We start from the raw sequence: 56808 nt of genomic DNA on the forward strand, positions 1-56808 counted from the left end.
AGGGCCGCCCGGGCGCGCGCGGGGACGCCGAGGGGCCGGTGCGGGGCGGTCGTGCTGCCCGCACCGGCCGGCCCGGCGTGCCGCGCGCTGATGCTGCGTCCTGCGGCGTCAGCTCGCGATGACGACGGCGACGCCCTTGACGTCGGCCGCCTTGACCGCGCCGGGCACGCTCAGGGTCACGGTGCCGCCGGACGCACCGACCGTGCCGGTGACCTGGCGCAGGGAGGCGCCGGTGGAGGCGTCGGTGGGGTCGGTGTTGAGCAGGTCGACCGTGACGTTCTGGCCGGCGCAGCCCGCGGCGACGCCGGAGAGCTTCACCTCGGTGACCGTGTAGCCCTTGGCCGCGGCAGCGAAGGCGTTGCTGAACGCGACCTGCACGCCGTCGGAGTCGCACGACGCCACGACGGTGGTGCCCGCGCCGAGCGCGCCGGCGGTGAGGTTCAGCTGGGCGGCGGACGCGAGGCCCAGGCCGGCGATGCCGAGGCCCGCGACGGTGAGCGCGACGACCTTGCGGCGGACCGTGCGGCGGGGGCGGGGCGCGGGCGTGGCGGGCGTGGCGGGCGGTGGCGACGGACATGGGTCTCCTCGGACGACGCGGCTCTGGCAGGCGCGGCGCGTCCCGCAGAGCCGTGGGCGGGGGCGTGCCGACGCGGCGTCGGAGCAGGGGATCCCGGCGACGCGGCTCGCGCACCCTAGGGCCGCGCGGTGCACCCGCCGGGAGCTCTTCTGGGTGTCAGCACCCCTCCCGGCGAGCGTCAACCCCGGCACCCCACCCGTTATCCGGGCAAACCGGACAATCCGGGTGGGTGAAAAACGCGTCTCCGCAGGTCACAGCACTGATGACCGCAGTGATTCCACCGGAAGACTGGCGACCACCTGGGTGCCGTCGCCGGGCACGGAGGTGAGGCGGAGGTCCCCGCCGACCAGGCGCAGCCGGTCCGACAGCCGCGCGGTGCCGGACGGCACGCCGGCGTCCGCGCCGAAGCCCCGGCCGTCGTCGGACACCCGGACCTCCACGGCGCCGGCCACCACGGACAGCCGCACGTCCACCACCTCGGCGTGGCCGTGCCGCAGCGCGTTGCTGATCGCCTCCTCCACCACCCGCACGACGATCAGGCGCTCGGAGCGGGTCAGCTGCGGCGCCGCGGGGTCGTCCAGCGCGCGCACCTCGTCCGTGACGCCGAGCCGGGTGTTCACGGACGTGGGGATCCGGCTGAGCAGCGACCGGATCGCCGGCACCATCCCGACCTCCAGCTGGTCCGGGTAGAGCATCCGGCTGGTGGCCCGGACGTCGGCCTCGCGCACCGTCTCGATCTGCTCGCGCACCTCCCGCAGCAGCGCGAGGTCGTCCTCGGTGGCCGTGCCGCCGGCCAGCCGGTCCAGCAGCCGGTCCAGGCGGGCCACCACCAGCACCAGCCGCTGCTGCATGCTGCCGTGCAGGCCCTCGGCGACCTCGCGCCGGACCCGCACCTCCTCGTGCTGCAGCGCCTGCAGCGCGAGCTCGATCTGGATCCGGCTCTCCGCGGCGGCGGCGACCTGCGTGCGCAGCCGGCGCTGCGAGAGCATCGCCGCCAGGCCCATGCCCGCCGCGATCCACGCCACCGCGGCGCCGCTGCCGAGCTCGGCGACGATCACCGACCGCGGCGGGTCCACGTACACGTCCAGCAGCAGCTGCGACCCGAACCGCACGCCCGACGCCGTGACCCCCGCGCTGAGCACGCCCACCACGAGCGCGAGCGGGCCGCGCTGCGGCAGCGGCACCCCGGTGAGCGCCAGGATCACGAGCATCGAGGCCACGGCGGTCAGGTTGGCGAGGATGCGGTCCGTCACCGGCACGTGGCCGCCCTGGTTGCCGTAGACCCACGCGGTCTGGACCGCCGCGCCCACCGCGAACGCCGTCATGACGGTGCCGGAGGCCGCCAGCAGGGCCCGCCGGTCGGCGCGGGTCGCGGCCGCGTCCTGCGCCACAGCCGTCGGCATCCGTCATCACCCGTTCCCCGCGCGGACCGGGCCCGCGTGCCGTGCCGCGATCCGCGGTCCGGACGACCATACTGTCCGGGATGTCCGACTCCGCACCCGACACCGTCCGCGTCGTCGTCGTCGAGGACCAGCCACTCTTCCGGTCGATGCTGGAGCTCACCCTCGAGGCCGTCGCGGGGGTCCGCGTCGTCGCCGCGGTCGGCACCGTCAAGGAGGGCGCCGCCGCGCTGCGGCCCGGCGCCGCCGACGTGGCCGTCCTCGACATCGACCTGCCCGACGGCAACGGCATCGCCCTCGGGGTGACGCTGCGCCGGCACCAGCCCGACCTCGGCATCCTGCTGCTCTCCGCGCACGACGCGATGGACCTGCTGCTCGACCTGCCCCCGGACGTGTCGCACGGCTGGTCGTACCTGTCCAAGACGTCGTCGACGAGCGCCCAGACCCTCGTCCACGCCATCCAGGCGGCGGCAGCCGGGCGGACCACGCTCGACCCGGTGCTGCTGGACCGGATGGCCCCGCGTGCGGGCTCCGCCGTGGCGCGGCTCACCGACCGGCAGTACGCCGTCCTCCGGCTGCTGGCGCAGGGCCTGTCGAACGCCGGCATCGGCGAGGCGCTGAAGATCACCGAGAAGTCGGTGCAGAACCACATCAACGGCGTCTACGCCACGCTCGGCATCGACGCCGACCCGTCCCGCAACCCCCGCGTCACGGCGGCGCTCCGCCTGCTCGAGGAGACCGGCCGCGCGACCTGACCCTCGACACCCTCGACACCCCCGGCACCGGCGGAGCACGATGGTCGGCACCGACGCAGCGAGGGGGCACGCGATGGGACGCGCGGACGTGATGGCCTGGGTGGCGGCCTACGAGCGCGCCTGGCGGGACGACGACGTGTCAGCGGTCGCCACGCTGTTCACCGAGGAGGCGCGGTACCTGCGCTCCCCGTACGAGGCGCCGCTGGAGGGGCTCGCCGCGATCCGCGACTTCTGGCCGGACCCGACGCCGTTCACGATGGACGCGGAGGTCGTCGCGGCCGACGGAGCGGACGCCGTCGTCCGCGTGGAGGTCCGGTACGGCGGGGACGAGCCGCAGGAGTACCGCGACCTGTGGGTGCTGCGCTTCGCGCCCGACGGCCGCGTCGAGCACTTCGAGGAGTGGGCGTACTGGCCCGGCAAGCCGTACAGCGCGAGCGCCGACCCGTCCTGACACCGCCGGCCCGTCCCTCCGATCGGGTGAGGGACGTTCCCCGGGGGGCCGGTCCTGGGTTACAGTAAGCATGCCCTCGGTCGCCTGCCCCCTGCGCGGCCGAGGGCTTCTCCATGCCCGGCCGCGCTCGACGCGGAGCTCAGCGCGCGCGCCACTCCACGGCGCCGCAGCAGGTGCAGCGGGCCACGACGACGCCGAACCGCCGGGGGCTCGTGTCGAGGTGCCAGCCCGGCCGGTGGCACGACGGGGCGTGCTCGACCGTGACGCGGGTCAGCGGGTTCGGGCGGCTCGGGGCCAGCGTGCTGCTCATGGGGCTCTCCTGCGGGGACGACGGTGCTTGTCGGACCCCTTCGGCCGCCGCGACCGGGATGTGAGCGGTCGGACCGGCCGGCCTGCCGGCACGACGCAGCCCCGGCACGACGGCGCCCCGGCGCGCCAGGGAGCGGCGCGCCGGGGCTCGTCGGTCCGCGGGCGGCCGGGGGAGCCGCCCGCGGACCGGTCAGGCCCGGCCGGTCCGGCGGCGCCAGCCGACCAGGCCCGCGCCGAGGAGCAGGAGCAGCAGCGCCGCGCCGACCCCGGCGCCGATCTCCGCACCGGTGACCGCAAGCGGCGACCCGGGTGCCGCGGCCGCGGCCGGGGCGGCGGCCACGTCGCGGTAGGTGACCAGCACCTGCGCCGCCGTGACGTTGCCCTCGACGTCGCTCACCTGGTAGCCGACCGGGGTCGGGTCACCGGTGAAGCCGGCCTGCGGCGTGAACGTGATCGCCCCGGTCGCCGGGTCGACGCTCCAGGTGCCCTCACCGGCGACGACGAGCTCCGTCACGAGGGCGCCGGTCCCGGGGGTCACGAGCCGCACCGTCGTCGGGTCGAGGCTCCCCCGGTCGTTGCCGACCACGTCGACCGTCACGCGGGTGCCGCGGTCGTTGTCCCGGTCGGCGTCGTCCTGCGCCTTCGGCAGGTAGGTCACCACGACCTGCGCGGTCACCGGGGCGCCCACCGGGCCGGAGACCTCGTAGCGCACGGGCGTCGGGTTGCGGTGGAAGCCCGCGAGCGGCGTGAACGTGATCGCGCCCGTCGCGGGGTCGGCGGACCAGGTGCCCTCGCCGGCCACGACCAGGGTGCTGACGCGGTCGCCGGACACCGGGTCGACCAGGCGGACCGTCGCGGGGTCGAGGTCACCGGCGTCGTTCCCGACCACGTCCACCGTGACGGCGTCGCCGAGGGTGTTGCCGGTGTCGGCGTCGTCGACGGCGGCCGGCTGCGCGACCACGTCGACGGTGGCGCTCGCCGTGTTGTCCGACGCGTCGCCGCGGTCCTCGACGGCGGCGACGTTCGTCAGGGTGCTGCCCGGCGCGTCCGCGACGGTCTGCGTGGCCACCACGGTCAGGGTCTCCCCGACGTCCAGGCCGCGGCTGCCCGCGGGCGCCTCGCCGAGCAGCGCGAACGGCCGTGCGCACTCGAGCTCGGCCGGCAGGGGGTCGCCCGCGACGGCGTCGCAGGTCACGGGACCCCGCTCGAGGGCGGCGTTGGTGCCGCCGGAGGACGTGACGGACGTGAGCACCGCCGGGCCGGTGCCGGGCACGACGTCGCGCAGGGTGACCAGGTCGCCGCGGGTCATCGCCGCGGGGCCCTGGTTGGTGATCGTCACGGTCCAGGCCAGGACGTCCCCGGCGGCCGCCGACGCGGTCGCGCCCGCGGGCCCACCGTCGACGGAGACCGTCTTGGTCACGGCCAGGTCGTAGTCGCACTCGACCCAGTCGAGGGTGATCGAGCCCGCGGCGCCCGCGCCGGTCCCGGTCTGACGCCCGACCGCGCTGGCCTGGACGCCCGTGGCGCCGGCCGCCACGAAGCTGGACCCGCCGCCGCCACCACCGCCGGCGACCGTGTTGACGACCGTTCCCGACCCGTCGGCCTCGGTGTTCTGGATCAGCGTGGAGGCGCCACCGCCGCCGCCGAGGTAGCCGCCGCCTCCGCCGCCGCCCGCGTCGTAGTTCGGGTCGAACGCGCCGGCGCCACCGGTGCGACCGGCACCCGGCAGGCCGTTCAGGGTCGGGTCGACGCTGTGCACGCCGCCGGCACCGGCGGTGCTCGTGCCGCCGCCCTGGCCGCCGCCGACGCCGATGCGCTCCGCCGCGGCCGTCTGACCCTCGTACCCGTCGGTGCCCGCGGAACCGGCGGCGACGGTGCCCGCCGTCACGGGCAGGCCCGCGTCGCCGCCGAAGCCGTCGCTCGACACCGAGTGGCCGCCGCCGGAACCGCCGCCGCCGCCCGCGAGGACGGCGAGGTCGCCACCCAGGGTCAGCTCGCTGTACCCGCCGCCCCCCGCGCCGCCGTGCTGGCCGGTCACCGAACCGCCGGCGCCCCCGCCGTTCGCACCGCCGGAGCCGCCGGCGTTCCCGCTGTTCTCGCCGCCACCGCCGCCGACCGTGCCGGCGTAGGTCGTGCCCGGGACGACGCCGAACGTCGCGACGACGCGCGCGGCGCCGCCGTTGGAGCCGATCCCGTTCGCGCCCGCGGCGGAGCGACCTCCCGCCCCACCGACGACGACCGCCTGGACCCCGCAGACGCCGTCCGGCACGACCCCCGCCACGGTGCCGACGCCGAAGACGGAGCTCGGGGCGGCGGCCGCCGGGTCGGCGAGCGCGGCCGGGGCCAGCGCGACGGGAAGCACACCGGCGGCCAGGACCGTCACCGACGTCACACCCGCGAGCGCGGCCCGCCGCACCCGTCCCGGGCCCCGCTGGGCCGCCGCTGACCGACGGGACGCTGACCTGGCTCTGTGCTGCACGTGTCCTCCTGCTGCTCCGGCTGTCCACGCCCCGCGAAGGCGGTCGTGGGTCGGGGCCGGACCGCAGACGCGGCCGGCCCCTGCGGGAGCCTGCCGGACGAAGGTCCCGGATCAGGGGCGCAGCGGCGAGGTTCACCTCCGCCCTCACCCTTGGCGCAGTCGGGTTCGGATCGAGTCACGGGTGGCCCAGGTCGCAGACCGGGGGGCACCACATGGCTAGAATCGAGGTGCAGGCTGAACCCGGCTCCTGCCGGTGTAGGCATGCGATCAAGGGGCACCCCGCCTAGGGGTGCCCCCTTCGCATGTCGACGCCGGGAAGACGACCAGGCCGTCGTGGCGGCGCGTGGAGACCTGCGTCATCCATCGGGCGTTCATGACGTCCCACATCAGCTCGTTGCACGCTCGCGTTGCGCGTCCCCGGGGGCTGGAACAGCCGGAACGCTGCGGAGGCGGTCAAGTCCGCCGCCTGGATGACGTACGACAGCGCCGAGTTCCGTGCGACAGGGTCCTCGATGAGCAGTGGCGCGGTCACGCGAGCACCACCGGGCGCGAACGAGTGCCGCCTGAACTTGCGGACGTGCTTGCGGACGCGATCGGCATCGCCGTCGTCGTGCACCACCACGATCGGGTGCCCCATCGTCTCCGAGCGGATGCGGAGGCGCTGCAGCAGGTACTCCCACGCCCTCTCAGCAGGATCGCCTGAGAACCGCGGGTGCTCCTTGTCGATCACGACCGCGAAGACCCCGCTGCTGGCGACGTTCGTCGCGACGAGCAGCCGCCTGTAGATGTCACGGCGCTGCCCGTCGCCGAGCCGCAGCGGTTCGAGAGGACCGCGGCCACGCAGCAGAGAGTTCGCCTTGAGCTCGTCGCGGAGCCGGACGTCGTAGGTGCGCCGGATCTGGCTCCGCGCCTCGACCATGACGTCGAGCCGGTCGGTCCAGTGGTCCATCGGCACCATGACGCAGCCGAGGGTGTAGCTCCGCGTTCCACCCTTCGCGGGGGCACCGACGTTCCCCGACTCGTCGATGTACGCGAACTCGCCGCGGGGACTGGCATTCGTGCTCAGGATGGCGTCCAGCGCACCGATGACGCTCATGCACCACGCTCTGCTGTCGACACCTGTCGGATGATGCACGACTCGAGCAGCACCCAAGCGGGTGCTGTGCGACGCCGCCGTCGTCGGCGTAGGTGCTCGCGCCCCGAGGGCGAGATCGCATGCGATGAGCCCTCACAGGGACGACCGCCGCTCCCGGAACGGCGGACGCATGACGTCCTCCTCGGCACCGGTGAGCCGCGCGCCGAGGGTGCGTCCGGCGACGACGCGGTCTGAAGAGGGAGCCCCCTGTCGGATTCGAACCGACGACCTGCTGTTTACAAGACAGCTGCTCTGGCCAGCTGAGCTAAGGAGGCGCGGCGCACCCCGCGGGGCGCGTGCGGCGACCAGCCTACCGGCCACCCGGCGCGCGGATCAGGGCTGCGGGTCCCGCGCGTCGTACCGCCAGAACCCGCGCTGCCAGCGCACGAGCGCCCACAGGACCACGACGCACGCGAGCCCGCCGGCGAGCGCCGCGCCGCCCTCGCCGACGTGCTCCGAGGCGGTGCCGAGCAGCAGCTCCCCGAGGCGCGGCCCGCCGGCGACCACGACCACGAACACGCCCTGCAGCCGCCCCCGCATGTCGTCCGGGGTCGCGGTCTGCAGGATCGTCTGCCGGAACACCGCGCTGACGGCGTCCGCGGCCCCGGCGGCCGCCAGGGCGAGCACGCCGAGCGCCAGCGCCAGCCACAGCACGTGGTCCGGGTGGCCGCGGCCGGCGACGACCAGCACCGCGCCGAACGCCGCGACGGCGAGGCCCCAGGCGGTGATCGCCAGCACGATGATGCGCCCCTGCCAGCGCACCCGGGCCAGGCCGCCGGAGAACAGCCCGGCGAGCATCGCCCCGGCGGCGACGGCCGCGGTCATCACGCCGGCGGTCGTCTCGCCGCCGCCCAGGTAGACGATGCCCACCGCGGGGAACAGGACGCGCGGGGACGACGTGATCATCGCGACGAGGTCGACCAGGAACGTCATCCGCACGTTCGGCCGGGTCCCGAGGTACCGCAGCCCGTCGAGGACGGACGCCAGCCCGGCGCGGGCGCGGCGGGTGCCGGACGGCTCGGGGGGCATGGGCGGCAGCCGGAGCAGCGCGGTGAACGCGAACGTGAACAGCACGGCGTCGAGCGTGTAGACGATGCCGTAGTCGAGGGCCGCGACGAGCCCGGCGCCGAGCAGCGGGCCGAGTGTGAGCGCGACGTTCCAGCCGACGGTCTGCAGGGCGTTGGCCGCGGGCATGAGCCGGGGTTCGAGCAGCCGCGGGATGATCGCGGAGCGCGCGGGGCTGTTGACGGCACCGGCCCCGGACTGCACGGCGATCAGCGCGTACAGCACGCCGACGTGGGTGTTCCCGCCCCAGCCCTGCACCGCGAGGCCGAGCGTGGCGACCCAGCTGACCGCCGACGCGACGAGGGCCACCGTGCGCCGGTCCGCGTGGTCGACGATCGCCCCGCCGTACAGGCCGAACACCACGAGCGGCACCAGGGCGCACAGCCCCACCAGGCCGACCGAGAGCGTGGAGCGCGTGAGCTCGTACACCTGGAGGCCGACCGCGACGACGGTCAGCTGCGCGCCGAGGTTCGCGACGGACAGGCCCCACCACAGCCGGCGGAACTCGGGGCTGACGCGCAGGGGCGTCAGGTCCACGAGCAGGGAGGGCACCGCGGGAGTCTACGTGCACGATGCAGCGAAGGGCCGCGCCGGTCACCGGCGCGGCCCTTCACCGAGGGGCGGGGCGGGTCAGCCCTTCGCGGCCTCGATCGCCTCGGTCAGCGGCCCGGTCGTGTACAGGTCGCCGCTGAACTCCTCGCCGTCGATCAGCACGGTCGGGGTGCCGAGCTTGCCGAGGTCGGACTTCATCTGGTTGTTGTTCGCCGCGAGCCACGGCGCGAACGTCCGCCACTCGGCGTCCGGCGCGGTGGCGGTGAACTCGTCGACGACGTCCTGCGGGACGCCGGCCTCCTCCGCGAGGTCCGCGATCTCGTCGTCGGACAGGCCCTTGGTGCCCTCCTCCGGCTGGTTCTCGAACAGCGCGGAGTGGAAGGCGGAGAACTGCTCGGGCGCCTGGTCGGCGACGACGGCGGCCGCGTTGCCGGCGCGGGTGGAGTACTCGGCGCCCTGCGACTGGTTGTCGAGGAACGCCAGCGGGTGGTACTCGACGGTCACGCCGCCCTCCTCCCGGAGGGTCTCGAGCTCGGCGTCGTTCGCGTCCTCGAACATGCCGCAGTAGGGGCACATGTAGTCGAAGTACACGGACACGACGACGTCGCCCTCGGCGGCGGGCTCCCCCGCGGCGCCGTCGGCGCCGACCGGGATCGCACCGGAGGGTTCCGCGGTCGACGGCGCGGCCACCTCCTCGAGCGTGATCGAGTCGACGTCGTCCGCGGAGTACGCGATGCCGGGCTGGTTCGCCTGCACGACGATCACCGCGACGACGGCGACGAGGGCGACGACCGCGGCGGACAGGCCGCCGATCGCCACGATCTTGTTGCGGCGGTCGCGCTTGGCCTGCTGCTCGCGCATGGCGCGGGCCTGCTCGCGGGCGGAGTCGCGACGCTCGGCCTTGGTGGGCCGCGGCGAGTCGCCGGGGCGCGGGGTGCTGCTGGTCATGGGGGTCCTGCTTCCTTCGGACGTCCGGGCGGTGGGCTCAGGCGAACGCCGGCGGCGGGCCGCGGTGCGGGTGCCGCGCCCGGGCGAGGACGGCGGCGGGCAGGCGCACCACACCGGCGACCGGGAGGCCGCGGCGCGACCCCGCCGGCTGGAACCCGGCGGGCCGGGGCACGACGCGCACGACGGCGCCGAGGACACGCCGGGCCGTGCCGGCCGCCCGCAGCAGGAGCGCGGTCAGACCGAGGCCGAGGGCACCCAGGGCGGCGTGCGCGGCGACGACCGGCAGCACGAGGCCGAGCGCGAGCACCGCGCCGTGCGACGCCGCGGGTGCGACGGCGAGCGTGCCGGTCGGGCAGTCGGCGGCGTCCTGGAGCAGGGTGAGCCGCACGCCGAGCACCGCGAGCGGGCCGTCGACGTGCACGCACTGGTGCACGAGCGTGCGGACCCCGGCCAGCCAGACCGCCCCGCCGAGGGCCAGCAGGGACGCCAGGGCCGCGAGCAGCGGGGTCGCGAGCAGGCGGCCCTCGCGGTCCGGCGCACGGCCGGGCACGGGGGCGTGCGGCACCCGCGCGTCGGCCGTCCCGGTCATGCGGCCCAGCGTACGGGCTCCGCCTGGACCGGACCTGGGTCCTCGGGGCCCGGCGTGCGTCGCCGGGTCAGCCGCCCGGTCAGCTGCCCGTGGGCAGCGACGGCTCGGCGAACGGCGTCCAGTCGACGCCGGAGCCGGTGGCCGCGAACGCGACGAGCACCGCCGCGACGACGAGTGCCAGCAGCACCGCCGCGGTCGCCCCGCCCCGTCCGGGTGCGACGGCGGCCAGCACCCGGCGCGCGCCGGTGCGGGTGGTGCGCGCGAGCGGGCCCCACCAGAGTGCGGCCAGGCCGGCGGCCGTCGCGACGGCCAGGAGCACCGCGGCCGCCGTCCCCGTCGGGCCGTCCGCGTCGGCGCGCAGCGGCCCGGCGTCGAGCGCGCCGGACCCGACCAGCCACCAGCCCACGCCGAGCGTGATGACGACGAGGCTGGCGGCGACGAGCAGCGACGGCACCAGCGTGACGAGCGCGCGGACCAGGTGCCAGGGGCTCGACGCGACGGCGCGCAGCCCGTCGCTGCGCCGGGCGCCGACCCGCTCGCGGCGCCGGGCCAGGGACTCGGCGACGGAGCCGACCGTCCGGGCCAGCAGCACCAGCGGGACGAGCGCGATCAGCACGACGCCGGGGTAGAGCGCGGCCGCCGCGACGGCCAGCAGCGCCAGCGCGAGCACCGTCCCCGCGCGGCGCGGGGGCTCGGCGGCCGGCGCGCCGGGCCCGAGGTCGCCCTCGGCCGGCTCGTCCGCGCCCCACGGGGCGTCGTACGGCTGGCCGGCGTCGCCTGCGCCGTCCGCCGCCCACACCTGGGTCGGCGCGTCCGCGTACCCGCCGGACCGGTCGCCGGCGGACCGGTCGCCGGCGGACCGGTCGCCGCCCGGCGGCACCGACGGCGGCAGGAACGCCCGCGTCGTGCCGTCCTGCGCGCCGGTCGGCACGGGCGCGAGCACCGCGGTGCCGTCGCTGCCGGGCGCGCCGGGCGCGTCAGCCCAGCCACCGGCGCCGATCACCTCGGTGGCGCCGCTGCCGGCCACCGCGAGCGCCCCCGGCGGCACCGGCCCGGTCGCGGCGGGGTGCGCCAGGGTCGGGGCGGCGTCGCCGGCGCCGAACGCGACGGTCCCGCCCGCCCGCGTGGCGGCCGCGGCGCCTCCCGCGAGCGCCGCGCCCGCGGTGAGGGCCACCGTCGCGGCCTCCGGCGAGTACCGCTCGCCGCGGCGCACGGCCTCGGCGAGCGCCTCGACCACCTCGTCGGGCTCGGCGCGCTCAGCGGGGTCGGCGGCGAGCGCGTCCCACAGGGCCCCCGCGGTGACCGGGCCCAGCCCCGCGAGGTCCGCGTCGCCGCTGCGGGTGCGCACCAGCACGGCCTCCAGCGGGCGGGTGCCGAACGGCGCGCGCCCGGTGGCGGCGTGCGCGAGCAGCGCGGCCCACCCCCACCAGTCGGTCGCGGGAGTGGGCTCGGCGCCGTCGACCAGCTCCGGCGCGAGGTACCCGGGGGTGCCGACGACGAAGCCGGCGGACGTCACGCGGGTCTCGTCGACGGACTGCGCGATGCCGAAGTCGATGAGCACGGGCCCGTCCGGGGTGACCAGGACGTTGCTCGGCTTGAGGTCGCGGTGCACCACCCCGGCGGCGTGCACGGCCTCGAGGGCGTCGCGGAGCCCGGCGGCCAGCCGGTGCAGGGCGGCGGCGTCGAGGGGTCCGCGCAGCCGGACGTGCTCGGCCAGGTCCTGGCCGGGGACGAGCTCGGTGACGAGGAACGCCTCGGTGGAGTCGGCCTCGGCGTCCAGCACCGCGGCGACCCCGGGGTGCCGCAGCCGCTGCAGGGCCAGCACCTCGCGGCGCAGCCGCTCCCGGGACGACGGGTCGGCCCCGATGTGCGGGTGCAGCAGCTTCAGCGCGACGGCCGTGCCCCCGCCGTCGACGGCCCGGTACACCGTGCCCATGCCTCCGGAGCCGAGCGGCGCGAGGATGGTGTACCCGCCGATCTCGGCGCCCGGCGACAGCCCGATGCGCTCCACCCACGGCACGGTAGCCGCCGCCCGCGCGCACCGCGGGGTCGCCGCGCGGGCGGGCCCGGCGCGGGGTGCAGAGGCGCAGGTGGCACGCGGTATCGCGGGCGGGGTCAGGAGGGTCACGTTAAGGTCAGGACGACACCAAGGAGCTGAGGATCAGTGGCATCTGCTGGTTATGACCTGGTCGTCGTCGCGAACCGACTGCCGGTCGACGTGACGCTGGACGACGACGGCAAGCCGAGCTGGGACCGGTCGCCCGGTGGTCTCGTGACCGCCCTGGAGCCCGTCGTGCAGAACTCGGACGGCGCGTGGGTGGGCTGGGGCGGCTCGGCCGACCTCGAGCTGGAGCCGTTCGACGCGGACGGCATGCGCCTCGTCCCGGTGCAGCTCACCGCGGACGACCTCGAGTACTACTACGAGGGCTTCTCGAACGACACGCTGTGGCCGCTGTACCACGACGTGATCCAGCCCCCGACGTTCCACCGCCTCTGGTGGGACGCGTACCAGAAGGTGAACCGGCGGTTCGCGAACGCCGCGGCGGCGCAGGCGGCCCCCGGCGCGACCGTGTGGGTGCACGACTACCAGCTGCAGCTGGTCCCGAAGTACCTGCGCGAGCTGCGCCCCGACGTGCGCATCGGGTACTTCCACCACATCCCGTTCCCCCCGCTGGAGATCTTCGCGCAGCTGCCGTGGCGGCTGCAGGTGGTCGAGGGTCTGCTCGGCGCGGACCTCATCGGGTTCCAGCGCGGCGGCGACGCGGCGAACTTCGTGCGGGTGGTGCGCCGCCTGACGGACCGGCCGACGCGCGGGCAGATGATCTCGATCACCGACGCCGACGGCCGGACCGAGCGGCACGTGCGCGCTTCGGCGTTCCCCATCTCGATCGACTCCAAGGCCTTCGACCGGCTGGCCCGCACCCCCGAGGTGCAGCAGCGCGCGAAGGAGATCCGCCACGAGCTCGGCGACCCGAAGGTGCTGCTGCTCGGCGTCGACCGCCTGGACTACACCAAGGGCATCCGGCACCGCATCAAGGCGTTCGGGGAGCTGCTCGAGGACGGGCGCCTGACGGTGCCCGACGCGACGCTCGTGCAGGTGGCCTCCCCCAGCCGGGAGAACGTCGGCGCGTACCAGCAGCTGCGCGACGACGTCGAGGTGCTGGTCGGGCGGATCAACGGCGAGCACGGCGAGCTCGGCCACGCCGCGGTCCACTACATGCACCACTCCTACCCGATGGAGGAGATGGCGGCGCTGTACCTGGCGGCCGACGTCATGCTCGTGACCGCCCTGCGCGACGGCATGAACCTGGTCGCCAAGGAGTACATCGCCGCGCGCTCGGACGACCGGGGCGCCCTGGTGCTGAGCGAGTTCACCGGCGCGGCGGACGAGCTCGGCGGGGCGGCGATCCTGGTCAACCCGCACGACATCGCGGGCCTGAAGAACGCCATCCAGCACGCCGCGTTCATCGACCCGCGCGAGGGCCGCAAGCGGATGCGCCGCCTGCGCCGCCGCGTGCTGGAGAACGACGTGGCGCACTGGTCCGAGTCGTTCCTGTCCGTGCTGAGCGCCGTGCCGGTGCGCGAGCGGAACGTGTGAGGGACGGGATCGTGCACGACACCACCCACGAGGACGAGCTCCGCGGCGCGCTGCGGGCCCTGGCCGCCGACCCCGCCCGCCGGCCGCTGCTGCTCGCGCTCGACTTCGACGGGACCCTCGCACCCCTGCAGGACGACCCGGAGGACTCGCGCGTGCTGCCCGAGGCCGTGACCGCCCTCGCGGCGCTCGCCGCGCGGCCCGACCGGGTCCGGCTGGCGCTGGTGTCCGGCCGCGCGCTCGGCGACCTGCACCGGCTCGCGGAGGTGCCGCCGGGCACGGTGCTGATCGGCAGCCACGGCGCCGAGCGCGCGCGCGTCACCGAGCACGGCCTCGACCGCGACGTGATCCGGCTGACCGACGACCAGGCCGACCGGCTGGCCGCGCTCGGCGGCGAGCTGCAGTCCGTGGCCCGCGGGCGGGACGGCGTGTGGGTCGAGACCAAGCCCGCGGCGGTCGCGGTGCACACCCGCATGGCCGACCCCGCGACGGGCGACGAGGCGGAGCGGGAGGCCCTGGCCGTCGGGGAGCGCCTGGGCTCCAAGGTCCTGCACGGCAAGAAGGTCGTCGAGGTGTCGGTGCTGGACGCCGACAAGGGCGCGGCCCTGGTCGCGCTGCGGGACGAGCTCGGGGCCGGCGTGGTCGTCTGCGCCGGCGACGACGTCACCGACGAGAACGCGTTCCGTGCGCTGGGCCCGGACGACGTGACGGTCAAGGTGGGCGACGGGGCGACCGTCGCCCGGTACCGCGTCGCCGGCCCGGAGGCCCTCGCGGGCCTGCTGGCGGACCTCGCGCGCGGCGCCGCCGACGGGTCCGTGGACGCGGAGGCAGGTCCCGCCGGCCGGGCGTAGGTTGCCCGCATGACGGGCAGCGCCCCATGAGGGGGCAGCGCCGGTGAGGGCGCGTCGCGTGGCGATGCAGGACGTCGAGATGGTCGACGTCGAGACCGGTGCGCCCGCCTTCGACCCGCTCGCGGCCGAGGACGACCCGGCGGCCGAGGCGGAGCGCGCCCGCCGGCGGGCCGGCCGCCGGCGGCTGGTGCGGCGCTGGTGGCCCGTCCCCGTCGCGGTCGTCGCCCTCGCGGTGGGCACGCAGACCGTGCTGGACGCCCGCGAGCGCGAGCGGGTCGCCGCGCGGCAGGAGGTCGAGGGCGTGCTCCGCACGGTCGACCCCGCGCTCGAGCCGACCCGCCGCGTGCCGGAGGACATCGCCGCGGTGGTGCTGAGCGGCGTCGTGGCCGGCGACCTGCGGATCGGCCCCGGGAACGACCCGTGGGAGGGTCCCCGGGAGCTGGTGGCCGTCGACGCCGCCGGGGACACCGTCTGGCGCGCGTCCCTCGAGCGGGGCGGGTCCTGGGAGCCCGGCGAGCCGGGGCTCGGGGCGGAGTACCCGCTGTGCCTGCCCGAGGGGGACCCCGTCACGTCGGTGCGCTGCCTGGTGCTCGACCGGACCATGGACACCGCGACCGAGGTGGAGGACGGCGCCTGGATCCCCGGCCCGCCGACCTCGGGCCGTCTGATGTCCTTCGACCCGGCGACCGGCCGGGCGCGCGACGAGCAGGACGTCCCGCCGGTGTCCGGGTGGGACGCCGGCGACGGCCTGCAGGTCCTCGCGTCGGTGACGGACGGCGCGCTGGTGGTCACCGCGTGGCCCGAGGGCGAGGCGCCCGACGGCGAGCCGCGCTGGCGCACCGAGCTGCCGCTCGGCACCGACGCGGCCACGCCCCAGTCCCTGACCTACCCGCCGGGCGTCACGGTCGTGCGCGGGCACGTGCTGGTCCAGGGCGACCTCGGGTCCTGGGCCCTGGCGGCCGCCGACGGCGCCCTCGAGCGCGAGGGCGTCGACTACCTCACGCTCACCCGCGGGGGGCACCTCACGTCGCCCGGGACCCCGGCCGAGGTGCTGGGCCCCGACGGCCGGACGCTGGCGACGCTGCCGGGCTCGCCCCTGGCGCTGACCGTCGACGACGGCTCGGTCCCGGGCGTCGAGCTGCTGGTCGTGCAGGACGGCGCGCAGCGGGAGCTGGTCGGCTACGACGTCGCGGGCGACGAGACGCTGTGGACGCTGCCCCGCTCCGCGTGGGTGGACTCCGGCTTCGTGCTGCTGGACGGCGTGCTGTACGGCAGCGACCGGGAGGCGGTGTGGGCCGTCGACGTCGCGACCGGCCGCGAGACGTGGCGGACGCCGTCCCCGGTCGCGAACGACACCGGGGGCGTGCTCACCGACGGCCGGCACCTGCTGGTCCTCGCGGCCACCCGGGCGGCGGCGGACGCGGGGGTGCGCATCGACCCGGCCACCGGCGCGGTCACGTCCGAGACCCCCGCGAGCTCCCGCAGCGTGCTGGCCTACTCGCTGGCCGACGGGCAGCTCGCGTGGGCCACCCGGCTGCCCGACGACGTGCAGGGCGTGTGGGCGTGGCAGGGCGACCTGCTCGCGTTCGGGCCCGGGGACGTGCTGGTCCTCAACTGAGCCCGGCGGTCCCCCGAACAGGTGTCTGCGCAGGTCGCCGCGCCGCGGCCCGGGTGTGGCAGGATGACCAGTGGACCGAGGGGGGTCACCCGACCTCCCTCGACCCGTGTCAGCGAAGACACTCTGACACTCTTCACGACGGATCGTCCGGCACGTACCTGCCGGTGAAGGGACTGATCACTGATGGCTACGGTCACGTTCGACAAGGCCACCCGGGTGTACCCGGGCACGGAGCGCCCCGCGGTGGACGCTCTCGACCTCCACGTCGAGGACGGCGAGTTCCTCGTTCTCGTCGGCCCCTCCGGCTGCGGCAAGTCGACCTCGCTCCGCATGCTCGCGGGTCTCGAGGACGTCAACGCCGGTCGCATCCTCATCGGCGACCGCGACGTCACCGACGTCCAGCCGAAGGACCGGGACATCGCGATGGTGTTCCAGAACTACGCGCTGTACCCGCACATGACGGTCGCCGACAACATGGGCTTCGCGCTCAAGATCGCCGGCACCCCGAAGGCGGACATCCGCACCCGCGTAGAGGAGGCCGCCAAGATCCTCGACCTCACCCAGTACCTCGACCGCAAGCCGAAGGCCCTCTCCGGTGGCCAGCGTCAGCGTGTCGCCATGGGTCGCGCCATCGTCCGCGAGCCGCGCGTGTTCCTCATGGACGAGCCGCTGTCGAACCTCGACGCCAAGCTCCGCGTGCAGACCCGCACGCAGATCGCCTCGCTCCAGCGCCGCCTGGGCGTCACCACGGTCTACGTCACGCACGACCAGACCGAGGCCCTGACCATGGGCGACCGCATCGCGGTCCTCAAGGACGGCCTGCTCCAGCAGGTCGGCACCCCGCGCGACATGTACGACACCCCGTCCAACGTGTTCGTCGCCGGCTTCATCGGCTCCCCGGCCATGAACCTCGGCACGTTCCCGCTGACCGACGGCGTCGCGAAGGTCGGCACCGCCGGCATCGCCGTGCCGCGCGACGCCCTCAGCGCGCTGGCGGCGGACGACAACAACGCCATCACGATCGGGTTCCGGCCCGAGTCTCTGGACGTCGTCCCCGAGGGCACCCCGGACGCCATCCCGGTCGTCGTGAACATCGTCGAGGAGCTCGGCTCCGACGCGTTCGTCTACGGCTCCCTGGCGGCCGAGGCCGGCGCGGCGCAGGTCACCTCCGGTGCCGGCGACTCGCAGGTCATCGTCCGTGTCGACCCGCGCCAGGTCCCCGCCAAGGGCGAGAAGATCTGGGTCCGCATCCGCACCGGCGAGCAGCACCTGTTCCACGCCGGCTCGGGCGAGCGCATCGCGGTCTGAGCACAGCACCTCCACGTCGAAGGGGCGGGTCCGGCACACCACCGGTCCCGCCCCTTCGACGTCCGATGGGAGAATCGACCCCATGACCCCTCGCACGCGCCTGCAGATCACCGCGGCCGCGCCCGACCCGGCGCTCCTGGACCTCCCGTGGGACGTGCCGCTCGCCGACTGGCCCGCGGACCAGCTCGCCGCCCTCCCCCGCGGCATCTCCCGGCACACCGTGCGGTTCGCGCGGCTGTCCGGCCGGGTGATCGCGATCAAGGAGATCGGCGAGAGCGTCGCCTACCGGGAGTACGAGCTGCTGCGCCAGCTGGGCCGCCTCGACGTGCCCAGCGTCGAGCCCGTCGGGGTCATCACGGGGCGCACCGCCCCGGACGGCGAGCCGCTGGAGGCCGTGCTGATCACGCAGCACCTGCGCTTCTCGCTGCCGTACCGCGCGCTGTTCAGCCAGGCCCTGCGGCCGGACACCGCCACCCGCCTGATCGACGCCCTCGCGGTGCTCATGGTCCGGCTGCACCTGGCGGGCTTCTACTGGGGCGACGTGTCGCTGTCGAACACCCTGTTCCGCCGCGACGCCGAGACGTTCGCCGCGTACCTCGTGGACGCGGAGACCGGGGACCTGCACGACACCCTGACCGACGGGCAGCGGGGGTACGACCTCGAGGTCGCCCGCGTGAACATCATCGGCGAGCTGATGGACCTGCAGGCCGGCGAGTTCCTCGAGGAGGACGTCGACGCCGTCGCGATCGGCGCGATGCTGGTCGAGCGGTACGAGGAGCTGTGGGTGGCGCTGACCACCGCCGAGTCGTTCGGCCTCGACGAGCGGTGGCGGGTGCAGGCGCGCATCGAGCGGCTGAACGACCTGGGGTTCGACGTCGGCGAGCTGGACATCACCACCGACGTCGACGGCACCAGCGTGCGCATCCAGCCCAAGGTCGTGGACGCCGGGCACCACTCCCGGCGGCTGATGCGGCTCACCGGGCTGGACGTGCAGGAGAACCAGGCCCGGCGCCTGCTCAACGACCTCGACCAGTTCCGCGCGGCCACGGACCGGCAGAACGACGACGAGACGTTCGTCGCGCACGACTGGCTCACCGAGGTGTTCGAGCCCGCCGTCCGTGCCGTCCCCCGCGCGCTGCGGCCCAAGCTGGAGCCCGCGCAGCTCTACCACGAGCTGCTCGACCACCGGTGGTTCCTGTCCGAGGGCCGCGGGCGCGACGTGCCGATGCGCGAGGCCGTGCAGTCCTACGTCCAGGACATCCTGCCGAACCGCCCGGACGAGGAGTCGGTGCTCGGCGTCTCCGCCGCGGACCTGCGCGAGGACGCGGACGCCCTGCCCGCCGCCACGGACTGACCCCGGCGCCGCCCGCGGCCCGGCCTAGAGCTCGACGCGCTCGTTCGGCGCCTCGAGCCGCTCGCCGCTGACCTTCGCCTTCACGAAGCTCAGCAGGGTCGCGACGCGGCCGCCGGGGGCGTCCCAGTACTCGGCGGACTCCGCGCGCACGCGCAGCAGCACCGCCTGCGGCGAGTCCGGGCCGTCGGGCAGCCACGCCTCGACGCCGGCGCTCCACAGCGCGCGCTTCTTCTCGGCGTCGTCGACCACCTGCGCGGTGCCGGCGACCGACACCCACGTGGCGCCGGAGCCGACGGCGACGTTCACGCCCGGGTGCGCGGCGACGTGGTCGAGCTTGCGGGAGGTGCGCTCGGCGAAGAACCAGAGGTCGCCGTCGAACTCCACCTCCTGCAGCGCCATCGGGCGCGCCACGAGGGTCCCGTCGGGGGCCACGGTGGTCAGCACGCCGAGCCGCTGGTCGCGCAGCAGCCGGGCGACGGTCGCGACGGCGTCGCCGGTGTCGGTGGTCATGCGTCCATCGTGCGGCCGGGTGCGGTGTCCCGCACCCGGCCGCCGGACGGGCGCGTCAGCTGGTGCGCTGGCGGGCGACCTCGTACAGGGCGATGCCCGCGGCCACGCCCGCGTTGAGGCTCTCGACCTCGGACGCGATCGGGATCGAGGCGATGGCGTCGCAGTGCTCGCGCACCAGGCGCGACAGGCCCTTGCCCTCGGAGCCGACGACCAGCACCAGCGGGTCCGTCGAGTACGGCAGGTCCTGCACGGAGACGTCGCCGCCGCCGTCGAGCCCGACGATGAAGCACCCGGCCTCGTGCAGGCGCTCGAGCGCCCGGACCAGGTTCGTCGCACGGGCCACCGGCACGCGGGCGGCGGCACCCGCCGACACCTTCCACGCCGACGCGGTCACGCCCGCGGCGCGGCGCTCCGGCACGAGCACGCCGTGCGCGCCGAACGCCCCGGCGGACCGCAGCACGGCCCCGAGGTTGCGGGGGTCGGTCACGCCGTCGAGCGCGACGATCAGCGGTGCGCGGTCGCTCGCGGCGGCCACGTCCAGCAGGTCCTCGACGTCCCGGTACTCGTACGGCGGCACCTGGATCGCGACGCCCTGGTGCACCGACCCGTCGGTCATCCGGTCGAGCTCCGGCTTGGTGACCTCGAGCAGGGGGTAGCCCTCGTCGGCGGCCGTGCGCAGGATCTCGCGCGTGCGGTCGTCCGCCTCCAGGCGCGTGGCGATGTACACCGCCGACACCGGGATGCCCGCGCGCAGCGCCTCGACCACCGAGTTGCGGCCGGCGACCACCTCGGTGACGCCCGCGCCGCGCTTCCGGCCCGCCGCCGCGCCGCCGCGTCCCGCCGGGCGGTTGCCCGAGGGCCGGCCGCCCGCGACGTTCTGCCGTCGCTCGGCCGCGGCCTTCTTCTTGCCGGCCGGGTGGTACGTGCGGTCCTCGGCCTTGGGGGTGGGGCCCTTGCCCTCGAGCCCGCGGCGGCGCTGACCGCCGGACCCGACGCTCATGCCCTTCTTGCTGCCCGGCTTGCGCGTCGCGCCCCGGCGCTGGGAGTTCCCGGCCATCAGTTCTCGTCCTCAGGTGTCGGGCGCGCGGCGAGTGACCAGCGCGCGCCGGTGGCGTTGTCCTCGACGGCCACGCCTGCGGCCGCCAGTCGGTCACGGATCGCGTCCGCGGTGGCCCAGTCCCGGGCGGTGCGGGCCGCGGCCCGCGCGTCGAGCTCGGCACGCACGAGGGCGTCCAGCGCCTCCGCGTGCCGGTCGTCGGTGCGGCCGGCACCCCACTGCGCGCCGGCCGGGTCGAGCCCGAGCACGTCGAGCATCGCGCGCACGGCGACCAGCCCGGCGCGCACGGCCGCGTCGTCGCCCGCCGCGAGGGCGGAGTTCCCGGCGCGCAGGTGCTCGTGCACGACCGCGAGCGCGGCGGGCACGTTGAGGTCGTCGTCCAGCGCCGCGCCGAACGCCTCGGGCAGGTCGGTCGTCGCCAGCTCGGCGGCGGGCACGGCGCCCACGCGCTCGGTGGCCCGGTCGACGAACCCGGCGAGCCGGTCCCAGGTGGCCTCGGACTCCGCGAGCGTGTCCGGGGTCCACTCGAGCATCGACCGGTACTGCACGGCCGTCAGGGCGTAGCGCAGCACGGCGGGCCGCACCGTCTCGAGCAGGGCGCTCACCAGCAGGCCGTTGCCGAGCGACTTGCTCATCTTGGCGCCGGACTGCGTGACCCAGCCGTTGTGCAGCCAGTACCGGGCGAACCCGTACCCGGCGGCACGCGACTGCGCCTGCTCGTTCTCGTGGTGCGGGAACCGCAGGTCGAGGCCGCCCCCGTGGATGTCGAACGTGTCGCCCAGGTAGCGCTGCGCCATCGCGGAGCACTCGAGGTGCCAGCCCGGGCGGCCGCGGCCGAACGGGGTGTCCCACGCGGCGGTCTCGGGCTCGCCCGGCTTGGCGGCCTTCCACAGCGCGAAGTCGTGCGGGTCGCGCTTGTCGCCGCCCGCGCCGTCCGGGGCGGGGGCCATGTCATCGAGGCGCTGGCTGGTCAGGGAGCCGTAGTCCGCGTAGGAGCGGACGTCGAAGTACACGTCCCCCTCCCGCGCGACGTACGCGTGCCCGGTGTCGACCAGCCGCTGCATGAGCGCGACCATCGCGGGCACGTGCCCGGTGGCGCGCGGCTCGTACGTCGGGGGCAGCACGCCGAGGGCGTCGTACGCGGTGGTGAACGCGCGCTCGTTCTGCATCGCCCACGCCCACCACTCGACGCCGGCCTCCGCGGAGCGGGCCAGGATCTTGTCGTCGATGTCGGTGACGTTCCGGACCATGGTCACGTCGTGCCCCGTCCGGCGCAGCCAGCGGACCAGCACGTCGAAGGCGACGACCGACCGCACGTGGCCGATGTGCGGGGGCGCCTGCACGGTCGCGCCGCACAGGTAGATGCCGACCCGGCCCGGGACCACGGGGACGAAGTCGCGCACCTCGCGGGTGGCGGTGTCGAACAGGCGCAGGCTCACAAGGGTCAAGGCTACCGGGGCTGGTGCGCCGGACCGTCGAAACGGGCCGCCTCGGTGCGCAGGGCCTGCAGCACACGGCCCACGACCCGGCGCTCGGCGCGGTCGGGGCGCACCAGCGCGTCGATCCGCCGGCCCGCGCGCACGCCCGCCAGCGGTACGAGCCGCACCCCCCGCAGCCCCGCGGTGTGCCGGGGCAGCAGGCTGATGCCGTGGCCGGCCGCGACGAGGGCCTCGACGACCCCGAAGTCGTTGAACCGCTGCACGATCCGCAGCGGCGCCCCGACCGCGGCGGTCACGGCGTCGAGCACCCCCGCGACCGGGAACCCCTCCCGCACGGCGATCCACGGCTGGTCGGCCAGGTCCTGCGGGGTCAGCACGTCGCGGTCGGCGAGCGAGTGCCCCGGCGGCAGCGCCACGTCGAGCGGCTCGCGCAGCAGGGGCACCACCTCCAGGCCCGCGGGCCACTCGTACGCAGAGTCCGGCCGGTGGGCGACCACGACGTCGAACTCGGTGGTGAGCGCGGGGAAGTCCTCCTGGGCGACGTCCTCGTCTCCGAGCTCCACCCGCACCCCGGACATGGCCTGCACCCGGGTCAGCAGGCCCGGCAGCAGCAGCTCCGCGCCCGACTGGAACGCCGCCACCCGGACCGTGCCCTGCGGGGCCGAGCGGAACGCGTCGACGGCGGCCTCCGCGCGCTCCAGGGCGACCGCGACGTCCAGGGCCGCGTCGGCGAGCGCCCGACCCGGCCCGGTGAGCCGGATCCCGCGGCCGACCCGCTCCACCACGTCGACCCCCGCGTCGCGGGCCAGCGCGCGCAGCTGCTGCGACACCGCCGACGGGGTGAGGTGCAGGACGGCGGCCGCCGCGGTGACCCCGCCGTGGTCCCGGACCGCCCGGAGCGTCGACAGGTGCCGCGTGTCCATGCAGCGACGCTACATGGTCGATCGTCGATCTTTCGATGGTGCTGGACGGTGAGGCGCCCGCATCATCGACGCATGCCCCTGCGCGACCGCCTCCTCGCCCTCACGGTGGCCCTGGTGTGGGGACTGAACTTCCCGGCCATCCACCTGTCCCTCGAGCAGTTCCCGCCGTTCTTCCTGGTCGCGCTGCGGTTCGCCGTGCTAGCCGTGCCGACCCTGCTGCTGGTGCCCCGCCCGCGCGTGCCCGTGCGGTGGCTGCTCGGGTACGGCATCGGGTTCGGGGTCCTCCAGTTCGCGTTCCTCTACCTCGCGATGGACACCGGCATGCCGACGGGGCTCGCGTCCCTGGTCCTGCAGGCGTCGGCGCCGTTCACGGTCCTGCTCGGCGCGGCGTGGCTGCGGGAGCGGATCAGCGCGCGGCAGGCCGTCGGCGTCGGGCTCGCGCTCTGCGGGCTCGGCGGCATCGCGGCCCTGCGCGCCGGCGCCGGGGCCTCGGCGGGGCTGCTGCCCGTGGTGCTGACGCTGTGCGGCGGGCTGGGGTGGGCGTTCGGCAACGTGTCGAGCCGGCAGGCGCACCCCGACAGCCCGTTCCGGTTCATGCTGTGGATGTCCGTCGTGCCGCCGCTGCCGATGCTCGCCCTGTCGCTGCTCGTCGACGGGCCGGCGGCCATCGGCCGGTCGCTGACGACGCTCGGCACGCCCACCGCCGCATGGGCGCTCGCCGGGCTGGCGTTCACGGTCCTGGTGGCGACCGTCGTCGGGTCGGGCATCTGGACCGCGCTGCTCGCCCGGCACCCGTCGGGGGTGGTGGCGCCGTTCTCGATGCTGGTGCCCGTCGTGGGGATCGCGGCGTCGTGGCTGATCTTCGACGAGCGCCCGGCGACCGGGGAGCTGGTGCTGGGCGCGCTGATCGTCGGCGGCGTCCTCTACGCGACCCGCCCACCCCGCAGCCACGCCGCGCCGAGCACCCACCCCGCACCCGCGCCCGCCGCAGCACCCACCCCGCACCCGCACCGAGATGACAGAACGCGCCTCTGCCGACCGAGCTCCGCAGGGCCAGGAGTGCCATCTCGGCGAGACACGCGCGGGAGTGGCGAGCGAGCGAGAGGGCGCGACGCCGCGAGCGGGCAGAAGGTGCTGCCTCCGCGGGCCTGGAGGGACATCTCCTGCCCGCTCGAGGGGGCCGGGCGGGCGGGGTCCGGGCCGAGCAGGGCGGGGGCCGGCGCGGCCCGGTCAGGCGCGGGGGGCGACCAGGGCCGTCGCGATCGCCGCGACACCCTCGCCGCGGCCGGTGAGACCCAGGGCGTCGGTCGTCGTGGCCGAGACGGAGACCGGGGCACCCGCGGCCTCCGAGAGCGCCGCCTCCGCCTCGGCACGGCGGGGGCCGAGGCGCGGCCGGTTGCCGATCACCTGGACCGCGACGTTCCCGATCTCGTAGCCGGCCTCGCGCACCAGGCGGGCGGCCTCCGCGAGCAGGGCGACCCCGGCGGCGCCGGCCCACTCGGGGCGCGACGTGCCGAACACCGCGCCGAGGTCCCCGATCCCCGCCGCGGACAGCAGCGCGTCGGCGGCGGCGTGCGCGGCGACGTCCGCGTCGGAGTGCCCGGCGAGCGGCCGCTCGGCGGGCCACGCCAGCCCGGCCAGGTGCAGCACGGCGTCGGCGGACGGCTCGGGGTCGTAGGCGTGCACGTCGACGCCGATGCCCGTGCGCGGCAGGCCGGTCACGCGCGCACCGCCGCGCCGTCCGTGCGGGCCAGCAGCTCCGCGACGGCGAGGTCGCGGGTGGTGGTGATCTTCATGGCGGACTCCTCCCCCGGGACGACCCACACCTGCTCGCCCAGTGCCTCGACGAGGGATGCGTCGTCCGTCGCGGCGGTCGCCTCGTCCCCGGCGCGGTGCGCCCCGGCGGCGTGGGCGGCGTCGAGCAGCGCCCGGTCGAACCCCTGCGGCGTCTGGACGGCGCGCATGGCGGCCCGCGGGACCGTCGCGAGCACGGGGGCGGCGCCGTCGACGGCCTCGCCGACCTGCTTGATGGTGTCGGCCACGGGGAGCCCGGGGACGACGGCGCGGTGCCCGGCGCGCACGGCGGCCTCGACGGAGCGGACCAGGGCGGGGCTCGCCAGCGCGCGGGCGGCGTCGTGCACGAGGACGACGTCGACGTCGTCCCCCAGCGCCGCCAGCCCGGCGGCGACGGACGCCTGCCGCGAGGCCGCGCCCTCGACGATGGTGACCGGGATGCCGATGCCCGGGCGCACCGGGCCGCCGAGCAGCGCCCGGAACCCGCCCGCGCGGCCCGGGGGCACGGTCACGACCACGGACAGCACGACGCCCGACGCAGCGAGGCGTCGGGCGGCGTGCACGACCAGCGGGACCCCCGCCAGCTCGACCAGCGCCTTGGGCCCGGGCAGCCCGAGCCTCGTGCCGCTGCCGGCGGCGGTGAGGACGGCGGCGGTGGGCACGCGGGTGCGGTCCGGTCGGGGCGCTCAGGCGCGGGTCGTCAGGAGGCCAGCACCTCGTCGAGGATGGCCTCGGCCTTGTCCTCCTCGGTGTGCTCGGCGAGCGCGAGCTCCGACACGAGGATCTGCCGCGCCTTGGCGAGCATGCGCTTCTCCCCCGCGGACAGGCCGCGGTCGGCGTCCCGGCGGGACAGGTCGCGCACGACCTCGGCGACCTTGATCACGTCGCCGGAGGCGAGCTTCTCGAGGTTGGCCTTGTAGCGGCGCGACCAGTTGGTCGGCTCCTCCGTGTACGGGGCGCGCAGCACCTCGAACACGCGGTCGAGGCCCTCCTGGCCCACGACGTCACGCACACCCACGAGGTCGACGTTCTCCGCCGGCACCTCGATGGTCAGGTCACCCTGGGCGACCTTCAGCTTGAGGTAGATCTTGTCCTCGCCGCGGATGGTCCTGGTCTTGATCTCCTCGATCAACGCTGCACCGTGGTGCGGGTAGACAACCGTCTCCCCAACAGTGAAAGTCATCTGCAGGTGTCCCCTTTCGCGGAACCCCAGTCTACCACGCGGCAACGGGGAGACTCTGTGCAGATGAACCGCGTTTGCGCAGGTCAGAGCGTTGCGGGCCACGTCAGCCATCCGACACGCCGCGCGCGAGAGGTGTCCCGCGCGCCGACCGTGGCTAGTCTCCGACGGGGGCCTTCCGCGGCCTGCGGCCCGTCCGCCGGGCCGTCCCGCCGACGCCCACCGGGCCGCTGACCTGCAGCGTCGCCCGTGCACCGGCCGGCCGCCCGCCGCCGGGGCGTCCCTCCCGCGGCCCCCGGCGTGCCGGGCCGTGCGCAGCCCGCCCCCGCACACGTAGGCTCGGTTCCACGCGCCCCCGCGCGTACCGGCACGTCCCGCGCACCGTCGCGCGCGCCATTCGCACGCAGAACGCACCGAGGAGCTCACCGTGGCCCGCAGCCGCCGCACGTCCGCCCGCCCCGTCGCCGTCGGCGCCGTCGCCGTCCTGGCCGCGGTCCTGTCCGGCTGCTCCGCCACGAACCCGATCACCACCGAGGTCGCGTACTCCGCCTCCGACGGCGTGCGCGCGTCCCTGGGCGACCTGACGGCCGAGAACCTGCTGCTGGTCGCCGCCGCGGCGGACGAGCCGGGTGCGCTGCAGGGCGCGCTGTCGAACCGCGGCGACGAGGCCCTGACCGTCGAGCTCGCCACGGAGTCGTCGACGGAGCGGATCCGCGTCGACTCCGGCGAGACGCTGCTGCTCGGCGGCACGGAGGGCGAGGACGTCCTGCTGGAGACCCCGGAGGGCCCCGGGGCCACCACCGAGATGACGCTCACCACCGACGCGGGCGGCACGGTCTCCGTCCAGGTGCCCGTGCTCGACGGCACGCTGCCCGAGTACGCGGACCTGGTCCCCGAGGAGGTCGCCCCGACGTCGACCCCCGGCGCCGAGGCGACCGAGCCGACCGAGCCGACCGTCAGCGGGACGACGGAGCCCGGCACGACCACCGAGACCGCCGAGGCCGAGCAGCCCGGCGGCTCGGAGGGCTGACCGCTCGCCCCGCGGCACGCGGAGCAGCGCGCGGCACCTCCCAGCAGCACAGCGGGCCCCGTCCTCCCAGCAGCACAGCGGGCCCCGTCCACCCGGACGGGGCCCGCTGTCGTCGCTGCCCGGGGACATGCCCCCGGGGATCCCGGCTCAGCCGAAGCGGCCCGAGATGTAGTCCTCCGTGGCCTGCTCGCGCGGCGAGGAGAACATCGTCGCGGTGTCGTCGATCTCGATCAGCCGGCCGGGCTGGCCGGTGCCGGCGATGTTGAAGAACGCCGTCTTCTCGGAGACGCGCGCCGCCTGCTGCATGTTGTGCGTGACGATCACGATCGTGTACTGCGACTTCAGCTCGGCGATCAGGTCCTCGATGGCGAGGGTCGAGATCGGGTCGAGCGCGGAGCAGGGCTCGTCCATGAGCAGCACCTGCGGCTTCACCGCGATGGCGCGCGCGATGCACAGTCGCTGCTGCTGGCCGCCGGACAGGCCGGAGCCGGGCCGGTCGAGGCGGTCCTTGACCTCGTTCCACAGGTTGGCGCCCTGCAGCGACTGCTCGACCAGGTCGTTCGCGTCGCCCTTGGAGATCTTCCGGTTGTTCAGCCGGATCCCCGCGAGCACGTTCTCGGCGATCGACATCGTCGGGAACGGGTTCGGGCGCTGGAACACCATGCCGACCTGGCGGCGCACGGCGACCGGGTCGATCTCCTGGCCGTAGAGGTCGACGCCCTCGACGGCGACGGTGCCCTCGACGCGGGCGCCGGGGATCACCTCGTGCATGCGGTTGAGGGTGCGCAGGAAGGTCGACTTCCCGCAGCCCGACGGGCCGATGAACGCGGTCACGGACCGCGGCTCGATGGCCATGTTCACGTCGGCCACGGCACGGAAGCTGCCGTAGAAGATGTTGAGGTCCTTGACGTCGATGCGCTGTGCCATCTCGGTCGTCTCCTTGGGTTCTGGCGGGGAGGGGAGGTGGGGCTGCGGTTCAGCGGATCTTCGGGGCGAAGAGCCGGCTGACGAGGCGGCCGATGAGGTTCAGCACCATCACGATGAGGAACAGCGTGAGGGCGGCCGCCCAGGCCCGCTGGACGTTGATGTCGGGGATGCAGGCGGCGTCGCCCTCGGCGCACGGGACCAGACCCTGAGCGTACTGCCGGTACACGTACACCGGGAGGGTCATCATGCGGCCGTCGAACAGGTTGAAGTTGATCGAGTCGACCACGCCGACGGTGAGCAGCAGCGGGGCCGTCTCGCCGATCACGCGGGCGATGGCGAGCATCACGCCGGTGGTGAGACCGGCGACCGAGGTCCGCAGGACCACCTTGATGATGGTCAGCCAGCGGGGCACGCCGAGCGCCAGCGACGCCTCGCGGAGCTCGTTCGGGACCAGGCGGAGCATCTCCTCGCTGGACCGGATGACCACGGGGATCATCAGCACGGAGAGCGCCACCGAGCCGATCGCGCCGAACTTCGCGCCCGGGCCGAGCAGGAGGGCGAACAGCGCGTAGGCGAACAGGCCCGCGACGATCGACGGGATGCCGGTCATGACGTCCACGAGGAACGTGATGACCTTCGCGAGGGTCTTGCCGCCGCCGTACTCCACCAGGTAGATCGCGGCGAGCAGGCCGATCGGCACCGAGATGAGCGTCGCGAAGAGCGTGATCTCCAGCGTGCCGACGATGGCGTGGTAGATGCCGCCGGCGTCCATGCCGCCGAAGACGCCGCGCATGGAGTTCAGGAGGAAGTAGGCGTCGAGCCGGCCGATGCCCTTGGACACGACGGTGTACGTGAGCGACAGCAGCGGCAGCATCGCGACGACGAACGCGGCGGTGATGAGCACCCGCATCGTGATGTCCGTGCGCCGCCGGCGGCGGTCGTTGCCCTGGAGCAGCTCGCGCAGGTTCGGCGAGCCGGTCTCGGCGGGCTTCGGGGCGGGGGTCGTGGTGGTCATGTCAGTTGGCCCCCGAGAAGTCCTTGCGCCGCGCGACGATCGCGCGGGCGGCCATGTTCACGGCCAGGGTGATGACGAACAGCGCGAGGCCGGTGGCGATCAGCGTGGCGACGCCCGTCTGGTTCGCCTCGGGGAACTGCGCGGCGATGTTCGCGGCGATGGTCTGCTGCTGACCGGCGACCAGGAGCTGGAAGGAGTAGAGGAACCCGGGCGACAGGATCATCAGCACGGCCATGGTCTCGCCGAGCGCGCGGCCGAGGCCCAGCATCGCGGCGGAGACGATGCCCGACCGGGCGAACGGCAGCACGGCCATCCGCACCATCTCCCACTGCGTGGCGCCGAGGGCCAGCGCGGCCTCCTCGTGCAGTCGCGGGGTCTGCAGGAACACCTCGCGGCAGATGGCGGTGATGATCGGCAGGATCATGACGGCCAGGACCACGGCGACGGTCATCATCACGCGGCCGGTCGGCGACACCGTGCCGCTGAAGAACGGGAGCCAGCCGAGCCAGCGACCGAGCGCCTCCCAGACCGGCTGCACCATCGGGCTCAGCACCAGACCGCCCCAGAGGCCGTAGACGACCGACGGGATGGCGGCGAGCAGGTCGACCACGTAGCCGAGGGCGTTCGCGAGGCGGCGGGGCGCGTAGTGCGAGATGAACAGCGCGATCCCGATGGCGATCGGCGTGGCGATCAGCAGCGAGACGGCCGCGGCGAGCAGCGTGCCGAAGATGAGCGGGCCGACGAACCCGAGCAGGGTCGTGCCCTCCGGGAACCAGCTGATCCGCTCGGCGAGGAACTCGGGGTCCGCGGTCAGGGCCGGCCAGGCGCGCTGCACGAGGAAGATCGCGACGGCGGCGAGGATCACGAGGATCAGCACGCCGGCCCCGGTCGAGACCCAGCGGAACACGCGGCTGCCGCCGCGGTCGCCGTGGCCGGACCGCAGGCGCTTCGCGGTGGCGCCGGCGGGGACCGCCGCCGGGTCGGTGGACTCCGTGGTCCGGGGCTGGGTGCTGGTCACGCTGTCTCCAGGGGGAGGGGGAGGATCCAGGGGCCTTCGCGCCGACGGCCGGCCCACCCGCGGGTGGACCGGCCAGCGGACCGGGCGAGGACCGGCGGCCGGGTCACGGCCGCCGGTCCACCCGGGTCAGGACGCCAGCTCGATCGCGTCGATCGAGGCCTGGACGTCGGTGCGCAGCGCGTCGGAGATCGGCGCGGCGCCCGCAGCGGACTCCGCGGCCGCCTGGCCCTCGGCGCTGGCGACGTAGGTCGCGAACGCCTTGACCAGGTCGACGTCCTCCTGGGTGTCGTACGCCTGGCACAGGACCAGGTAGGAGGCGAGGATCAGCGGGTAGGCGCCGGCCTCGGTCGTGGTGCGGTCGATGTCGATGACGATGTCACCCTCCTCGCGCGCCTCGTCGCGGGGCGAGACGTCGAGCGCGGCGGCCGCGGCCTCCTCGGTCGGGGCGACGAACTCCTCGCCGACACCGATCGAGACCTTGCCGAGCTCGCCGGCCTTGGACGCGTCGGCGTAGCCGATGGTGCCGGTGCCGCCCTGGACGGCCTGGACCAGGCCGGAGGTGCCCTGGCCGGACTCGCCGCCCTCGATCGGCCAGTCGCCGGACGGCTCGGCCGTCCAGGCGCCCTCGGACGCCGCGGAGAGGTACTCGGTGAAGTTCTCCGTCGTGCCCGACTCGTCGGAGCGGTGCACCGGGGTGATCGCGGTGGCCGGCAGCTCGGCGTCCGGGTTGGCCTCGGCGATCGCCGGGTCGTTCCAGGTCGTGATGGTGCCGTTGAAGATGTTCGCGATCGTCGCGGCCGAGAGGTTCAGCGTGTCGACGCCCTCGAGGTTGAAGATCACCGCGATCGGGGACACGTAGACGGGCAGGTCGACCGCGTTCGCACCGAAGCAGCGCTCCTGGGCCTGGGTCAGCTCCTCCTCGTCGAGCGCGGCGTCCGAGCCCGCGAACTTGACCGAGCCGTCGAGGAACGCCGTGCGGCCACCGCCGGACCCGACCGGGTCGTACGACACGGTGACGTCGGGGTTCGCGCTCTGGAACCCGGCACGCCACGCCTCCATCGCCGACTCCTGCGACGAGGCGCCCGAGCCGACGAGCTCGCCGCTCAGGGTGCTCTCCGAGCCGCCGTCCGAGGACTCGGAGGTGGAGCCGGTGGGGTTGTCCGAACCACATGCCGTGAGGGAGAGGGCGACGACGCCGGCAAGGGCGAGGGCACCCGTACGACCGCGGTTGAGCTTCACGTTGTTCCGTCCTGTCGTGACGCGGCGCGCACCCGTCTGTGCGCGACCTGCCGCCGACGGTAAGGAGCGGAGGTGACGAGCCCCATGTCCCCGGGTGAACCCCAGGTGAACGACCGGACAATCCTGCGGGCGCGCGGCGTGGCGCCGCTCACCCCCGGGCCGGTGGGGTCAGGCGGGCTCGTCGTCGAGCAGCTTGTAGCCGAGGCCGCGGACCGTCACCAGGAGCGTCGGGTTGCCCGGGTCCGGCTCGATCTTGGCGCGCACCCGCTTGACGTGCACGTCCAGCGTCTTGGTGTCCCCCACGTAGTCCGTGCCCCACACCCGGTCGATGAGCTGGCCGCGGGTCAGCACCCGGCCCGCGTTGCGCAGCAGCAGCTCGAGCAGCTCGAACTCCTTGAGCGGGAACGCCACCGGCTCGTCGTCCACCGTCACGGTGTGCCGCTCGACGTCCATCCGGACGGGTCCGGCGACGAGGACGCCGTCGTCCTCGGGCTCCTCCTCCGGCGCGGCGGCCGCCGCGGGCGCCTGGCGGCGGCGGAGCACCGCGCGGACCCGGGCCAGCAGCTCCCGCGAGGAGTACGGCTTGGTCACGTAGTCGTCGGCCCCGAGCTCCAGGCCGACCACCTTGTCGATCTCGCCGTCCTTGGCGGTCAGCATGATCACCGGGACGTCGCTGCGCTGGCGGATCTGCCGGCAGACCTCCGTGCCCGACAGGCCGGGCAGCATGAGGTCGAGCAGCACCAGGTCCGCGCCGTGCTCGTCGAACGCGGTGAGCGCGTCCGGGCCGGTCGCGGCGGTCGTGACCTCGAAGCCCTCGCGGCCCAGCAGGTACGCCAGGGGGTCGCGGTAGGACTCCTCGTCCTCGACGAGCAGGATGCGGGTCACGGGGTCAGTCCTCCGGGGTGGTGAGGTCGGCGCGGGGCTCGGAGCCCGGCACGGTCAGGGGCTGCGGCCGGTCGAGCGGCAGGGGCACGGGCACGGGCCCGGCGGCGGCGGGCAGGCGGACGGTGAAGGTGGAGCCGCGGCCGGGCTGCGACCACACCTGCACGTCCCCGCCGTGGTCGGCGGCGACGTGCTTGACGATCGACAGGCCGAGGCCGGTGCCCCCGGTGTCGCGGCTGCGCGCGGGGTCGACCCGGTAGAACCGCTCGAACACGCGGTCCTGCTCGTCGGCCGGGATGCCGATCCCCTGGTCGACCACGGCGATCTCCACCAGGCCCTCGCGGGTGCGCACCCCGACGCCGACGTGCGTGCCGTCGGGCGAGTAGGCCACGGCGTTGTCCAGCAGGTTCCGCACGGCCTGGACGAGCATCGCGTGGTCGCCGAACACCTGGGCCCCGGCCTCGCCGCCGACGTCGAAGCTCATGCCCTTCGCGGCCGCGCCCGTCTGCGCGCGGTCCACCGCCTCGGCGACGACCGCGTCCACGTCGACGACGACGATGTCCTTCAGCGCGCCGGCCACCTGCAGGCGGGACAGCTCGAGGATCTCCTGCACGAGGGCCGACAGGCGCTGCGACTCGTTCACCATCCGCCCCGCGAACCGGCGCACCGCGACGGGGTCGTCCGCGGCGTCCTGCACGGTCTCGGCGAGCAGCGACAGGGCGCCGACCGGGGTCTTCAGCTCGTGGGACACGTTCACCACGAAGTCGCGCCGGATCGCCTCCAGCCGGCGGGCCTGGGTCCGGTCCTCCGCCAGCACCAGCAGCAGACCCGGGCCGACCTGGGCGACGCGCACCTGCAGCATGATCGTGCCCGGCCCGAGGGGGCCGCGGGGCAGCTCCAGCTCCTCGTCCCGGATCACGCCGGTGCGCCGCACGTCGGCGATGAGGTCGCGGATCGCCGCGTGCCCGATCGCCCCGTCGCGGACCACGCCGAACGCGTACGCCGGCGGGCTCGCCCGCAGCACGTGCTCGTCGTCGTCCAGCACGACCGCCGCGGACCGCAGCACCGCCAGCACGCGCACGAGGCCGTCGTCGAGCTCGGGCGCCGGCCGCTCGGGCACCGTGTGCAGCGCGCGGTCGCTGAACCGGAACGCCAGCGTGGCACCGATGCCGGTGACCAGACCGAGCGCGCCGGCGAGCAGCACCACGAGACCGTTCAGACCCTCCACGCGGTCAGCGTACGGTCGTCGTGGTCGTGCAGCGGACCGCGAGCCCGCCGCGGTCGCGGACCGGCGCCGAGTGTTCACCGCCGTTCACCTGAGGGCGGGGTCCCGTTCACCGGACCGTTCACCTGCGCGTGCGACCGTGAGCCGCAGGAGCGACACTGCGCACACGTGCGCCCACGAGAGGAAGCCATGCGGGAGATCTTCGAGGCCGAGCTCAAGCAGCTCGGCGACGACCTGGTGGCGATGAGCCGCCGGGTCGAGCACGCGATCACGGCGGCCGGAGAGGCTCTGCTGCACCAGGACCTGGCGCTGGCGGAGTCCGTCATCGCCGACGACCTGGCCATCGACGCGCTCGAGCGCGACCTGGACGAGCGCTGCGTCCTGCTGCTCGCCCAGCAGCAGCCCGTCGCCACCGACCTGCGCGTCGTCGTGTCCGCGCTGCGGATGAGCGCCACGCTGGAGCGCATGGGCGACCTCGCCCGGCACGTCGCCCAGGTCGCGCGCGGCCGGTACCCCCGCGCCGCCGTGGACCCGGCGCTCACCGGCGTGTTCACCGAGATGAACGAGGCCGCCCGCCGCGTCGCGCAGCGCACCACGCAGGTGCTCACCACGCACGACCTGGCCGAGGCCGAGGGCATCGAGCGCGACGACGACCTGCTGGACTCGCTGCACGAGGAGACGTTCCGCGTGCTGCTCAGCCCCGCCTGGTCGGGCACCGCCCAGCAGACGATCGACGTCACGCTGCTCGGCCGGTACTACGAGCGGTTCGGCGACCACGCCGTGTCGGTCGCCCGCCGCATCGTGTACCTGGTCACCGGCGAGTTCGCGGGCGACCGGGACCCGGCCGGCACGCGCTGAGCCGGCTCGCACCGAGGTCGGGTCGCACCGAGGTCGGCTGACACGCAGCACGCGCCCTGACGCACGAAGGGCCCGGTCCGACGCGGACCGGGCCCTTCGTTGCGTGCGAGGAGGTGTCAGCGGCCCTGGTTCGCCACCGCGGCGATGGCCTCCGCGGCCGCCTCCGGGTCCAGGTACGTGCCGCCCCTCGTGACGGGCTTCAGCGTCTCCTCGTCCAGCTCGTACACCAGCGGGATGCCGGTGGGGACGTTGATGCCCGCGATCGTGGCGTCGTCGACGTCGTCGAGGTACTTGATGATCGCGCGGATCGAGTTGCCGTGGGCGGCCACGAGGGTGGTCTTCCCGGCCTGGAGGTCCGGCACGATGTCGGAGTTCCAGTACGGCAGGGCGCGGTCGAGCACCTGCTTGAGGGCCTCGGCGCGCGGGATCGGCTCACCGGCGTAGCGGGCGTCCGTGTCCTGCGAGAACTCGGAGCCGAGCTCGATGTCCGGCGGCGGGACGTCGTAGGAGCGGCGCCAGAGCATGAACTGCTCCTCGCCGTACTCCTGCAGCGTCTGCTTCTTGTCCTTGCCCTGCAGGGCGCCGTAGTGGCGCTCGTTCAGGCGCCACGACCGCTTGACCGGGATCCACAGGCGGTCGGCGGCGTCCAGCGCGTAGTTCGCGGTGGTGATCGCGCGGCGCAGCAGCGAGGTGTGGACGACGTCCGGGAGCACGCCCGCGTCGGTCAGCAGGGTGCCGCCGCGCTTGGCCTCCGCGACGCCCTTCTCGGACAGCGCGACGTCGACCCAGCCGGTGAACAGGTTCTTGGCGTTCCATTCGCTCTCGCCGTGGCGGAGCAGAACGAGGGTGTAGGTCATGGGCCCATCCTGCCGCACCCGCGCGGCCGGCGTCGGGGGACGTTCGGCCCGCGGAACAGCGGCGCAGGTCGTGGCGTTGCGCCGGGTATGCCGATCACCGGGGAGTACGAGCCGTCCACCAGCGAGTGGAGCCGCCAGCAGGTCGAGCTGATCGAGAGCTCGGGCGGGACGAAGGGCACCACGCTGCGGGGGATGCCCGTCGTCGTGGTCACGATGCTGGGGGCGAGGTCCGGCAAGGTCCGCAAGATCCCCGTCATGCGCGTCGAGCACGAGGGCGTGTACGCCGTCGTCGCCTCCCTGGGCGGCGCGCCGAAGAACCCCGTCTGGTACCACAACCTGCTGGCGCACCCGCTGGTCGAGCTGCAGGACGGCCCGGCGAAGGCCGACTACCGGGTGCGCGAGGTGCACGGCGCCGAGCGGGACCTGTGGTGGGAGCGGTCCGTCGCGGCGTACCCGGACTACGCGGCCTACCAGACGAAGACCGACCGGGTGATCCCGGTGCTCGTGCTGGAGCCCGTCGCCGGCTGAGGGCGACCGGCCGCGGTCAGGCGCGGTGCTCGGTGGCGAGCGCGTAGACCTTGAGCACCTGCTCGGCGGTCGCGTCCCAGCCGTACTGCTCGGCGACCCGCCGGGCGTTCGCCCGCCACGGGCCCCGCGCCGCCGGGTCGGCGAGCGTCGCGGCGATCGCGTCCGCCCACACCGCCGGGTCGTGCCCGCGGACCTGCCGGCCCGACACCCCGTCCTGCACGACCGAGCGCAGCCCGCCGACGGCCGACGCGACGACGGGGGTGCCGGCGGCCTGCGCCTCGACGGCCACGAGGCCGAACGACTCGCTGCGCGAGGGCATCGCCACCAGGTCCGCCGCCGCGAACCAGCGGGCCAGGTCGGGGCGGGAGACCGGGGGCCGGAACAGCACGTCGTCGGTCACGCCGGACGTCTCGGCGAGCGCCCGGAGCTCCCGCAGCGCGCTCGGGCGCCCGCTCGGTCCGCCGAGCACGACGAGCAGCGGCACCGGGCGCCCCGACGCGCGCAGCACCCCGAGCGCGCGCACCAGCACGTCCGGGGCCTTGAGCGGCTGGATGCGCCCGGCGAAGAGCACGACGTCCCGGTCGGCCGGCAGCCCGAGGGCGGCCCGCACCGCGGCACGGTCCGCGCGCGGCCGGAAGACGCTGAGGTCGACGCCCGGGGCCACGACGTGCACCCGCTCCGGGTCGGCGTCGTACATCCCGACGAGGTCCTGAGCCTCCTCGCCGGTGCTGGCGACCAGCGCGTCGGCGGCCGCGACCACCTGCTCCTCGCCGATGACGCGGGTCGCCGGCTCGGGGCTGTCCCCCGGCGCGAGCGCGGCGTTCTTCACCCGCGCCATGGTGTGCATGGTGTGCACCAGCGGCACGTTCCAGCGCTCGGCGGCGAGCCAGCCGACCTGGCCGGACAGCCAGTAGTGCGAGTGGACGACGTCGAACCACCCGGCGGGCCGGGTCGCGCCGAGCCGCAGCACGCCCGCGGTCACCGCGCACAGCTGCGCGGGCAGGTCGTTCTTGTCGAGCCCCTCGTACGGCCCGGCGAGCACGTGGTGCACCCGCACGCGGTCGTCGCCCGGGTCCAGGTCCACGGTCTCGGGCAGCGCGGACGCGGTGGCGCGCGTGAAGATCTCCACGGCGGCGCCCCGGCGCGCGAGGGCCCGGGAGAGCTCGGCGACGTAGACGTTCATGCCCCCGGCGTCGCCCGTGCCCGGCTGGTCCAGCGGGGAGGTGTGCACGGACAGCATGGCGATGCGCTGCGGCTCGTGCGGCACGACGGCTCCTGCGGACGACGGGATGGACGTGTCCATTGTCGACCATCTGGCAGGTGTCGCAGCGCGGGCGTCCACCTCCCCGCCGCGCGGCAGCGGGGTCGCACCGGCCCGCGTCAGGCGGCGGCGCCCCGGAAGTCCTGCTCCAGCTGCTCCAGCGACCGGTCCCGCGTCTCCGGCAGGACGAACCGCACGAACAGCCACGACAGCACGTTGACCGCCGCGAACAGCAGGAACGTCCCGTTGACGCCGATGCCCGCCACCACCGTCGGGAAGAACCCGCTGATCACCGCGTTCGCGATCCAGTTCCAGAACACGCACAGCCCGATGGCGAACCCGCGCACCCGCAGGGGGAACAGCTCGGCCAGGATCACCCAGCACACCAGCCCGACCGACGACTGGTTGAACCCGACGAACAGCACGAGGAACGCGGTGACGGCCACCGACCGGGCCGTTCCCTCCGGCAGCGCCGCCGAGCACAGCGCGATCATGAGGTGCGAGAAGATGATGCCCGTCAGGCCCACCAGCAGCAGGTGGCGCCGGGTGACCCGGTTGATCAGCCGGAGGCCGATGAGCATGCCCAGCACCGAGAACACGCCGTTCAGCACGTTGGCGACCAGCGCCACGTCGCCGCTGAACCCCGACTCCCGGAGCAGCTGGGTGCCGTAGTACATGACCGCGTTGATGCCGCCGAGCTGGTTGACGACGGCGACGCCGACCCCGACGAGCACCAGCCGGCGCACCCACGCCACCCGCAGGTCCCGCCAGCCGGCGCGCCGGGACTCGACCGCCTGCTCCTGACGGACGAGGTCGCGCACCTCCCGCAGCTCGGCGGCCGCGCGTCCGTGGTCGCGCACCTGGCGCAGCACCGCGAGCGCCTCGTCGTCGCGCCCGCGCGTGACGAGCCAGCGCGGCGACTCGGGCATCCGCAGCATCCCGACGAACAGGGCGACCGCGGGCACGGCCTGCACCGCGAGCATGTACCGCCACACCCCGGGGTGGTCGCCCCAGACGGTGCCGATCACGGCGTTGATGACGAACGCCGCGAGCTGGCCGACGACGATCGCGATCTCGTTGCGCCCGGTGATCGCCCCCCGGCGCTCGGTGGGGGCCAGCTCGGCGAGGTACACCGGGACCGTCACCGAGGCGCCGCCGACGGCCGCGCCCAGCACGAACCGCATCGGCAGCATGACCTCGAACGACGGCGCGAGGACGCTGCCGACCGCCCCGAGGAAGAACACCACCGCGAGCCACACGAGCACGCCGCGCCGGCCGATCCGGTCCGCGAGCCGGCCCGTCGCCAGCGCGCCCAGCGCCGCGCCGACCAGCAGGCTGCTGGTGACCAGGCCCTCGGTCGCGGGCGTGAGCCCGAGGTCCGCGACCATCGGGTCGAGGGCGCCGTTGATGACCCCGGTGTCGTAGCCGAACAGCAGGCCGCCGAACGTCGCGACCACGGTGATGACGTCGAGCCGGCGCAGGTGCGGGCCGGGCAGGAGGGGCGGCAGGGCGCGCGCGGCCGTGCCCGGTGCGGCGGCCGTGCCGGGAGCGCCGGGCAGGTCGGGGACGGTCACGCCGGCACCACGCACGCCGGCGCCGGCAGGGCCACCCGCGACACGACGGCCCCGTCCCGGAGCACGGTGAGGCTGTCGCCCACCTGGTCGGCGACGACGGTCCAGCCCTCGACGACCGCGAAGTGCCGCGGCCACGCGCCGGGCAGCGACACCTGGCCGGCGGGCGCGAGGGTGCCGTCCGGGGCCGGCGCGAACGTCGCGAGGACGTCGGTGCCGCGGGTGGCGACGAGCACGCGGTCGCCGGCGCGCTCCACGTGGGACGGCAGCGCCCGACGCCCCGGACCCGCGCCGTCCTCCGCCGCCGGCACGTGCTGCACGACCCGGCCGGTGGCGCGCTCGACGTCCCAGGCGAGCACGGCCACGGTGACGTCGAGCTCGCACGTCACGTACGCGATGCGGCCGTCCGCGGAGAACGCGAGGTGCCGCGGGCCGGCGCCCGGGCGCAGGGTCGCGGCGACGCCGTCCTCGCTCAGCAGGCCCGTCTCGGGGTCGCGGCGGTAGCGGCGGATCTCGTCGGTGCCGAGGTCCACGACCAGCACGTGCGAGCCGCCGGGGGCCAGGGCGACGAAGTGCGCGTGCGGGGCCTCCTGGCGGTCGGCGACCGGGCCGGAGCCCTCGTGGCCGAGCACCTGCAGCGGGGCGTCGCCGTCGAGGCCGCCGTCGGGGGTCCGGCCGACGACCGCCAGGGTGCCCGACGAGTAGTTCGCGACGTACGCCACGCGGCCGGACGGGTCGAGCAGCACGTGGCAGGGGTCGGCGCCGCCGCTCGGCACGGAGCCGAGCGGGGTCAGCGTCGCGTGGCCGTCGGCCGTGCCGGTCCGGAAGGCCGTCACGGTGCCGTCGGCCTCCTCGCCGACGGCGAGCAGCACACCCGCCTGCCGGTCGACCGCGAGGAACGAGGGGGCCGGGATCGCCGCGACCAGCTCGGGCTCGCCGAGGCGGCCGGCGTCGGTCTCGAGGGCGACCCGCCAGACGCCCTCGCCCAGGCCGGCGGGGGTCCCCGCGCCGGCCGAGGGGTACGTGCCGATCCACAGGTCGCGCAGGTGCTCCGTCACGGCGAGGACTGTACGCAACGCCCCCGGCAGGCGGCGACCGGGTCCCACGCCGGGCCGCTCGAGGCGCGGTCCCGGGGAGCTTCCGGACTCAGGCGTCGGCCGGGACGCCCAGCCACGCGGCCGGGTCGTCGGCCACCGCGCGCAGCACGACCACCGCCGCCCCGGTCATCGCCGCGTGCGCGCCGCCCGCCGCGACCCCGACCCGCGCGTCCTCCCACGCGGACGCCAGCACCCGGGACCGCAGCTGCGCGACGACCGCGTCCGTCAGCCACGGCGCGAGCGGGGCGTAGATGCCCCCGAGCACGATGGTCTCGACGTCGACCAGGTTGACGAAGTTCGCCAGCGCCACGCCGAGCGCCTCCCCCGCGGACCGCAGCGCCCGGGCGGCGCGCTCGTCCCCCGCGGACGCGGCGGCGATCAGCGCGTCGACGGGCTCCTCGACGTCCCGCCCGGCCGCGCGCAGCAGGGCGTCCTTGCCGGCGTACTGCTCCAGGCAGCCCCGGGCGCCGCACGTGCAGCGCGGACCCTGCTGGTCGACGACCGTGTGCCCGAGCTCCCCGCTCCAGCCGTGCCGCCCGGCGAACACCTCGCCGTCCAGCACGATCGCCGCGCCGATGCCGACCTCGCCGGAGACGTACAGGAAGCTCTGGCCGGCGGCCCCGGCGCGGGCCTCGGCGCGGGCGGCGAGGTTGGCCTCGTTGGCGAGCCGGACCGACAGGCCGTCGATCTCGGGGTGCGCCGCCAGCAGCGCGACGACGTCGACGTCCCGCCAGCCGAGGTTCGGCGCGAGCCGGAGGGGGCCGGTGACCCGGTCCACCAGGCCGGGCAGCGCGAGGCACATCCCGGCCAGCCGGGTCCCGGCGGGCAGCTCCGCGCGCACCTCGCCGACCAGCCGGGCGAGCAGGGCCAGCACCCGCGCGGGGTCGCTGTGCCGGAAGTCGCCGGCGGTCGTGCGGTGGGCCAGCACCTCCCCCGCCAGGTCGAGCGCCTGCACGCCCACGTAGTCGACGTTCACCTCCGCGCCGAGCCCGGCGACCGTCCCGGCCGCGGGGACGAGCGGCACCGCGGGACGGCCGGCGCGGGCGGTGACGACGGGCGGCAGCTCCGCGACCAGGCGGGCGCCGATCAGCAGGTCCACCAGCGACGACACCGACCCGCGGGTCAGCCCGGTGGCGGTCGCGACGTCGGCGCGCGACGGCGGCGGCGTCCCCGTGGCGGCGGTCGCGGCGGCGGCGTCGAGGACGTGCCGGAGGACCAGGGCGAGGTTGTGCTCGCGCAGCGACCCCTGCCGCGCCGGGACCCGGCGGCGGCCCACCGCTCCGGCCCGCGAGGGCGTCGGCGTGGCGGTGGGGGTGGGCGCAGCGTCCGCGACCGGTGGCACGGGGGCGGTCGCGGGCTCGGGCATGCGGTTGACCCTAGCCGGTGCCGCGTATAAGTTCATCCACAAGACAAACCTCGACGAGGAGTTTCGTGATGGCACCGACGCCCACCCGCGCAGACAAGTTCTCCTTCGGCCTCTGGACCGTGGGCTGGAACGCCCAGGACCAGTTCGGCTCCGCGAGCCGCCCGTGGCTCGACCCGGTCGAGTCGGTGCACAAGCTCGCCGAGCTCGGCGCCGCGCACGTGACGTTCCACGACGACGACGTCGTGCCGTTCGGCTCCGACGCCGCCGAGCGCGACCGCATCCTCGCCCGCTTCAAGCAGGCCCTGGCCGACACCGGCGTGACCGTCGAGATGGTCACCACCAACACGTTCAGCCACCCGATCTTCAAGGACGGCGCGTTCACCTCGAACGACCGCCGCGTGCGCCGCTACGGCCTGCGCAAGGTCATCCGGAACGTCGACCTCGCCGCCGAGCTCGGCGCCGACACGTTCGTCATGTGGGGCGGCCGCGAGGGCGCGGAGTACGACTCCGCCAAGGACCTCAACGCCGCGCACGACCGGTACGCCGAGGGCATCGACACCGTCGCCGCCTACATCAAGGAGAAGGGCTACGGCCTCCGGATCGCCATCGAGCCGAAGCCGAACGAGCCCCGGGGCGACATCCTGCTCCCGACGATCGGCCACGCGCTGGCGCTCATCGCCAAGCTCGAGCACGGCGACATCGTCGGCCTGAACCCCGAGACCGGCCACGAGCAGATGGCGGGCCTGAACTACACGCAGGGCATCGCCGAGGCGCTGTGGGCCGGCAAGCTGTTCCACATCGACCTCAACGGGCAGCGGTCCATCAAGTACGACCAGGACCTCGTGTTCGGCCACGGCGACCTGTTCTCCGCGTTCGCCACCGTCGACCTCATCGAGAACGGCTTCCCGTCGGGCGGCCCGCGCTACGACGGCCCGCGCCACTTCGACTACAAGCCCTCGCGCACCGAGGACTTCGACGGCGTGTGGGAGTCGGCCCGCGCGAACATGGCCACCTACCTGATCCTCAAGGAGCGGGCGCTGGCGTTCCGCGCCGACCCCGAGGTGCAGGAGGCCCTCGAGGCGTCGGGCGTGCTCGAGCTCGCGCAGCCCACGCTCGGCGAGGGCGAGTCGCTCGCCGACCTGCTCGCCGACCGCTCGGCGTTCGAGGACTTCGACGTCGAGGGCGTCGCCCAGCGCGGCTTCGGCTTCGTCCGCCTGAACCAGCTCGCGCTGGAGCACGCGCTCGGCGCCCGCTGATCACGAGCACCACCGCCGAGGTCGAGGGTCTCCGGCGAGGTCGAGGGTCTCCGCCCCCGGCCTCCCGTGGAACCCTCGGCCTCGGCGCTTTCCCCGTTCCCTGAGCACAGCAAGGACGCATCCTCATGGCCCTCGTCGCCGGGGTGGACTCCTCCACCCAGTCCTGCAAGGTCGTCGTGCGCGACGCCGAGACCGGGGCCCTGGTGCGCTCCGGCCGTGCGTCGCACCCCGACGGCACCGAGATCGACCCGCGGCACTGGTGGGACGCCCTGCAGGTGGCGGTCCGGGACGCCGGCGGGCTCGACGACGTCGACGCCGTCGCTGTCGGCGGGCAGCAGCACGGCATGGTTGCGCTCGACGACGAGGGCCGGGTCGTCCGCGACGCGCTGCTGTGGAACGACACCCGCTCCGCCCCGCCGGCGCTCGCGCTCATCGACGAGCTCGGCGGTCCGCAGGCGTGGGCGGACGCGATCGGCTCGGTCCCCGTCGCGTCGCTCACCGTCACGAAGCTGCGCTGGCTGCGCGACCACGAGCCCGACGCCGCCGCCCGGGTGGCCGCCGTGGCGCTCCCCCACGACTGGCTGACCTGGCGGCTCGCCGGGCAGGGCGAGGACGGTCGCAGCGCGGACCTGCGGCTGCTCACCACCGACCGGTCCGACGCGTCGGGCACCGGCTACTGGTCCCCGTTCACCGAGGGCTACCGCGACGACCTCCTCGAGCTCGCGCTCGGGCACGGCGCCGTCCTGCCCCGGGTCGTGGCCCCGCACGCCGTCGCCGGCCGCGTCGCCGCCGACGGCCTGCTGCGCGCCGGCACGGTGCTCGGCGCGGGCGCCGGTGACAACGCCGCCGCGGCCCTCGGGCTCGGCATGGTCGCCGGCGACGTGGCGATCTCGATCGGCACCTCCGGCGTGGTGTCCGCGGTCTCCGCCACGCCCACCGCGGACGGCTCGGGGCTGGTCACCGGCTTCGCGGACGCCACCGGCGCGTACCTCCCGCTCGCCTGCACACTGAACGCCTCCCGCGTGCTGGACGCCGCGGCGCGCATGCTCGGCGTCGACCACCGCGGGCTGTCCGAGCTGGCGCTGTCCGCCCCCGCCGGGGCCGACGGGCTGGTGCTGGTCCCGTACCTGGAGGGCGAGCGCACCCCGAACAAGCCGGACGCCACCGGCGCCCTGCACGGCATGCGGCTGGCGAACACCACGCCCGCCCACCTGGCCCGCGCGGCCGTGGAGGGCATGCTCTGCGCGCTCGCCGACGGGCTCGACGCGCTGCGCGCCCAGGGCGTGCCGGTGGAGCGGGTGTCCCTCATCGGCGGCGGGGCGCAGTCCGAGGCCGTGCGGCGGATCGCCCCCGCGGTGCTCGGCACCGACGTCACCGTCCCGACCCCCGGCGAGTACGTGGCCGACGGCGCCGCCCGGCAGGCCGCGTGGGCGCTGAGCGGGACCGAGCAGCCGCCCGCGTGGACGGCCGCCGGCGAGGCCGAGGTGCACGAGGCCGACCCGACCCCGCACGTCCGCGAGCAGTACGCCGCGGTCCGCGACCTGACGGCCACCCGCCCCTGACGCCGGCGCCCCGGCCGCCGCGGCCGCTCCCGGCCGCCGAGGTCGTCACAACGGCACGAGGTCGTCAGTCCTGCGGGACGACCTCGTGCGGGAGTGACGACCTCGTGGCCCGCGGACGCCGCCGCGGACGCAGCGGCGGACGCACGAAGGCCCGGCTCCCGTGGGGGCCGGGCCTTCGCCGTCTCGCCTCAGCGCTGTGTCGTCTCAGCGCTGGGCGGACTCGTACGCCTCGCGGATCTCCGCCGAGATGCGGCCGCGCTCGGAGACGTCGTACCCGTTCTCCTTCGCCCAGGTGCGCACCGCGCCGGCGTCGGACGACCGGCGCGGACGGCCGGAGCCACCGCCGGTGCCGGCCCCGCGGCCCGCGGACGACCGGCCGCCGACCTTGCGGGCGTGCCCGACCCAGGTGCCCAGGGCGTCACGCAGCTCGGTGGCGTGCTCGGTCGTCAGGTCGATCTCGTACGAGACCCCGTCCAGCGCGAACGTCACCGTCTCATCGGCGGCGCCGCCGTCAATGTCGTCCACGAGCAGGACCTGAACCTTCTGTGCCATTTCGCCCTCCCGAGCCGTTGGCCGCTGCCCCCACGAATCGAGCGGCTGAATCCTGCGGTCGGGAAAAGCATCGCATCCCATTGCGCGCGCGTCAAAGCACCCGCGCCGAAATCCTCAGATTTCCGGGTTCTTCTCCGCGCTTTGTGCACGCGCCGCGTCCTCGGCGTCCATACGCGCCAATGCGGCGCGTTCGGTGCGGTCGGCGTTCACGAGGGCACGGATGGCCAACCAGAAGATGAGCCCGACGCCGACGGACGGGGCCAACGCGGCGAGCGCGGGACCGATGTTCATGCGGCCCAGGGTACGCCGGTCGTCCGGGTCGGGAACGACCCGGACAGCCCCGCGCGGGCGTTCCTCAGGCCTGCGGCTTCACGAGCGGGAACAGGATCGTCTCGCGGATCCCCAGCCCGGTGAGCGCCATCAGCAGCCGGTCGACGCCCATGCCCATCCCGCCGGTCGGGGGCAGCGCGTACTCCACGGCCGCCAGGAAGTCCTCGTCGATCCGCATGGCCTCGTCGTCCCCAGCGGCCGCGAGCAGGGCCTGCGCCTCGAAGCGCTGGCGCTGGATCACCGGGTCCACCAGCTCGGAGTACGCCGTGGCGAGCTCGAACCCGCGCACGTACAGGTCCCACTTCTCGACCTGGCCGGCGATCTCGCGGTGGTCGCGGGTCAGCGGGCTGGTCTCCACCGGGAAGTCCCGCACGAACGTGGGGGCGTGCAGGTGGTCGCCCACCAGGTGCTCCCAGAGCACCTCGACGAGCTTGCCGTGGCTGACCCGCGCGGGGTCGAGCGTCACGTCGAGCCGGTCCGCGACCTTCTGCAGCTGCTCGACCGTGGTCTGCGGGGTGATCTCCTCGCCGAGCGCCTCGGACAGCGACCCGTACATGGTCAGCTGCGTCCACCGGCCGCCGACCTCGTACTCGGTGCCGTCCGCGAGGGTCAGCGTCGTGGTGCCCAGCACGTCCTGCGCGGCCGTCTGCACGAGGTCCTGCGTGAGGGCGGCCATGGTGTCGTAGTCGCCGTAGGCCTCGTACGCCTCGAGCATCGCGAACTCCGGCGAGTGCGACGAGTCCGCGCCCTCGTTGCGGAAGTTCCGGTTGATCTCGAAGACGCGCTCGAGGCCGCCGACGGCCGCGCGCTTGAGGAACAGCTCCGGCGCGATCCGCAGGTACAGGTCCATGTCGAACGCGTTCATGTGCGTGACGAACGGCCGGGCGGCGGCGCCACCGGGCTGCGTCTGCAGCATCGGCGTCTCGACCTCGAGGTAGCCGCGGCGGTGGAAGTTCTCCCGCAGCGAGCGCACCACGCCGGCGCGCAGCCGCACCGCGTCGCGGGCCGCCGGCCGCACGATGAGGTCGACGTACCGCTGGCGGACGCGGACCTCCTCGGACAGCTCGGGGGCCTCCTCGTCGCCGCGCGCGTACAGGTTCGGCAGCGGGCGCAGCGACTTGGCGGCGAGCTGCCAGGCGTCCGCCATCACGGAGAGCTCGCCCCGGCGGGACGCCACGACGCGGCCGTGCACGAACAGGTGGTCGCCGAGGTCGACGTCCGCCTTGAACGCGGCCAGGCGCTCCTCGCCGACGGCTCCGAGGCTGAGCATCGCCTGCAGGCGGTTGCCCTCGCCGTCCTGGAGCGTCGCGAAGCAGAGCTTGCCGGTGTTGCGCAGGAACACGACGCGGCCGGCGACGCCGACCTCGTCCTGGGTCTCCTCGCCGGGCTCGAGGTCCGGGTGGGCGGCGCGGACGTCGGCGATGGTGTGCGTGCGCGGCACGCCCACGGGGTACGGCTCGACGCCCTCGGCCAGCATGCGGTCGCGCTTCTCGCGCCGGACCCGGAGCTGCTCGGGGAGGTCGTCGGCGGGGGCGGGGGGCACGGGGGCGGTCACCCGCCCGATCCTACCGAGCGCCGCGCACCCCTCTCGTCACGCGACCGCGACAGGCGACCGCGCGCGACGGCTCACGCACCCGCGACGAGGTCCAGCGCGAGGTCGAGGATCGGCGAGGAGTGCGTGAGCGCCCCGACGGACAGGTAGTCCACGCCCGTGGCGGCGACCTCGGCCGCGCGGTCGAGCGTGAGGTTGCCGGTGGCCTCCAGCTCGACCCGGCCCGTCGCCGCCTCCCCCGCCCGCACCGCCGCGACCGTCGCGGCCAGCACCGGCGTCGGCATGTTGTCGAGCAGGAGGAACCGCGCCCCGGCGGCCACGGCCTCGAGCGCCTGGTCGGTCGTGTCGGCCTCGACCTGGATCGGCACGTCCGGGAACCGCGCGCGCACGGCCTCGACCGCCGCCGCGACGCCGCCGGCGGCCACGACGTGGTTGTCCTTCACCATCGCGACGTCGTGCAGGCCCATCCGCTTGTTGGTCCCGCCGCCGCGGCGCACCGCGTACTTCTCGAGCTCCCGCAGGCCCGGCGTGGTCTTGCGGGTGTCCAGCACCTGCGCGCCGGTGCCGGCCAGGGCGTCCGCCCAGCGGCGGGTGTGGGTCGCGACGCCCGACGCCCGCGACGCGAGGTTGAGGGCGGTGCGCTCGGCGACGAGCAGCGCCTGCACCGGCCCGCGCAGCACCGCCAGCACGTCGCCCGGTGCGACCGCGGTGCCGTCGGCCACCCGCAGGTCCACGGTCGCCGGCGCCAGCCCGAGGCGGTCGGTGACCTGACGCAGCACCTCCGCCACGACCGGCAGCCCGGCGACGACCCCCGCGGCCCGCGCCACCAGGTGCGCGACGCCCGGCACGTCCGCCGCGATGGTCGCCTGCGTCGTGACGTCCCGGCCCGGCGCGGGGCCGAGGTCCTCGTCGAGCGCGACGGCGACGGTGCGGGAGGTCCAGGCGGGGTCGAGCGGGCGGTCGAGGTCGTGGCTCACGCGCGCCAGCCTAGGGGCGCGGTCGGCCGCACTCCGACGGTGGAACGGTCCGACGGACTCGCCGTCGGCGTGTCCGCTCGAACGTTCCACCCGAGGTGCCGACGGCGGGGCGCGGTCAGACCAGGGGCGCGCGGCGCTGGACCAGCACGCCGTCCGGGTCGAGGTCCGCCTCGACGCGCAGCAGCCAGGCGTCGTCGCTCGCGGGGAAGTCGCTGCGCAGGTGGCCGCCGCGGGTCTCCCGCCGGGTCGCCGCCGTCGCGGCGAGCACGCTCGCGACCTGGTGCACGTTGGTGGTCTCCCACTCGGCCACCTGCGGGTGGGCGACGGCCCGGTCCGCGCCGTCGGGCGCGCGGTGGGCGTCGGTCCGGACGGCCCGCAGCTGCTGCGCCGCGGCCTCCAGCCCCGCGGCCGACCGGAGCACGCCGGCGCCGTCGGTGGCGATCCGCTGGATCCGGGACCGCGCCGCCCCGGCGACCAGGGCCTCCGGGCCGGGCCGCTCGACGGGCTCCGCGGGGCGTAGCACGCCGGACTCGACGCGCCGCGCGATGTCGTGCGCGGCGCGGTGCGCGAACACGAGCCCCTCGAGCAGCGAGTTCGACGCGAGCCGGTTCGCGCCGTGCACGCCGGTGCAGGCGACCTCCCCCACCGCGTACAGGCCGGGCACCGAGGACCGCCCGACGAGGTCCGTGACGACGCCGCCCGAGTGGTAGTGCTGGGCGGGGGCGACGGGGACCAGGTCGGTCGCGAGGTCCAGCCCGTGCTCGGCCAGCCGCTGCGCGATCGTCGGGAACCGCCGCCGCAGCCGCTCGGCGCCGAGGTGCCGGGCGTCGAGCAGCACGTGGTCGGATCCGGTGCGGGCCAGCTGCCGCACGATCGCGCGGGACACGACGTCGCGCGGCGCGAGCTCCGCGAGGGGGTGCACCTCGGGCAGGAACCGGTGGCCGTCGGTGTCGACCAGGTACGCGCCCTCGCCCCGCACCGCCTCGGAGACCAGCGTGAGCTGGCCCTTGACGCCCGACCCGAGCCACAGGACGGTCGGGTGGAACTGCACGAACTCCACGTCGCCGACCGTCGCGCCCGCCCGCAGCGCCGCCGCCATGCCGTCGCCGGTGGCCTGCGCGGGGTTGGTGGACGAGCGGAACACCTGCCCGACGCCGCCGGTCGCGAGCACCACCGCGGGGGCCAGGGCCGCTCCGACGCCGTCGCGGCTGCCCTCGCCGATCACGTGCAGCGTCACCCCGCACACCGCACCCGGGCGGCCGTCCCGGCCCGGCGCGCCGGTCAGCACGTCGAGCACCAGCGCGTGCTCGACGACCTCGATCCCCGGGTCCGCGCGCACGGCCTCGAGCTGGGCGACGAGCGCGCGGGAGATCTCGGCCCCGGTGGCGTCCCCGCCCGCGTGCGCGACGCGGTCCGCGTGGTGGCCGCCCTCCCGCGTGAGGCTGAGGTTCCCGTCGGGCTCGGTGTCGAACACGGCGCCCCGCGCGACGAGCTCGCGCACCCGCGCCGGGCCCTCCGTGACGAGGACCTCGACCGCCCGGGGGTCGCACAGCCCGACCCCGGCGACCAGCGTGTCCCGCAGGTGCGCCTCCGGGGAGTCCGCGGGGTCGAGCGCCGCCGCGATGCCGCCCTGCGCCCACACCGTCGAGCCGGAGACCAGCTCGCCCTTGGTCACCAGCAGCACCCGGGGGACGCGCGTGCGCAGCTCGAGGGCCGCGGTCAGCCCGGCGATCCCGGACCCGACGACCACCGCGTCGGCCCGCACGGTCCAGCCCGGGGCGGGGGCGGCGAGCCGGCGCGCGAGGCGCACGGTCACCGCGCGGCGCCTGCGTCCCGTGCGTCGTCCGGCGCGCTCGGCTGCCCGTCGTGCTCCACGAGCGCCCGCCCCTCGTCGAACGGCACGCCGCTCGGGTGCAGCCCCGACGCGGCGGTCCACTCGGCGGGCACCGTGCCGGGGTCGTGGCCGGTGTCCATGACGCGGTTGTCGGCGTCGACGAGCACGACGTGCGGCTCGTAGGTGCGGGCCTCGGCGTCGGACAGCATCCCGTAGGCGATGAGGATCACCACGTCGCCGGGGTGCACCAGGTGCGCGGCGGCGCCGTTGATGCAGACCTGGCCGGAGCCGGCCTCGCCCGCGATGACGTAGGTGGTCAGGCGGGCGCCGTTCGTGACGTCGACGACGTCGACCTGCTGGCCGGGCAGCAGGTCAGCGGCCGCGAGCAGGTGCGCGTCGACCGTGATGGACCCGACGTAGTGCAGGTCGGCCTGCGTCACGGTCGCGCGGTGGATCTTGCCGATCATCATCGGCCGCAGCAGCGAGGTCATGGTCACGCCCACCTCACGTCGGAGTTGTCGATCAGCCGGGTGCTCCCGACGGTCGCCGCGACGGCCAGCACCGCGGTGCCGCCCGCCGGCGCCCCGCCGGTCACGTCGGCGAACGCGTCGAGGTCCACCAGCGCCACGTAGTCGGTGCCCACGCCGGCCGCGTCCAGGACGGCCCGGGTGGCGGCCCGCACCGCGTCCGGGGTGCCGCCGTCCGCCGCGACGGCCTCCCCGGCCGCGAGGCCCCGGCTCAGCGCCAGCGCCTGCTCCCGCTCGGCGCCCGAGAGATACACGTTGCGGGAGGACAGCGCGAGCCCGTCCGCGTCCCGCACGGTCGGCACCCCGACGACCGCGACGGGCAGGTCCAGGTCGCGCACCATCCGGGTCACGGCCGCGAGCTGCTGCACGTCCTTGCGGCCGAACAGCGCGACGTCGGGGGCGGTCAGGTGCAGCAGCTTGAGCACGACGGTCAGCGCGCCGTCGAGGTGCCCGGGCCGGGTCGCGCCCTCGTAGACCGTGCCGATCCGCCCGGCGTCGACCCGCACCACGGGCGTGCCCTCGGGGTACATCTCCTCGGCGGCCGGCGCGAACACCACGTCGCCCTCGCCGAGCAGGTCCGGCGCGGTGAGCGACGCGAGGTCGCCCGGCAGGTCCCGGGGGTAGCGGTCGAGGTCCTCCGTGGGCCCGAACTGCAGCGGGTTGACGAAGATCGTCACCACCACCTGCTCGGCGCGGGCGCGGGCCTCACGCACGAGCGCGAGGTGGCCGGCGTGCAGCGCGCCCATCGTCATGACGACGGCGCGCCCGGTCCGGGAGCCGGCCGCCGCGGGGCCGCCCGTCGGCGGGCGCAGCGCTGCCGCGAGCTCCGCGCGCGTGCGCACCACCGTGGGGGCACCGGTCCGTGCCTCGCTCATGCCTGGTCCTCCTGGTCGACGCCGGGCCCGGGGTCGCCGGTCCCGCCGTCCTCGTCGTCGTGCGCGCCGTGCACCGTACTCCCGTCGGGCCCCGGAGCGTGAGCCGGGCCGGACGGCGCGACCTCCTCGTCCGGGGCGGGTCCCGCCGTCGCCAGCGCGTCGAGCAGCGCCTGCCCCTGGTCGGCGCGCAGCAGCCCGGCGGCGAGCGCCCGGCCGGTCGCCGCACGGGACAGCGCCCGGTACGACGCGGCCACGTCGGTGGCCCCCGTCCGGACCCCGAGCGCGGTGAGCACGTCGAGGTGGTCGCGGACCGTGCCGGCGTCGCCGCGGCGGACGGGGCCGGTCAGGGTGGTCACCGCGCCGGAGGTCGGGTCGTCGCCGGCGTCGCGGCCGCCGCCCGCGGACTCCGCCCGGAGCGCACCGTCGAGCGCGGCGGACAGCAGCGGGCGCAGCACGGACCCCGGGTCGGCGACGCCCGCGGCCGCGAGCGCCTGGCCGGCCTGGGCGACCAGCACCACCAGGTGGTTCGCGCCGTGCGCGAGGGCCGCGTGGTAGAGCGGCCGGGCCGACTCGTCCAGGACCACCGGCTCCCCGCCCATCTCGACCACCAGGGCCTGGCCGATGGGCAGCACGGGCGTCGGCGCGGTGACCGCGAACGTGCAGCCCACCAGGCGGGCGAGGTCGAGCGACGTCCCGGTGAACGTCATGGCCGGGTGCAGCGCGATCGGGATCACCCCCGCCGCGCGCGCCGGGTCCAGCACCGCGGCGCCGTACCGGCCGGCCGTGTGCACCACGATCTGCCCGGCCTGCCACGCACCGGTCGCGGCGAGCCCGGCCACCAGGCCCTCGAGCGCGTCGTCCGGGACGGCCAGCAGCACCAGCTCCGCGCGGCGCACGACCTCGGGCACGTCCAGCACCGGGACGCCCGGCAGCAGCGCGTCGGCCCGGTCGCGGGACGCCTCCGACACGGCGCTGACCCCGACCACCGGGTGCCCGGCGGCGCGCAGCGCGCTGCCCAGCACCGCGCCGACCCGGCCCGCGCCGACGACGCCGATCCCCAGCCGCGTCATGCCCGGCGCATCCACTGCTCCGGCCCCGCCCCGGCACGCGCGGTGCGGGCGCGCGCCGCCTGCTCGTCCAGCAGCCCGGCCGCCACGCGGGCGTCCAGGTGGTCCACCCGCGGCGACACCGGTCCCGGCGTCGAGTGCAGCTGGAACGACGCGACCCCGAGCCGGCGCTGCAGCGGGCCCTGGGCGAGCCCGAGCGACTGCGTGCGCTCGTGCGGGACGACGACGAGCCGGCGCACGAGGACGCCGGAGCGCAGGACCAGCGCCCGGTCGGTGACCGTCACGCCGTGCCGGCGCCACCCGACGGGGTCGAGCCACCGCGAGCGCCGGGGCGCCGTGGCCCAGCCGGCGTCGCTGTCGCCGTCGTCCGTGCCGTCGCGGCTCGCCCGGCCGGTCAGCCCGGCGTCGACGAGCCCGCGGGGGTCGGCCGTGCCGAGGTCAGGCAGCACCAGCCACAGCGCGAGGAGGGCCTCCTCCCGCGTCCCGACCGGCAGCAGCACGTTCTCCGTCTGCGACTGCTCGGGGCCCGCGCCGTACCCCGCGACGTTCACCTCGACGCGCCACCAGTCCGGCCCGCGCCACAGCAGACCCTGCGAGATCTGCACCGCCTGCACCCGGCCGGGCGGGACGGTCTGCGCCCGGGACTCGGTCAGGCCGTGCCGCAGCCGGATCCCGTCCGGGGAGATCGCCGCGCGGAAGTTCGCGCCGCGGTTGAACCGGCTCCACGTGTACGAGACGACGCCGAGCAGCGCGGGCAGCACCGCGAACGCGGGCTCGAACCGGCCGGACGTCACGATGAGGACGACCAGCACGGCGATCATCACGACCAGCCAGATGGCGGACGACGAGCGCAGGGTGGACAGCAGCAGGCGGCCGACGGGCACCTCGTAGACCTGCCGCTCCGGGGCGACCGGGGCGGCGCCCGTCCAGCCGTCGTCGACGGCGGGCTCGCCGACCGCGCCGGCGGGCTCGACGGCCGGGGCGTCGACCGCTCCCGCGGATGCGGGGCCGGGCGCCGGGCCGCTCACCGCGGCGGGGCGCCGGGCGGGGCGGAGGCCCGCGGCACGCGCGAGCAGCTCGGCCCGCAGCTCCTCGGCCTCGCTCTCCCGCAGGAACGCCAGCGACACCGCCGACCCCGCCCCGCCCGCGCCCTCCAGCCGCAGCTCCGCGAGCCCGAGGACGCGCGCCCGCAGGGGCTGCACCACGTCGACGGCCTGCAGCCGGTCCAGCCGGGCCTGCCGCTGCTGCCGGAACAGGACGCCGGAGCGCAGGTGCACCGCCTCGTCCGTCACCGCGAACCGGGTCATCCGCCAGGCGACCGCCGAGTAGCCGAACCCGGCGAGCGCCACCAGGACGAGGGCGCCGACGACGAACAGCCAGGTGCGGGGGCCGAGCCACTCCGCGAGCTCGCGGACGTCGTCGGCGGCGTTCCAGGCGATCACCGCGACCGCCGCGACGAGCACCTTCCAGCCCTTCACCGCGGGGGTCACCGGGTGCATCCGCCGCCAGGCGAGGTCGTCCGCGGGCGGCTCGGCCGGACGCACCGCGTCGGCGGGCACGGCGTCGGCGGGCACGGCGTCGGCGGGCACGGCGCCCGCGGGCACGGCGCCGGCGGGCACGGCGCCCGCGTGCTCGGGCAGGGCGCGCTCGGGCACCGCTCCCGCGGGCAGGGCGCGCTCGGGCACGGCGTGCTCGCCGGTCACAGCCCCGCCAGTCGGGCCTCGCCGCGCGACGCCAGCTGGTCGCGCAGCCGGGCGGCCTCGGCCGTCGGCAGGCCGTCGATCGACGCGTCCGTGCCGGGCGACGCGGTGTGCAGCTGCACCGACGCGATCCCGAGCTTGCGGGCCAGGGGCCCGGCCGTGACGTCCACGTACTGCATCCGGCCGTACGGCACCACGACCATCGACCGGAACAGGATGCCCTTGCGCAGCAGCAGGTCGTCGGCGCGCTCCGCGTACCCGAGCGCCCGGACCTGCCGCGGCACCAGCCACGCCACCCAGGCGGTGAACGCCGCGAGCACGCCCGCGGCCACCCAGAGCCACACCAGGCCCGACAGCGCAGCGGCGACGACCAGGCCGACCAGCGGGACGGCGAGCCACGAGACGCCCGACACGAGCCGGGCCGTCGCGAGCCGCGGGGACACGGGCGTCCAGTCGACGCCGGCGGGCTCGAACGGCTCGCTCTCGCGGACCGGCGCGACCGCGGGTGCAGCGGAGGCGACCGGTGCGGGCTCCGGCATCGGGGTGGCGGCGTCGCCGTCGGGCGTGGTCATGCGGTCATCCTCCCATCGCAGGTACCGGGAGCGTGCGGGACCCCTCGTCAGCCGGCGGCGGCGTCCGGCGAGGCGTCGGGCGCCGGCCCGGTCGCCTCCTCCCGGTCCTCCGGCGGCGGCACCCGGCAGAACCACTCGACGAGCAGGCCGACCCCGGCGAGCACCAGGGCGCCGAGCACCGCGAGGCCGGCGGACGCGGCACGGGCGCGCTGCGCCTCGATGGCCAGGTCGCCCAGCACGTCGACGACCTGCGCCGCGTACCAGCCGGCCAGCAGGGCGCCCGTGTAGCAGGACGCCTTGGCCAGCACGGCGGTGCGGGCGGCGCGCATCGGGTCGAGCGTCGGGTGCTTGCCGTGCAGGTACTGCCGCACCGACCAGCCCATCGCGAGCACCACGGCGGCGATCAGCACCAGGACGGCGACCATCGCCCACGGCACCTGGGGCAGCGTCCAGCCGCGGCTCGCCAGGACGCGCACGACCAGCCACCCGACGGCCGTCGTGACGACGGCGACCAGGACCAGGTTCCTCGGGCGCGTGCGCTGCATCAGGGGTCCAGCCGTCCGGCGGGGCCCAGCGGGTCGGCCAGCGGGTCGGCCAGCGGGTCGGCGACCGGGGCATCCAGCGGCCCCAGGGCGTCCTCGCGCGCCGCCGGCTGCACCGTGACGTCCTGCTCGGCGCCCGGGTCGGGCAGGGCGGCGGGCACGGGGGCGGTCAGCCAGTCGAGCGCGAGCCAGCGCACGCCGTCGCGGTCCGGGGCGGTCGCGGCCAGCGCGGCGACGGGCCCGCCGCCGAGGCCGTTCAGCACCGCGTCCGGGCGCACCTGCGCCCAGGGCTGGAGCACGAACGCCCGCTCGTGCGCGCGGGGGTGCGGCAGCTCGAGGTCGTCGGTCACGGCCGACACCTGCCCGTACACGATGATGTCGACGTCGAGGGTCCGGGGGCCCCAGTGCACCGTGCGCTCCCGGCCGTGCACCCGCTCGACCTCGGAGGTGGCGCGCAGCAGGTCGCGCGGCGACAACGTGGTGCGGGCGATCACGACCGCGTTGAGGAAGTCCGGCTGCTCCGGGCCGCCGACGGGCGCGGTGCGGGCGAGCGCCGAGACGTCCACCACCTCGAGGCCGGGGACCGCGGCCAGGTCCGCGACGGCGTCCCGCAGGGTGTCCTGCGCGGCGCCGAGGTTCGACCCGATGGCGAGCACCACCTCCACCGGCTCGGACGGCGGGACGTCGAGGGCGTCCTGGACCAGCTCGGCGTCGACCACGTCGCCGTCGTCGAGCGCGTCGGCCGCGGGGGCGTGCCCCGTCCCGGCGACCGCGCCCGCGACCGGCCCGGGGGGCGCGGCGGGCAGGTCCACCGGCCCCGACGGCGGGGCGGCGTCGAGCAGGTCCGCCGGGGGCAGCGCGGGCGCCGGCGTCGCGGGCACGCCGTCCGGCACGGAGGTCGTCGGGGCCAGCACCACCGGCTCCGCGGCGGGCAGCCAGGTGCGGTCCCGGTGCACCTCGACCACCACGTCGCCGAACGGCACGGTGATCGGGGCCTGCGGCTTGTGCACCGCCACGTCGACGGCCTGCACCTGCGGGTGGGCGAGGACGGTCGCGGCGATCCGCTCGGCGACGGTCTCGACCAGGTCCGCGGGGTCGCCGGCGAGCACGGCCGCGACCTCCTCGGCGAGCGTGCCGTAGTTCAGCGTGTGGGCGAGGTCGTCGGTGGCCGCGGCGCGCCGGGTGTCCAGGTGCGCGACGACGTCCGCGACGAACGTCTGCCCCTCGCGGCGCTCGTGCGGGAACACCCCGTGGTAGCCGGTGGCCGTCACGCCCAGCAGGCGGATCCGGTCCAGCCGGTGCCCCCGCGCCCCGACCACGTCCTCGTCGCTCATCGGTCGTCCTTCCCGGACGGCGCGGCGGCCGTCCACCGGGCGGCGACGCGCACCGCGTCCGCCGTACCTCGTGCCTCGTGCACCCGCACGCACCAGGCCCCCGACGCCGCCGCGAGCGCCGAGACGGCGGCGGTCGCCGCGTCCCGCTGCTCCGGTGGCGCGGGCGTGCCGTCGTCCGACGCCAGCAGGTGGCCGAGGAACCGCTTGCGCGACGCCCCCACCAGCACCGGGAACCCGTCGGCGACGAGCTCGGGCAGCCGCGCGAGCAGCGGCCAGTTCGCCGCTCCCGGCTTCGCGAACCCGAGCCCCGGGTCCAGCACGACCTGGTGGTCGCCGACGCCCGCGGCCCGCAGCTCGGCGACCCGGTCCGCGAGCTCGCGCCGCACGTCCGTCACCACGTCGTCGTAGTCCGCGAGCTCGTCCATCACGTCGGCGTGGCCGCGCCAGTGCATCGCCACGTAGACCACGCCCGTCCGGGCGACGACCTCGCGGATCCCCGGGTCGGCGAGACCGCCCGAGACGTCGTTGACGACGACGGCGCCCGCGGCGACCGCGGCGTCCGCGACCTCCGCGCGGGTGGTGTCCACGCTGACGGCCGCGCCGCGCTCCACGAGGGCCCGGACCACGGGCAGCACCCGGTCGAGCTCCTCGGCGACGGGGACCCGCGCGGCGCCCGGCCGGGTGGACTCCCCGCCCACGTCCAGCAGGTCGGCGCCGTCGTCCAGCAGCCGCAGCCCGTGCGCGACCGCGGCCTCGGGGGTGAACCAGCGCCCGCCGTCGGAGAACGAGTCCGGCGTCACGTTCACCACGCCCATCACGAGCGCCCGACCGGCCCGACCGGCGGCCGTCAGCGGGGCCGGGAGCGGCGAGGGGAGACGCACGTGGCCAGCCTAGGGGGTCGGGGACGGCAGCCGGTGGCGGGTCAGCGGCCCAGGACGAGGCTCATGGCCTCGGCGCGGGTCGCGGGGTCGCGCATCTGCCCGCGCACCGCGGAGGTCACGGTCCGGGAGCCGGGCTTGCGCACGCCCCGCATGGACATGCACAGGTGCTCGCACTCGACGACGACCAGCACCCCGCGGGGCTCCAGCACGTCGACCAGGGCGTCCGCGATCTCCCCGGTCATCCGCTCCTGCACCTGCGGGCGCCGGGCGTAGACGTCGACCAGCCGGGCCAGCTTGCTCAGGCCGGTCACGCGCCCGCTCGGGCTCGGGATGTACCCGACGTGCGCCACGCCGTGGAACGGCACGAGGTGGTGCTCGCAGGTCGAGTACACCTCGATGTCCTTGACCAGGACCATCTCCTCGTGACCGATGTCGAAGGTCGCGCTGAGCACGTCCCGGGGGTCCTGCCGCAGCCCCGCGAAGA

53 protein-coding genes, 1 tRNA gene and 1 pseudogene (1 of these 55 only partly in view) are annotated in these 56808 nt (G+C 75.7%); 13 read left to right on the forward strand and 42 right to left on the reverse strand.

Annotated features, from left to right (window positions below; genetic code table 11):
* Positions 1–108: 108 nt before the first annotated feature.
* Both QNH85_RS17550 and QNH85_RS17555 read right to left on the reverse strand, forming a co-directional pair.
* Positions 109–711 carry a hypothetical protein gene (locus QNH85_RS17550; RefSeq protein ID WP_282948485.1) on the reverse strand — a complete coding sequence of 201 codons (603 nt, stop codon included), beginning with the start codon at positions 709–711 and terminating at the stop codon, positions 109–111.
* A 117-nt stretch (positions 712–828) separates the two neighbouring features.
* Entirely contained in the window at positions 829–1980 is a 1152-nt protein-coding gene (locus QNH85_RS17555) for a sensor histidine kinase (RefSeq protein ID WP_282948487.1), read from the reverse strand.
* Between the two features lie 80 nt (positions 1981–2060).
* On the opposite strand from QNH85_RS17555, the gene QNH85_RS17560 reads away from it, so the two are divergent.
* Positions 2061–2732 (forward strand): response regulator transcription factor, encoded by a 672-nt coding sequence (locus QNH85_RS17560; RefSeq protein ID WP_213283544.1) that lies wholly within the window; start codon positions 2061–2063, stop codon positions 2730–2732.
* Positions 2733–2805: 73 nt separating this feature from the next.
* Complete coding sequence (locus QNH85_RS17565; protein ID WP_282948491.1) at positions 2806–3183, forward strand: nuclear transport factor 2 family protein; 378 nt, start codon at positions 2806–2808, stop codon at positions 3181–3183.
* 139 nt (positions 3184–3322) lie between these two features.
* On the opposite strand, the gene QNH85_RS17570 is transcribed toward QNH85_RS17565, so the two are convergent.
* The 8 genes from QNH85_RS17570 to QNH85_RS17605 all read right to left on the reverse strand — a co-directional run bounded on the left by QNH85_RS17570 (position 3323) and on the right by QNH85_RS17605 (position 12271).
* Complete coding sequence (locus QNH85_RS17570) at positions 3323–3493, reverse strand: hypothetical protein (protein WP_282948492.1); 171 nt, start codon at positions 3491–3493, stop codon at positions 3323–3325.
* Between the two features lie 189 nt (positions 3494–3682).
* The gene (locus tag QNH85_RS17575) at positions 3683–5884 is read right to left on the reverse strand and encodes a hypothetical protein (protein WP_282948494.1); all 2202 of its coding nucleotides are present in this window, start codon (positions 5882–5884) and stop codon (positions 3683–3685) included.
* Positions 5885–6254: 370 nt separating this feature from the next.
* Positions 6255–7067, reverse strand: a complete 813-nt coding sequence (locus QNH85_RS17580; RefSeq protein ID WP_282948496.1) for a DUF3800 domain-containing protein — start codon at positions 7065–7067, stop codon at positions 6255–6257.
* 240 nt (positions 7068–7307) lie between these two features.
* Positions 7308–7381 (reverse strand) — tRNA-Thr (locus QNH85_RS17585).
* A 58-nt stretch (positions 7382–7439) separates the two neighbouring features.
* Positions 7440–8723 carry an MFS transporter gene (locus tag QNH85_RS17590; protein ID WP_282948498.1) on the reverse strand — a complete coding sequence of 428 codons (1284 nt, stop codon included), beginning with the start codon at positions 8721–8723 and terminating at the stop codon, positions 7440–7442.
* 78 nt (positions 8724–8801) lie between these two features.
* The gene (locus tag QNH85_RS17595) at positions 8802–9671 is read right to left on the reverse strand and encodes a DsbA family protein (protein WP_282948499.1); all 870 of its coding nucleotides are present in this window, start codon (positions 9669–9671) and stop codon (positions 8802–8804) included.
* A 37-nt stretch (positions 9672–9708) separates the two neighbouring features.
* Positions 9709–10260, reverse strand: a complete 552-nt coding sequence (locus QNH85_RS17600; RefSeq protein WP_282948501.1) for a hypothetical protein — start codon at positions 10258–10260, stop codon at positions 9709–9711.
* 79 nt (positions 10261–10339) lie between these two features.
* A complete protein-coding gene (locus QNH85_RS17605) occupies positions 10340–12271 on the reverse strand; it encodes a serine/threonine-protein kinase (RefSeq protein ID WP_282948503.1) in 1932 nt (643 codons plus the stop codon).
* Between the two features lie 153 nt (positions 12272–12424).
* Between QNH85_RS17605 and QNH85_RS17610 the strand changes: the two genes are divergently transcribed.
* The 5 genes from QNH85_RS17610 to QNH85_RS17630 all read left to right on the forward strand — a co-directional run bounded on the left by QNH85_RS17610 (position 12425) and on the right by QNH85_RS17630 (position 18986).
* Positions 12425–13858: an alpha,alpha-trehalose-phosphate synthase (UDP-forming) gene (locus QNH85_RS17610; protein ID WP_282948505.1), complete on the forward strand. Its 1434-nt coding sequence runs from the start codon at positions 12425–12427 to the stop codon at positions 13856–13858.
* Between the two features lie 11 nt (positions 13859–13869).
* On the forward strand, positions 13870–14706 hold the full coding sequence (gene otsB / locus QNH85_RS17615) for a trehalose-phosphatase (protein WP_282948507.1): 837 nt from the start codon (positions 13870–13872) through the stop codon (positions 14704–14706).
* A gap of 58 nt (positions 14707–14764) precedes the next feature.
* Positions 14765–16324 carry a PQQ-binding-like beta-propeller repeat protein gene (locus QNH85_RS17620; protein ID WP_282948509.1) on the forward strand — a complete coding sequence of 520 codons (1560 nt, stop codon included), beginning with the start codon at positions 14765–14767 and terminating at the stop codon, positions 16322–16324.
* A gap of 183 nt (positions 16325–16507) precedes the next feature.
* Positions 16508–17632 (forward strand): ABC transporter ATP-binding protein, encoded by a 1125-nt coding sequence (locus QNH85_RS17625; protein ID WP_282948511.1) that lies wholly within the window; start codon positions 16508–16510, stop codon positions 17630–17632.
* A gap of 82 nt (positions 17633–17714) precedes the next feature.
* Positions 17715–18986: a DUF4032 domain-containing protein gene (locus tag QNH85_RS17630; protein ID WP_282948512.1), complete on the forward strand. Its 1272-nt coding sequence runs from the start codon at positions 17715–17717 to the stop codon at positions 18984–18986.
* Between the two features lie 24 nt (positions 18987–19010).
* Here the strand turns inward: QNH85_RS17630 and QNH85_RS17635 are convergent, their stop codons facing one another.
* The 4 genes from QNH85_RS17635 to QNH85_RS17650 are packed head-to-tail and all read right to left on the reverse strand — an operon-like array spanning position 19011 to position 22915.
* On the reverse strand, positions 19011–19496 hold the full coding sequence (locus QNH85_RS17635; RefSeq protein WP_282948514.1) for a pyridoxamine 5'-phosphate oxidase family protein: 486 nt from the start codon (positions 19494–19496) through the stop codon (positions 19011–19013).
* A gap of 55 nt (positions 19497–19551) precedes the next feature.
* Positions 19552–20553 (reverse strand): 23S rRNA (guanosine(2251)-2'-O)-methyltransferase RlmB, encoded by a 1002-nt coding sequence (gene rlmB, locus QNH85_RS17640; RefSeq protein ID WP_282948516.1) that lies wholly within the window; start codon positions 20551–20553, stop codon positions 19552–19554.
* A complete protein-coding gene (gene cysS, locus QNH85_RS17645; protein WP_282948518.1) occupies positions 20553–21992 on the reverse strand; it encodes a cysteine--tRNA ligase in 1440 nt (479 codons plus the stop codon). Before cysS ends, rlmB begins: the two co-directional genes overlap by 1 nt.
* Before the next feature lie 11 nt (positions 21993–22003).
* Positions 22004–22915 (reverse strand): LysR family transcriptional regulator, encoded by a 912-nt coding sequence (locus tag QNH85_RS17650; protein ID WP_282948520.1) that lies wholly within the window; start codon positions 22913–22915, stop codon positions 22004–22006.
* 72 nt (positions 22916–22987) lie between these two features.
* Here QNH85_RS17650 and QNH85_RS17655 point away from each other — a divergent pair.
* Positions 22988–23944: pseudogene (locus QNH85_RS17655) on the forward strand (EamA family transporter); the annotation flags it as partial.
* Positions 23945–24145: 201 nt separating this feature from the next.
* Here QNH85_RS17655 and ispF read toward each other — a convergent pair.
* Genes ispF through QNH85_RS17670 form a run of 3 tightly spaced genes read right to left on the reverse strand, consistent with a single transcriptional unit; the run spans position 24146 to position 25892 of the window.
* Positions 24146–24637 (reverse strand): 2-C-methyl-D-erythritol 2,4-cyclodiphosphate synthase, encoded by a 492-nt coding sequence (gene ispF / locus QNH85_RS17660; protein ID WP_282948522.1) that lies wholly within the window; start codon positions 24635–24637, stop codon positions 24146–24148.
* Positions 24634–25371, reverse strand: a complete 738-nt coding sequence (ispD, locus tag QNH85_RS17665; protein WP_213284005.1) for a 2-C-methyl-D-erythritol 4-phosphate cytidylyltransferase — start codon at positions 25369–25371, stop codon at positions 24634–24636. The genes ispF and ispD overlap by 4 nt, the downstream gene beginning before the upstream one ends.
* Positions 25372–25409: 38 nt before the next feature.
* Positions 25410–25892: a CarD family transcriptional regulator gene (locus QNH85_RS17670; RefSeq protein WP_130780340.1), complete on the reverse strand. Its 483-nt coding sequence runs from the start codon at positions 25890–25892 to the stop codon at positions 25410–25412.
* 424 nt (positions 25893–26316) lie between these two features.
* Between QNH85_RS17670 and QNH85_RS17675 the strand changes: the two genes are divergently transcribed.
* Positions 26317–26919: a hypothetical protein gene (locus tag QNH85_RS17675; RefSeq protein WP_282948526.1), complete on the forward strand. Its 603-nt coding sequence runs from the start codon at positions 26317–26319 to the stop codon at positions 26917–26919.
* 147 nt (positions 26920–27066) lie between these two features.
* Here the strand turns inward: QNH85_RS17675 and pstB are convergent, their stop codons facing one another.
* From pstB to QNH85_RS17705, 6 genes are all read right to left on the reverse strand, one after another.
* Positions 27067–27846, reverse strand: a complete 780-nt coding sequence (pstB, locus tag QNH85_RS17680; RefSeq protein WP_213284007.1) for a phosphate ABC transporter ATP-binding protein PstB — start codon at positions 27844–27846, stop codon at positions 27067–27069.
* A gap of 49 nt (positions 27847–27895) precedes the next feature.
* Positions 27896–28861 carry a phosphate ABC transporter permease PstA gene (gene pstA / locus QNH85_RS17685; RefSeq protein WP_213284008.1) on the reverse strand — a complete coding sequence of 322 codons (966 nt, stop codon included), beginning with the start codon at positions 28859–28861 and terminating at the stop codon, positions 27896–27898.
* Position 28862: 1 nt separating this feature from the next.
* Positions 28863–29804, reverse strand: a complete 942-nt coding sequence (gene pstC, locus QNH85_RS17690) for a phosphate ABC transporter permease subunit PstC (RefSeq protein ID WP_249669477.1) — start codon at positions 29802–29804, stop codon at positions 28863–28865.
* Between the two features lie 201 nt (positions 29805–30005).
* Positions 30006–31118, reverse strand: a complete 1113-nt coding sequence (gene pstS / locus QNH85_RS17695; protein ID WP_282948528.1) for a phosphate ABC transporter substrate-binding protein PstS — start codon at positions 31116–31118, stop codon at positions 30006–30008.
* Positions 31119–31286: 168 nt separating this feature from the next.
* Positions 31287–32003: a response regulator transcription factor gene (locus QNH85_RS17700; RefSeq protein WP_282948531.1), complete on the reverse strand. Its 717-nt coding sequence runs from the start codon at positions 32001–32003 to the stop codon at positions 31287–31289.
* A 4-nt stretch (positions 32004–32007) separates the two neighbouring features.
* Positions 32008–33228 (reverse strand): sensor histidine kinase, encoded by a 1221-nt coding sequence (locus tag QNH85_RS17705; protein ID WP_282948532.1) that lies wholly within the window; start codon positions 33226–33228, stop codon positions 32008–32010.
* Between the two features lie 186 nt (positions 33229–33414).
* Between QNH85_RS17705 and phoU the strand changes: the two genes are divergently transcribed.
* Positions 33415–34083, forward strand: coding sequence for a phosphate signaling complex protein PhoU (gene phoU, locus QNH85_RS17710; protein ID WP_213284017.1), 669 nt, complete (start codon positions 33415–33417; stop codon positions 34081–34083).
* 116 nt (positions 34084–34199) lie between these two features.
* On the opposite strand, the gene QNH85_RS17715 is transcribed toward phoU, so the two are convergent.
* Entirely contained in the window at positions 34200–34940 is a 741-nt protein-coding gene (locus QNH85_RS17715; RefSeq protein WP_282948534.1) for a phosphoglyceromutase, read from the reverse strand.
* Positions 34941–35027: 87 nt separating this feature from the next.
* On the opposite strand from QNH85_RS17715, the gene QNH85_RS17720 reads away from it, so the two are divergent.
* The gene (locus QNH85_RS17720) at positions 35028–35468 is read left to right on the forward strand and encodes a nitroreductase family deazaflavin-dependent oxidoreductase (protein WP_282948535.1); all 441 of its coding nucleotides are present in this window, start codon (positions 35028–35030) and stop codon (positions 35466–35468) included.
* A gap of 16 nt (positions 35469–35484) precedes the next feature.
* Here the strand turns inward: QNH85_RS17720 and mshA are convergent, their stop codons facing one another.
* The 4 genes from mshA to QNH85_RS17740 form a co-directional block, all read right to left on the reverse strand.
* Complete coding sequence (mshA, locus tag QNH85_RS17725) at positions 35485–36771, reverse strand: D-inositol-3-phosphate glycosyltransferase (RefSeq protein WP_282948536.1); 1287 nt, start codon at positions 36769–36771, stop codon at positions 35485–35487.
* Between the two features lie 77 nt (positions 36772–36848).
* Positions 36849–38303, reverse strand: coding sequence for a sugar porter family MFS transporter (locus QNH85_RS17730; protein ID WP_282948538.1), 1455 nt, complete (start codon positions 38301–38303; stop codon positions 36849–36851).
* On the reverse strand, positions 38300–39358 hold the full coding sequence (locus QNH85_RS17735) for a lactonase family protein (protein ID WP_282948540.1): 1059 nt from the start codon (positions 39356–39358) through the stop codon (positions 38300–38302). The genes QNH85_RS17730 and QNH85_RS17735 overlap by 4 nt, the downstream gene beginning before the upstream one ends.
* Positions 39359–39446: 88 nt before the next feature.
* The gene (locus QNH85_RS17740; RefSeq protein WP_282948541.1) at positions 39447–40763 is read right to left on the reverse strand and encodes an ROK family protein; all 1317 of its coding nucleotides are present in this window, start codon (positions 40761–40763) and stop codon (positions 39447–39449) included.
* A gap of 68 nt (positions 40764–40831) precedes the next feature.
* On the opposite strand from QNH85_RS17740, the gene xylA reads away from it, so the two are divergent.
* Positions 40832–42019 (forward strand): xylose isomerase, encoded by a 1188-nt coding sequence (gene xylA / locus QNH85_RS17745; RefSeq protein ID WP_213284433.1) that lies wholly within the window; start codon positions 40832–40834, stop codon positions 42017–42019.
* A 125-nt stretch (positions 42020–42144) separates the two neighbouring features.
* Positions 42145–43581, forward strand: a complete 1437-nt coding sequence (gene xylB / locus QNH85_RS17750) for a xylulokinase (RefSeq protein WP_282948543.1) — start codon at positions 42145–42147, stop codon at positions 43579–43581.
* Positions 43582–43785: 204 nt separating this feature from the next.
* Here xylB and QNH85_RS17755 read toward each other — a convergent pair whose 3' ends face one another.
* From QNH85_RS17755 to folE, 14 genes are all read right to left on the reverse strand, one after another.
* The gene (locus tag QNH85_RS17755) at positions 43786–44133 is read right to left on the reverse strand and encodes a histone-like nucleoid-structuring protein Lsr2 (protein ID WP_282948544.1); all 348 of its coding nucleotides are present in this window, start codon (positions 44131–44133) and stop codon (positions 43786–43788) included.
* A gap of 114 nt (positions 44134–44247) precedes the next feature.
* Positions 44248–44424: a hypothetical protein gene (locus tag QNH85_RS17760; RefSeq protein ID WP_213284436.1), complete on the reverse strand. Its 177-nt coding sequence runs from the start codon at positions 44422–44424 to the stop codon at positions 44248–44250.
* Positions 44425–44488: 64 nt separating this feature from the next.
* Complete coding sequence (gene lysS / locus QNH85_RS17765) at positions 44489–46018, reverse strand: lysine--tRNA ligase (protein ID WP_282948545.1); 1530 nt, start codon at positions 46016–46018, stop codon at positions 44489–44491.
* A 71-nt stretch (positions 46019–46089) separates the two neighbouring features.
* Positions 46090–46992 carry a carboxylating nicotinate-nucleotide diphosphorylase gene (gene nadC / locus QNH85_RS17770; protein ID WP_282948546.1) on the reverse strand — a complete coding sequence of 301 codons (903 nt, stop codon included), beginning with the start codon at positions 46990–46992 and terminating at the stop codon, positions 46090–46092.
* 115 nt (positions 46993–47107) lie between these two features.
* Complete coding sequence (locus QNH85_RS17775) at positions 47108–48808, reverse strand: L-aspartate oxidase (RefSeq protein WP_282948547.1); 1701 nt, start codon at positions 48806–48808, stop codon at positions 47108–47110.
* Positions 48805–49317, reverse strand: a complete 513-nt coding sequence (gene panD, locus QNH85_RS17780) for an aspartate 1-decarboxylase (protein ID WP_249669054.1) — start codon at positions 49315–49317, stop codon at positions 48805–48807. The genes QNH85_RS17775 and panD overlap by 4 nt, the downstream gene beginning before the upstream one ends.
* A gap of 2 nt (positions 49318–49319) precedes the next feature.
* Positions 49320–50228 carry a pantoate--beta-alanine ligase gene (gene panC / locus QNH85_RS17785; RefSeq protein WP_282948549.1) on the reverse strand — a complete coding sequence of 303 codons (909 nt, stop codon included), beginning with the start codon at positions 50226–50228 and terminating at the stop codon, positions 49320–49322.
* Positions 50225–51298, reverse strand: coding sequence for a Rossmann-like and DUF2520 domain-containing protein (locus QNH85_RS17790; protein WP_282948551.1), 1074 nt, complete (start codon positions 51296–51298; stop codon positions 50225–50227). Before QNH85_RS17790 ends, panC begins: the two co-directional genes overlap by 4 nt.
* Entirely contained in the window at positions 51295–52998 is a 1704-nt protein-coding gene (locus QNH85_RS17795) for a PH domain-containing protein (protein ID WP_282948553.1), read from the reverse strand. Before QNH85_RS17795 ends, QNH85_RS17790 begins: the two co-directional genes overlap by 4 nt.
* Positions 52995–53534: a PH domain-containing protein gene (locus tag QNH85_RS17800; RefSeq protein ID WP_282948564.1), complete on the reverse strand. Its 540-nt coding sequence runs from the start codon at positions 53532–53534 to the stop codon at positions 52995–52997. The genes QNH85_RS17795 and QNH85_RS17800 overlap by 4 nt, the downstream gene beginning before the upstream one ends.
* 80 nt (positions 53535–53614) lie before the next feature.
* Positions 53615–54112, reverse strand: coding sequence for a DUF3180 domain-containing protein (locus QNH85_RS17805; RefSeq protein WP_282948555.1), 498 nt, complete (start codon positions 54110–54112; stop codon positions 53615–53617).
* Complete coding sequence (gene folK, locus QNH85_RS17810) at positions 54112–55443, reverse strand: 2-amino-4-hydroxy-6-hydroxymethyldihydropteridine diphosphokinase (RefSeq protein ID WP_282948557.1); 1332 nt, start codon at positions 55441–55443, stop codon at positions 54112–54114. The genes QNH85_RS17805 and folK overlap by 1 nt, the downstream gene beginning before the upstream one ends.
* Positions 55440–56324: a dihydropteroate synthase gene (folP, locus tag QNH85_RS17815; RefSeq protein ID WP_428830430.1), complete on the reverse strand. Its 885-nt coding sequence runs from the start codon at positions 56322–56324 to the stop codon at positions 55440–55442. The genes folK and folP overlap by 4 nt, the downstream gene beginning before the upstream one ends.
* Before the next feature lie 41 nt (positions 56325–56365).
* Positions 56366–56808, reverse strand: partial view of a GTP cyclohydrolase I FolE gene (gene folE, locus QNH85_RS17820; RefSeq protein ID WP_213281280.1) — the 3' portion only. The gene runs 163 nt beyond the window's last position; 443 of the gene's 606 nt are visible here — the last part of the coding sequence; its start codon lies off the right edge, out of view; it ends in the stop codon at positions 56366–56368.

This window comes from Cellulomonas endometrii (assembly GCF_949769265.1).
Lineage (GTDB): Bacteria > Actinomycetota > Actinomycetes > Actinomycetales > Cellulomonadaceae > Cellulomonas > Cellulomonas endometrii.

What these genes read in the sequence shown, in the direction of transcription:
- QNH85_RS17555 (WP_282948487.1), bottom strand. Translation starts at nt 1,980, where the DNA reads ATGCCGACGGCTGTGGCGCAGGACGCGGCCGCGACCCGCGCCGACCGG.
- QNH85_RS17560 (WP_213283544.1), top strand. Translation starts at nt 2,061, where the DNA reads ATGTCCGACTCCGCACCCGACACCGTCCGCGTCGTCGTCGTCGAGGAC.
- QNH85_RS17565 (WP_282948491.1), top strand. Translation starts at nt 2,806, where the DNA reads ATGGGACGCGCGGACGTGATGGCCTGGGTGGCGGCCTACGAGCGCGCC.
- QNH85_RS17570 (WP_282948492.1), bottom strand. Translation starts at nt 3,493, where the DNA reads ATGAGCAGCACGCTGGCCCCGAGCCGCCCGAACCCGCTGACCCGCGTC.
- QNH85_RS17580 (WP_282948496.1), bottom strand. Translation starts at nt 7,067, where the DNA reads ATGAGCGTCATCGGTGCGCTGGACGCCATCCTGAGCACGAATGCCAGT.
- QNH85_RS17595 (WP_282948499.1), bottom strand. Translation starts at nt 9,671, where the DNA reads ATGACCAGCAGCACCCCGCGCCCCGGCGACTCGCCGCGGCCCACCAAG.
- QNH85_RS17600 (WP_282948501.1), bottom strand. Translation starts at nt 10,260, where the DNA reads ATGACCGGGACGGCCGACGCGCGGGTGCCGCACGCCCCCGTGCCCGGC.
- QNH85_RS17625 (WP_282948511.1), top strand. Translation starts at nt 16,508, where the DNA reads ATGGCTACGGTCACGTTCGACAAGGCCACCCGGGTGTACCCGGGCACG.
- QNH85_RS17630 (WP_282948512.1), top strand. Translation starts at nt 17,715, where the DNA reads ATGACCCCTCGCACGCGCCTGCAGATCACCGCGGCCGCGCCCGACCCG.
- QNH85_RS17635 (WP_282948514.1), bottom strand. Translation starts at nt 19,496, where the DNA reads ATGACCACCGACACCGGCGACGCCGTCGCGACCGTCGCCCGGCTGCTG.
- rlmB (WP_282948516.1), bottom strand. Translation starts at nt 20,553, where the DNA reads ATGGCCGGGAACTCCCAGCGCCGGGGCGCGACGCGCAAGCCGGGCAGC.
- QNH85_RS17650 (WP_282948520.1), bottom strand. Translation starts at nt 22,915, where the DNA reads ATGGACACGCGGCACCTGTCGACGCTCCGGGCGGTCCGGGACCACGGC.
- QNH85_RS17670 (WP_130780340.1), bottom strand. Translation starts at nt 25,892, where the DNA reads ATGACTTTCACTGTTGGGGAGACGGTTGTCTACCCGCACCACGGTGCA.
- pstB (WP_213284007.1), bottom strand. Translation starts at nt 27,846, where the DNA reads ATGGCACAGCGCATCGACGTCAAGGACCTCAACATCTTCTACGGCAGC.
- pstA (WP_213284008.1), bottom strand. Translation starts at nt 28,861, where the DNA reads ATGACCACCACGACCCCCGCCCCGAAGCCCGCCGAGACCGGCTCGCCG.
- phoU (WP_213284017.1), top strand. Translation starts at nt 33,415, where the DNA reads ATGCGGGAGATCTTCGAGGCCGAGCTCAAGCAGCTCGGCGACGACCTG.
- QNH85_RS17715 (WP_282948534.1), bottom strand. Translation starts at nt 34,940, where the DNA reads ATGACCTACACCCTCGTTCTGCTCCGCCACGGCGAGAGCGAATGGAAC.
- QNH85_RS17720 (WP_282948535.1), top strand. Translation starts at nt 35,028, where the DNA reads ATGCCGATCACCGGGGAGTACGAGCCGTCCACCAGCGAGTGGAGCCGC.
- mshA (WP_282948536.1), bottom strand. Translation starts at nt 36,771, where the DNA reads ATGGACACGTCCATCCCGTCGTCCGCAGGAGCCGTCGTGCCGCACGAG.
- QNH85_RS17740 (WP_282948541.1), bottom strand. Translation starts at nt 40,763, where the DNA reads ATGCCCGAGCCCGCGACCGCCCCCGTGCCACCGGTCGCGGACGCTGCG.
- xylA (WP_213284433.1), top strand. Translation starts at nt 40,832, where the DNA reads ATGGCACCGACGCCCACCCGCGCAGACAAGTTCTCCTTCGGCCTCTGG.
- xylB (WP_282948543.1), top strand. Translation starts at nt 42,145, where the DNA reads ATGGCCCTCGTCGCCGGGGTGGACTCCTCCACCCAGTCCTGCAAGGTC.
- QNH85_RS17755 (WP_282948544.1), bottom strand. Translation starts at nt 44,133, where the DNA reads ATGGCACAGAAGGTTCAGGTCCTGCTCGTGGACGACATTGACGGCGGC.
- QNH85_RS17760 (WP_213284436.1), bottom strand. Translation starts at nt 44,424, where the DNA reads ATGAACATCGGTCCCGCGCTCGCCGCGTTGGCCCCGTCCGTCGGCGTC.
- panD (WP_249669054.1), bottom strand. Translation starts at nt 49,317, where the DNA reads ATGACCTCGCTGCTGCGGCCGATGATGATCGGCAAGATCCACCGCGCG.
- panC (WP_282948549.1), bottom strand. Translation starts at nt 50,228, where the DNA reads ATGAGCGAGGCACGGACCGGTGCCCCCACGGTGGTGCGCACGCGCGCG.
- QNH85_RS17790 (WP_282948551.1), bottom strand. Translation starts at nt 51,298, where the DNA reads ATGACGCGGCTGGGGATCGGCGTCGTCGGCGCGGGCCGGGTCGGCGCG.
- QNH85_RS17800 (WP_282948564.1), bottom strand. Translation starts at nt 53,534, where the DNA reads ATGCCGGAGCCCGCACCGGTCGCCTCCGCTGCACCCGCGGTCGCGCCG.
- QNH85_RS17805 (WP_282948555.1), bottom strand. Translation starts at nt 54,112, where the DNA reads ATGCAGCGCACGCGCCCGAGGAACCTGGTCCTGGTCGCCGTCGTCACG.
- folK (WP_282948557.1), bottom strand. Translation starts at nt 55,443, where the DNA reads ATGAGCGACGAGGACGTGGTCGGGGCGCGGGGGCACCGGCTGGACCGG.